The sequence below is a fragment of the Pseudomonas borbori genome (genome assembly GCF_900115555.1).
GTDB lineage: Bacteria > Pseudomonadota > Gammaproteobacteria > Pseudomonadales > Pseudomonadaceae > Aquipseudomonas > Aquipseudomonas borbori.
This window is the reverse complement of record NZ_FOWX01000033.1, coordinates 1-54,747: the sequence shown is the minus strand read 5'-3', so window position 1 is coordinate 54,747 and position 54,747 is coordinate 1. Positions and strand designations below refer to the sequence as shown.

Sequence of the window (54,747 nt, the reverse complement as noted above, 5' to 3'; positions counted from 1 at the left end):
GACTTCAGCCCGAGCCGTGCAGGTGAGCATGCGCGCAACTTCCTTGGCCCGTGGAATGGCAAGCTGGTTTGCGACGACTTCGCCGGCTACAAGGCAAGTTTCCAGCAAGGCATCACCGAAATTGGCTGCATGGCCCATGCCCGCCGCAAGTTCTTCGATCTACATGCGACGAACAAAAGCCAACTGGCCGAACAGGCGCTGCACTCGATTGGCGGGTTGTACGAAATCGAACGGCAAGCGCGGGACATGAGCGACGAAGATCGCTGGCGAATACGCCAGGAAAAGGCGGCACCCCTTCTCGACGCACTGCACACCTGGATGCTCGCCCAGCGCGATCTTGTGCCCGAAGGGTCGGCTATGGCCAAAGCACTGGATTACAGCCTCAAACGCTGGGATGCACTTGCTCGCTATGTTGATGATGGTGCTGTGCCCATAGATAACAACCCGGTCGAAAATCAGATCCGGCCGTGGGCTCTTGGGCGCTCGAACTGGTTATTCGCCGGCTCGCTGCGCAGTGGCAAACGGGCAGCGGCGATCATGAGTTTGATCCAGTCAGCGCGCATGAATGGGCATGATCCATATGCCTATCTCAAAGATGTGCTGACGCGCCTGCCGACGCATCGGGCAAGTGAGATTGATCAACTGCTGCCGCATCGGTGGGCGCCAGCCTAACTTACGCAAGGTGAGTTGGGCGGACGCTTACGCACCAACCTGTGTTTTGAGGTGCTTCCAACAGGGTCAGGCGAGAAATGGCAGCGTACCCATCTGCTGCTGGAGGACGAGTTAGGCCAACAAGACGGCGGCGCGGTAGTTTTTGTTTCCAGCCGCAAGAATGCGGAAGAGCTCGCGGCTTTTTTGATTGAGCAACACTGGGCCTGTCGCTTCTTTCATGCGGGGTTACAGCCTCATGAGAAAAAGGACATTCAGGACGACTTCAAAGCTGGGGCTCTACGCGTAATTGTTGCCACCAACGCCTTCGGCATGGGTGTAGATAAGCCCGATGTGCGACTCGTGGTGCATGCCAACATCCCAGGCTCTCTGGAGAACTATTTACAGGAGGCTGGGCGTGCTGGGCGCGATCAACAGCAAGCCAAATGTGTACTGCTATACGACCCCCAAGACATCGAAACGCAGTTCGGCCTCAGTGAAAAGTCCAAGCTAAGCCTGCAAGACATTCAGCAAATACTGCGCAAAGTCCGCAGTGAGGGTAATCGGCGCAAAGGCGGACAGCTTATCATCACCGCCGGTGAAATCCTTCAGGATGAAAGCGTTAATACCAGCTTCGAGGTTGATGACCGTGATGCAGAAACTAAAGTGGTCACGGCTATTGCTTGGCTTGAGCGCGGTCAATACCTGAGCCGTGAGGAAAACCATACCAAGGTCTTCCCTGCCCGCCTCTGCCTTAGCGAACAAGAAGCCGATGCGCGCTTATTACAATCCAAACTGCCCGGGCGTCGACTCGAAGAATTTCGAGCTGTACTGCGTTTTCTTTATGCGGCGGATGCCGATGAGCGAATCAATACCGATCAACTGATGGCGCTCACCGAGCAAAACCAGGAAGAAATTAGCAGCACGCTAAAACAGTTGGAAAATCTTGGCCTGCTGGAAAATGACTCACAGCTGACGATCTACCTGCGCCATGGCGTAATTGGCTCATCCAATGAACGCTTGAGCCAATCATTACAGCTGGAAAATGCACTGTTCAGCGAACTACGTGAGCAAGCACCCGATGCGGACCAGGGCGGTTGGCAAGATATCAATTTGCCGCCGCTTACCGCACAGCTTCGCCAGAGCACAGCACAAGCAGAGCTGCTCCCCCTGCATATACTGCGTTTGTTGCGCAGCCTGACCCAGGATCGCGATGGCGAAAGCTCGCAGCGCAGTAGCTTCGAACTTCGCCAGTTAAACCGTGACTACCTAAAGCTGCGTATTCGCAATGGCTACACTTGGCAGAAAATACAGGAGCTTGGTGAAAAACGCCGCGCTATCGCCGCGGTGCTGTTGCCTTTTCTTCTCGCCAAGTTGCCCAGCGGCGTGCGTGCCAAAGACCTACTGGTGCAAACGACTTTTGGCGAGCTAGTGAAAATGATCGAAAGCGATCTAGTGCTCAACGCCACCATCAAGCCCGAGCAACGGAAAAAGGCCATTGAGCATGTGTTGCTCTACCTGCACCAGCAAGAAGTACTCACACTGAATCACGGCATGACCGTGATGCGGCGCGCCATGACCATCGAAGTCAATCCCGACAAGCATGGCCAGCGCTACCTCAAAGAAGACTTCCTCAAGCTTGATGAGCACTACCGGGAGAAGCGCATCCAGGTGCATGTGATGCGTGAATACGCAGAAGTTGCCCTGAGAGAGATGGCGGCAGCCTTGAGCCTAGTCATGCACTACTTCAAAGAGAGCAAGCAGAACTTCCTCAAGCTGTATTTTTCCGGCAAAGACGAAGTACTCAAACTGGCGACCAGCGAGGCTTCATGGCAGTCGATTGTCTATGCGTTAAATACCACGCAAAAAATCGTGGTCGCAGACCCCGACGACCGTAATCGCTTGATTCTCGCGGGCCCTGGCTCTGGCAAAACACGCGTGATCGTCCACCGCATTGCGTACCTATTGCGCGTGCGGCGCATGCCGGCCAGTAGCATCATCGCCCTAACTTTTAACCGTCATGCAGCTAACGAGATTCGCCGTCGCCTGTTTGATTTGGTTGGTAACGAAGCCTACGGCTTAACCATATTGACCTATCACGCGATGGCAATGCGCCTGACCGGCGTGAGCTTCTCACAGCGCGAGAAGATCGATGACGGCGAGCTCGACGCGCTACTCGAACGCGCCGCCGAACTGCTCGAAGGCAAACACTTGGCGGAAGGTGAAGATGATCTGCGCGAGCGGCTACTGCGCGGTTATCGCTACATCCTGGTCGACGAGTATCAAGACATCGACGAACGCCAGTACAACCTGGTAAGCGCCCTGGCCAAACGCCACAGTGAAAACGACGACGATCTGTGCATTTTGGCCGTCGGCGACGACGATCAAAATATTTACCAATGGCGCGGCGGCAGCAATCAGCATATCGAGCGCTACCAGCAAGAGTACAACGCCGACATCAGCTATCTGGTGGAGAACTTTCGCTCCAGCAAAATGATCATTGCGACCGCCAACCGACTGATCGAAAAAAACTGTGATCGACTCAAAGCCAAGCACCCAATCCAGGTCAACAGCACTCGCCGGGAGTTGCCCATGGGCGGTCGCTGGCAGACTCTTGATCATCGTCGGCAGGGCCGCGTTTTATGTATTCAACTACCCGCAGCCGACAGCGCAACAGGCAACATCCAGGCACAAGCCGTATTGGCAGAGTTGCAACGTCTCAAAGATTTAGAGCAGCGCGATGATTGGCAGGGCTGCGCAGTTCTCGCACGCACGCACCGCTACCTGCTACCGATTCAGGCCTGGTGTGAGAAAAATTCGGTGCTCTACTACCTGGCTGCCGACAAACAGAGCGCACTCCCACTAACGCGCCAGCGTGGTTACATTCAAGCCATTGAGCATCTTCACGCGAGCGAAATGCCGCTGCTTGATGCGAACAGCGCAAACGCCTCTCTGCAAAGCCTATCGCTCGATGAACAATGGACTGAGTTTTTCCATACGGCCTTCGAACAGCTCAAGGGCGAGTTCGGTGAGTGCCAGCTCGCACGGGCGACGCTGATTAATTGGCTTTATGACTACGCGCGGGAAATACGCCAACAACCGCGTGCCGGCCTTTACCTCGGCACCGTGCACTCCGCCAAAGGCTTAGAGTTTCGCCATGTGGCTATACTAGATGGAGGCTGGAGCCAAAAACAGCAACAGTTAGAGGATGAACGCCGCCTGTACTACGTCGGCATGACCCGAGCAGAAGAAACTCTGACCCTTTGTGAATTTGCATCCACCAACGCCTTCACCCAGTCGCTCTGTGACGCCCTGCTACAACAAAGCTTCAATGGCCGGCATGACCCGGCATTGGACACCCAGTATCAAGTGTTCAGCATGAAAGACATCGACATTGGTTACCCAGGTCGTCAGCCAGCAACAGCCCTTATTCATCAGGCCATCCGAGAGCTTAAACCGGGCGACTCATTACGTTTACACGCTGAAGGCGACCGCTACTTACTCCAAGACGAGCAAGATCGTACCGTCGGCTGCACATCAAAAGCCTTTCGCTTGAACCTTGAAGTCGAGACATGCGAGGTCGCGGGCGTCATCACTCGCTATGCAGAAGACAGCGAGGATGAATACCGTAAGCGCTGCAAATCTGGGCGCTGGGAAATTGTCATACCGAGGGTTAGTGGGCGGAGCATCACCTAGTAAATCTAGGCCCGTACCATACCCCATCGCGTTGTAAACGCTGAGGTCTTATTCGGGGCGAAACTGCCCGTCGCGAACGGCAGCTCTCGGCAAGGAGCAGACCTGCCGATCCAGTCGTTCTATCTGACTCAGTCCCGATCCAGCAAATGGAAACGTGGCAACGAGATATGCCAGCGAATGGCAGCCAGGCGGATGAACAACACGGTCAGCATGGCGACGCCGGTATCGAGCCAGTGCGGCGTGTCCAATGCGCGCAGGCCGATAAACACCAAGGCCCCGGCGATACAGGCGGTGGCGTAGATTTCCTTCTGGAAGATCAGCGGAATTTCATTACAGATCACATCGCGCATGACCCCACCGGCGACGCCGGTCATGACTCCCATGATCACCGCGGTACTCAGCGGCACGTTGTGCTGCAAGGCCACTTCGGTGCCGATCACGGTGAATACGGCCAGGCCGAAGGCATCGGCGATCAGCAGTCCCTTCTCATGGATCGGCTGGGTGAAGCGGACCCAGACCACTGTGCCGATAGCCGCCAGGGATGCCATGACGATATAGGTGTCGTCGCGTATCCAGCTGACCGGGTGATTGTCGAGAATCAGGTCGCGCAAGGTGCCGCCGCCCAGCGCGGTGATGACGGCGATCACCAGCACGCCGAACAGGTCCATGGCTTTGCGCCCGGCCATCAAGGCGCCGGTGATGGCGAATACGGCGACACCGAACAGGTCGGCCAGGTAGAAGAGTTGCGGCATGGAGTTTTTCAGCTGGTCACGGGGGCGCGCATGGTAACAAACTCTTCGGCCGCCGTCGGATGCACGCCAATGGTCTCGTCGAAAATCTGTTTGGTCGCGCCGGCCTTCAGGGCAATCGCCAGGCCCTGGACGATTTCTCCTGCTTCCGGACCGACCATATGGCAGCCCAATACGCGGTCGCTGTCGGCATCCACCACCAGTTTCATCAGGGTGCGCTCCTGGCATTCGGTGAGGGTCAGTTTCATCGGCCGGAAACGGCTTTCATAGACGTCCACCCGGTAGCCCTCCTCCCGCGCCTGCTCCTCGCTGAGACCGACGGTACCGATATTCGGCAGGCTGAAGACCGCGGTCGGAATCGTCCGGTAGTCGACCTTGCGGTACTCCTCGGGCTTGAACAGGCGCCGCGCCACCGCCATGCCTTCGGCCAACGCCACCGGGGTCAGTTGCACCCGGCCGATTACATCGCCCAGCGCCAGAATCGATGGTGCGGAGGTCTGGTAGTGCTCGTCGACCTGGATATAGCCGCGCTCATCCAGTTCTACCACGGTGTTTTCCAGGCCCAGGTTATCCAGCATCGGCCGCCGGCCGGTGGCGTAGAACACGCAATCGGTTTCCAGTACGCGGCCATCCCTCAGCGTCGCGAGCAGGCTGCCGTCGGGTTGTTTATCGATACGTTCGATATCGCTGTTGAACTGCAGATCCAGGCCGCGCTTGCTCAACTCCTGGCGCAGATGCTCGCGCACCGCGCCGTCGAAGCCACGCAGGAACAGCTCGCGGCGATACAGCAGCGAGGTCTGGGCGCCGAGGCCGTGGAAAATCGAGGCGAACTCCACGGCGATATAGCCACCGCCGACCACCAGCACGCGCTTGGGCAACTGCTTGAGGAAGAAGGCTTCGTTCGAGCCGATGGCATGTTCGTGCCCCGGAATCTGCGGGATATGCGGCCAACCGCCGGTGGCGATGAGGATATGCCTGGCGCTATAACGCTGACCGCCCAACTCCACGCTATGCGCATCGAGCAGGCGTGCATGACCCTCGAGCAGGGTTACGCCACTGCCCACCAGCAGGTTGCGGTAGATGCCGTTGAGCCGTTCGATTTCACGGTTCTTGTTGGCGATCAGGGTCGGCCAATCAAACTTCGCTTCGCCGGATAGCGACCAGCCAAAACCCTGGGCCTGCTCGAAGTCTTCAGCGAAGTGCGCGCCATACACCAGCAACTTTTTCGGCACACAACCGACGTTGACGCAGGTGCCGCCCAGATAACGGCTCTCGGCTACGGCCACGCGGGCACCATATCCGGCGGCAAAGCGCGCAGCACGTACACCACCGGAACCGGCGCCGATTACAAACAGGTCGAAGTCATAGGTCATGGTCAGCCTCCTCAGCAGGCCGCCAGCATAACCCAATCGCACCTGAATACCGTGCAGGGCCTAAGCTTGAAACATCGCCAAGAGGAGCAACGCCATGCGCCCTACCCTCACCCATCTGGCCTTGCATGTACCGGATGTGGATGCCTGTGTCGCGTTCTATTCGGAGTTCTGCGGCATGCGGGTCATCCACCAGCGAGCGGGCAAAGGTTCGCGCATCGTCTGGATGGCCGAACCGGGCAAGGAACACACCTTTATCTTCGTGATCATGCCCGGCGGGCAGGATCGGCAGCTGGCCGCCGATGATTACAGCCATTTCGGCTTTGCCCTGGACAGCCGCGAGCAGGTCGACAGGGTCGCCGCCAAGGCGCAAGAGGCCGGCTGCCTGATCTGGGCGCCACGCGATGAGCCCTACCCGGTCGGCTATTACTGCGGGCTACGCGACCCCGCGGGCAATTATGTCGAGTTCAGCTATGGCCAGCCCCTGGGCCCCGGTTCGGAGGCTATGCCGATTCCCTGATGCAGAAAAGCCACCCGAGGGTGGCTTGTACAGGGCACTACGGGGTCAGGAAAGATTGCCTGCCTTGTAGAAGTGATCGAAACAGAAATTGGTGGCGTCGATATAGCCTTCTGCACTGCCGCAGTCGAAGCGTTGCCCCTTGAACTTGTAGGCCAGCACGCAGCCATTCTGCGCCTGCTTCATCAGCGCATCGGTGATCTGGATTTCGCCTCCCTTGCCTGGAGGGGTGTCTTTGATGATGTCGAAGATGTCCGGGGTGAGGATGTAGCGACCAATGATCGCCAGGTTGGACGGTGCATCTTCGGGTTTGGGTTTCTCGACCATGGTATCCACCCGGTAGATGTCATCGCGGATCATCTCGCCGGAAATCACACCGTACTTGTGGGTCTCCTCCGCGGGGACCTCCTGAATGGCGACGATCGAGCAGCGGAACTGGTTGTATAGCTTGACCATCTGGGTCAGCACGCCGTCGCCATCGAGGTTCAGGCACAGGTCGTCGGCCAGGACCACGGCAAAGGCCTCGTCGCCGATCAATGGGCGTGCCGTGAGAATCGCATGGCCGAGGCCTTTCATTTCCACCTGGCGGGTATAGGCGAACGTGCACTCACTGATTAGGCGACGAATACCGGTCAGGTATTTTTCCTTGTCGGTATCGCGGATCTGCTGTTCCAATTCGTAGCTGATGTCGAAGTGGTCTTCCAGTGAACGCTTGCCGCGACCGGTGACCATGGCGATCTCCGGCAATCCAGCTTCCAGCGCCTCTTCGACGCCATACTGGATCAGTGGCTTGTTCACTATCGGCAACATTTCCTTGGGCATGGCCTTGGTTGCGGGTAGAAAGCGTGTGCCGTAACCGGCTGCTGGGAACAAGCATTTCTTGAGCATGGAAGTCCTTAACGGGGAGCAGAATACCTAGGGGAGTCTAGCAGGCTGCGCGGGCCATACAATGCCCGAACCCCGGCCGGCCGATGCCGCGATAGAGAAAACCCAGCTCGCCGAGTTGCTGGGCGTCGTATATGTTGCGGCCGTCGAACAGTACCGGCCGACGCATCAAGCCGCGAATACGGGCAAAGTCAGGCTGGCGAAACTGCTTCCATTCCGTCACCAGAACCAGGGCGTCGGCACCCTCCACGACATTGTAGGGCGACTCGCTCAGACGTAACTGACCGTGCTCCACGGCCTGGGGATAAAGCATAGCCACCGCGGCGGTAGCGACCGGGTCGCACGCCTGAACCGTGACGCCGGCGGCGAGCAAGGCATCGAGTAGCACCAGGCTCGGCGCTTCTCGCAGATCATCGGTGCCCGGCTTGAAGGCCAAACCCCACAGCGCCACCACACACCCTTGCAGATAGCCGGAAAAATGTTCGCTCAGGGCCTGGAACAGCAGGGTCTTCTGCAGGGCATTGCGTGCATCGACCGCACGCAGGATGCCAGGCTCGACTCCCGCCATTTCTGCGCTGCGAATCAACGCGCGCACATCCTTGGGAAAACAGGAGCCGCCATAACCACAGCCTGCATAGATGAAATGCGTACCGATGCGCGTATCGCTGCCGATGCCGCGGCGCACCTCTTCTATGTCGACATTGAGTGGCGCGCAGAGCCCCGCCATCTCATTGATGAACGAGATTTTGGTCGCCAGAAACGCATTGGCCGCGTACTTGCTGAACTCCGCCGCACGTACGCTGATGCACAGCAGGCGTTCATGATTGCGCAGAAATGGTGCATACAGGCGCCGCAAAACCTCGCTAGCCACCGGGTCGTCACAGCCGATGATGACCCGATCCGGACGCATGAAGTCGTCGATCGCCGAACCCTCCTTGAGAAATTCCGGGTTGCTCGCCACCGCGATCCGAAATGGCTTGCCCCGCTGATCAAGACCGGCATTGATCAGTTCTGCGACCTGCTCGCCGGTTCCCACCGGCACCGTGGACTTATCCACGACGATGCAGGTATGGTTGAGGCGCTCGGCCAATGCCGCGGCCACTGCCAATACATGCGACAGATCGGCCGAGCCGTCCTCTCCGCTCGGCGTGCCAACCGCGATAAAGATTATCTCGGCCTGAACGATGCCCTCGGCAAGGTGCTGGCTGAAGCTCAGTTGGCCACTGGCCAAGTGTGCTTTGAGCATTGGCTCCAGGCCCGGTTCATGGATCGGCACTTCGCCGCGGGCCAGTCGCGCAACACGGAAGGGATCGCGCTCGACGCAGATCACCCGATTGCCCATTTCGGCAAAGCATGCCGCCGCCACCAATCCGACATAGCCGGCTCCGATCACGCAGATTCGCATCGCTGCACTCCCCTGATGAGTTACAGCGATTGCAGCGAATGCGCATGGCAGGGGTATGACACAGACACGACAGTCCTGTGGCAGGCAATCCATAGCCTCCTAGCAGCCTGTCGGACCTTTCCCTATCGCCGGTAGAATTGCGCATCGCTCCTGGAGCCTGACTGTATGAGCCGCTTTCGACCGATAAACCGCGAAATCGACTACCTGCTCCCGCCGTCGGTACAAGACTGGCTGCCCGAGTCGCATTCGGCGCGCTACGTGGTGGAGGTCGTAGAGGGCCTGGATCTATCGAAGCTGGAGAGCGCCTATGCGGGCCGCGGCAGCGTTGCCTACCATCCGACTATGCTGCTGTCGTTGCTGATCTACGGCTATGCCACGGGTGCCTATTCAAGCAGCAAGCCAGCTATGACTCCCTGGCGTTCCGCTTTATCGCCTGCAACCAGCACCCGGATCACTAGACACTGGCCAGCTTCCGCCGTCGCCACGGCGAGCCGAAAGCCCGTACCTACCTGTTCGAGCAGCGGGATAACAAAGGCTGGTTGGAAATGGTGGTACCCAGCTACAGGCTCTTTAGCTAATCCCACCACAAGCGCCTGGCTAAGGCTGTGCAGGAGGTAAGTTGATGGTTATCCAATTTCTCAGCCATGCTGAGGTCTGCGAACTGACTGGCGCTCGAACTAAGGCTGGGCAGATTCTCAATTTGAAACGAAACGGCATCCGGCACACTATAAAAGCGAATGGTTGGCCGAGCGTTACGGCGTCCGCGGTGACAACCAGCGGTCATATCGACGTTGAAAAACCGGCATGGACACCTTGTAAGGCGGTATGAAATGGGTCGCAGGCCAACTAAGCCAGGATCAATTGCACGGCTGCGTGAGCGCAAGAAGGCCAGTGGCCGGGTGTTTTACTACTACGATGTGGGCGGAAAACCACGCAAGGAAATCGCCCTCGGTAGTGACTATGGCTTGGCCATTATGGAGTACGCCAAGCTCGAGCGCAGCCGCACAGCAACCGCCCTAGTCGAGAAAATCATCACCTTCCGTTATGTGGCCGAGCGTTACCAGATTGAAGTTATGCCGAAGAAGGCACCTGCCACTGCGGCGAAAAACAAGCAAGAAATCAACAATCTGATCTCCTACTTCGATGACCCTCCCGCCCCTCTTGATGCCATTCAGCCTCAACACGTCCGGCAGTACCTTCGCTGGCGGCAAACTGCGCCGGTGCGGGCAAACCGTGAAAAAGCCTTGCTCAGCGCGATCTGGAACTATGCCAGGGAGAACGGCTATACAGCCCTGGCAAACCCATGCGCAGGGGTTAAGGGCTATAAGGAAACAGGGCGAGGCGTATACATCGAGAATGCCCTTTATAAATTGGTCTATGACCAGGCTGATGTCGGCCTGCAAGACGCCATGGACTTGGCTTATCTGACCGGCCAGCGCGTAACCGATACCAGGTTGATGGATGAGCGAGATGTCAGGGATGGACAAATTTGGATCAAGCAGGCGAAAACCGGCGCCAAGCGGCGTATCGAAATCATTGGCGAGCTTGCGGAGTTGATTGACCGTATCAAGGCACGCAAGGCTGCCCACAAGGTTAGATCGACGCGCCTGATAGTTACGGTGGACGGCACACCAATGTCGGCGGCAATGCTCAGGGGGAGGTTTGACCTAGCCAGGGAGGCGGCCAAAGTGGATAAAAAACTGTTTCAATTACGGGATCTACGGGCCAAGGCCGGGACGGACAAAGCCGAATCAAGCGGCGATATTATGCAAGCCAGGGATCAACTGGGTCATACCTCCGTCGTGATGACCGAGCAGTACATCCGCGAGCGCAAGGGCAAGAAAGTGACCCCGACTCGATGAATTGCGGCCCAAGACATAAATTGCGGCCCAGAAATGACAAAGGACCAACGGGCAAAAATGCCTATAAGCCCTTGATTTTAAATGGTGCCCGAAGCCGGAATCGAACCGGCACGAGGTTACCCTCGAGGGATTTTAAGTCCCTTGCGTCTACCGATTTCGCCATTCGGGCGGTAGAGCTTTAGCGCGAGGCTTGGACTATATACAGCCCCGTCGAGCCTCGCAAGATTTCCTATATCCAACAAAAAGGCCTCGTAAATCAGTGATCTACGAGGCCTTTCTAATTGGAGGCTGAGGTCGGAATCGAACCGGCGTTCACGGATTTGCAATCCGGTGCATAACCACTCTGCTACTCAGCCTTGAAACTAAACGGACCGCACTAGACGGTCCGCTGAAAATGGAGCGGGAAACGAGACTCGAACTCGCGACCCCGACCTTGGCAAGGTCGTGCTCTACCAACTGAGCTATTCCCGCTTGTCTTGTAGACGGGCGCCATTCTATATCTTCAGAACGCCCAGTCAACCCCTTGATTCAAAAAAGCTTATTTCTTTTCAGTGGAAGTGCTGAGATGCGGCCAGGCAGCCAGCAGATACTGCAGCATCGACCACAGGGTCAGGATCGCGGCAACGATCAGAAGTCCGTAGCCAAGCAGAACCCAGAATGTGAACTGCGGGGGATTGGCCAGCAGCATGATCAAGGCGAGCATCTGTGCTGCGGTCTTCCATTTGGCCAGTTCAGACACGGCGACATGCGCGCGCGCACCCAGTTCGGCCATCCATTCACGCAAGGCCGAGACGACGATTTCGCGACCGATGATGATCGCCGCCGGCAACGTCAGCCACAAATTGGCATGCTCGGCCACCAACAAGACCAGCGCAACCGCGACCATCAGCTTGTCGGCGACCGGGTCGAGAAAGGCACCGAACGGCGTGCTCTGCTCCCAGCGGCGTGCCAGGAAGCCATCCAGCCAGTCGGTAACGGCGGCAACAGCGAAGACCGCGCTCGCGGCCCAATAACTCCAGCTGAATGGCAGATAGAACAGCAGGATGAAGATCGGTATCAGTGCAACGCGGAGCACGGTAAGCAGGTTAGGGATATTCATCGGCGCAACTGGCTGCAAGGTGAGCCGGCATTCTACTCGCTGTGCAGTGCGGCATAAATCAGCTCTGCAAGCTTTTTACTGATCCCGGGCGCTTTGGCGATTTCTTCGCTGCTGGCCCGAGACAATTCCTGCAGACCGCCAAAGTGGTTGAGCAGTTCGCGGCGACGCTTGGGCCCTACCCCGGCGACCTCCTCAAGGCTCGATGTGCGGCGGGCCTTGCCGCGACGAGCGCGGTGCCCGGTAATGGCGAAACGGTGCGATTCGTCGCGGATCTGCTGAATCAGATGCAGTGCCGGCGAGTTGCCCGGCAGGCTGAACTCATGGGCAGCGTCGTTGAGGTAGAGGGTTTCCAGTCCCGGCTTGCGCGTCACCCCCTTGGCCACGCCAAGCAGAATCAGCTCGGGGACGGCCAATTCATTCAACACGTCCCGGGCCATGGCCAGTTGCCCTTTGCCGCCGTCGACCAGCAGGATATCCGGCAGCTTGCCCTCGCCGTCCTTGACCTTGCTGAAGCGTCGAGTCAGGGCCTGGTGCATGGCGGCGTAATCATCGCCTGCAGTAACGCCTTCGATGTTGTAGCGACGGTAATCGGATTTCAGCGCTCCCTCCGGGCCGAATACTACGCAGGACGCCACCGTTGCCTCGCCACTGGAATGACTGATATCGAAACATTCGAGACGCTGCGGCACCTCGTCCATGTCCAGCGCTTCGGCCAGGGCTTCGAAGCGCGCGGCCACATGCTGGCGGTCGGCCAGGCGCGCGCCGAGCGCCTGTTCGGCATTAGTCACCGCCAGCTGCTGCCAGCGTGCGCGGGTACCGCGCACCCGATAGCTGATGCTCGGCTCGCAGCCACGCGACTCGCCAAGCGCGGCGATCAGCGTGGGGAAGTCGTCATGTTGCGCGTTGACGATCAGCTCGGCAGGCAACTCGCGCTCCTGGTTGCCCAGGTAATACTGCGCCAGAAAGGCCAGCAGCACCTCGCTGGCCTCCTCCTCGATCGCCACTTGCGGGAAGAAGTTCTTGCTGCCGAGTACGCGACCGCCACGCACGCTGATCAGGTGCACGCAGGCGCCACCTGGATTGACCATGGCCGCAACTATATCGACATCGCCACTGCCGCCTTCCATGCTTTGCTGGTCTTGCACGCGGCGTAGCAGGGCCATCTTGTCGCGCAATTCGGCGGCCCGCTCGAAATCCAGGGTCGCGGCGGCTTGCTGCATGGCGCTGGACAGTTCATCGCCGAGCGCGTTGCTGCGCCCCTCGAGAAACATCACCGAATGGCGCACGTCCTCGGCATATTCCGCCGGATCGACCAGGCCGACACAGGGGCCCTTGCAGCGCTTGATCTGATACTGCAGGCACGGCCGTGTGCGATTCTTGAAGTAGCTGTCTTCGCACTGACGCACCAGAAAGGCTTTTTGCAGCAGGCCGAGGCTTTCGCGGATCGCTCCGGCACTGGGATATGGGCCGAAATAGCGGCCCTTCTGCTTCTTCGCCCCGCGATGGATGCTCAGGCGCGGGTAATCGCCATCAGACAAGAATACGTAGGGATAGGATTTGTCGTCGCGCAGCAGGATATTGTAGGGCGGCCGCCATTGCTTGATCAGCGTCTGCTCGAGCAGCAGGGCTTCGGTTTCATTGGCGGTAATAGTGGTTTCGACCCGAACGATCCGCCCGACCAGCGCCGCGGTCTTCGGCGCCAGGCCGCTCTTGCGAAAGTAGCTGGCCAGGCGTTTTTTCAGGTTCTTCGCCTTGCCGACGTAGAGCAGCTTGGCGTCCGCAGCGAACATGCGGTAGACACCTGGGCGGCTGCTACAGGTGGCCAGGAAAGCGCTGGGGTCGAACGAGGGGTTCATTTCAACCGCAGGCAGCTCAGTAGACGGCTCAACTGTTGGCATCGACCATGCCATGGCGCACGGCGAGCAAGGCAAGCTCAACGTCACTGGTAATCGACAGCTTTTCAAAGATCCGATAACGGTAGGTGTTGACCGTTTTCGGCGACAGGCACAGCTTGTCGGAAATGCTCTGCACCTTCTGGCAGCCGGCGATCATCAAGGCGATCTGAATCTCGCGCTCGGAAAGCAAATCGAAGGGTGAGTTATTGTTTTGCGGCTGAAACGACTTGAGCGCCAATTGCTGGGCGATTTGCGGGCTGATGTAACGCTGCCCGGCGAACACCTGGCGAATCGCCTGAACCATCTCGGCGAGGGCCGCGCCCTTGGTCAGATAACCAGCGGCGCCGGCCTGTAGCAGGCGAGTGGGGAACGGGTCCTCTTCGCAGGCGGTCACGGCGACGACTTTCAGATCGGGATGACTGCGCAGGAGTTTGCGGGTCGCTTCGAGGCCGCCGATGCCAGGCATCTTGACGTCCATCAGGACCACGTCGGGCTTCAGTTCGCGGGCTTTCTTCAGCGACTCCTCACCGGACTCGGCCTGCCCTACGACTTGCAAGCCATCGATATCGGCCAGCATGCGCGTGATGCCTGTTCGAACCAGATCGTGGTCATCGACCACCAGCACCCTAATCAAGCGGACTCCTCATCGCGCATCAAGCAGCGGTCTTAATTGGTCTTATTCGCGACGCTCACCTTAGCAAAAAGCCGGGTGCAGACCTAGCTTGGCGCATTCCAGTCAGATAGCAAGCGCCAGAAATATACCATGCCAAGTGAGTAACTCATGATGAAAATACGGCGCAGAAGCGAGCATAGCACGACGCTTGACTACGCCACTGACGCGAATAAAAATGTTGTTTTACAGGTAGTTATACGTTTTTCATGATGTCTGCGTGGCCGCTTGACACGCGACACTCGTCGCGGTTGTTGCTCGCGTTCAAGATGGACTGATTCGATCACTGATGCGCAGCTGGCAAGGGCGCACCATCGGAGTGCAAATTTCGCGCGGCCATGCCGGCTCTCGAGCCCCTGCGTCGCCGCTTTACCCGCCGGTTACGGTCGTATATCCGCCCTACCTGTTCCGCCTCCTTTGCCTCGGCGCATTATCGTTGCTGGGCTCGACAGGCGGGCCAGCCAACTCCTCTTCAGGCGCGGCAACAGTCTCATTCACCTGGTCGGCCAGGTTCGGGTCGGTCACGACGTCCCAGCGCACCATCATCGCGTGGTCCTCGTGGATCAGGTTGTGGCAATGCATGACGTATTTGCCATAGAAGTCGCGGAAGCGCAGCAACACCTTGATGCTGGATATCTCGTTGAGTACAAAAACATCCTTGCGGCCCAGCTCGTGGGGCGGCACCGACACTTCTTCCCCCTCCACGGTCTTGCTGATGATACGTCCTTCCTCGAAGTGGATATGGATCGGATGGCTCCAGCCGTCGTCGATACTGAACAACTCCCAGACCTCGACGCCACCCTGTTTGATCTTGGCATCGGCACGCTGCGGATCGAAGAACTCGCCGTTCACCGCCCACATGCCGTTGGCCCGGTCGAAATCCCAGCGCCGCACCGGCGCCGCGGCGATTTCCGCCGGGTCGAGCGGGCGCAGCTCACGCAGTACAGCCGGTACCTGACTGAGGTCCTGCTCCGGCGGATAGCGGTCGACGATGATCTTCAGCAGGCGATCGCCCGGCGCGCGCACGTCCTTGGGTCGTCGGGTTTCGCCCGGCCGGTGGGTCAGGCGATTTACCAGGTACAGCTCGGTGCCGAGCGGGTATCGCGAGAAATCCACCACGATATCGGCACGTTCTGTCACCCCCAGGCGCACCTTGTACTGGTTGAACAGCGGGGCCGGCAGCAGGTTGCCGTCGTTGCCAATATAGGTGAAGGTCTGCACCACATTGTTTGGTCTGACCAGGTAGAACTCGTAGAAACGACTCGGTCCGCCGTTGAGCAGGCGCAGGCGATACTTGCGCGCGGCCACGCGCAACACAGGCTCGATATAGCCGTTGACGATCACCTTGTCACCGAGCAGCCCTTCGGGATTGACCTGATCCCAGATCATGATCCCGTTCTGATCGAAAATGCGGTCACCAAAATCCAGCGGATAATCGTAGGGATAGCTCGGTAGGCGCAACGCGCTCGGGCTGGGGTCGCGTTCGTCGCCCGAGTCGATGTGATCGAAGATCAGGTAGAAGCCTGCGAGTCCGCGGACCACATTCGGCGCGGTGAAATCGAAGGTGTGGTCATGGTAGAACAGCGTGCCCAGGGCTTCGCGCGGATCGCCGATGCCGTTCTGCAGCTCGTCGTAGCCGGCATAGATGTTGGCGTAGAAGTGATCCTTAAACTCCCCGGGCGTGGCCAGGGTCGGGCCGGCCTTGTTGACGCTGTAGTAGTCGCTGGGGAAACCATCGCTTTCCGATGCCGTGTGCATGTTGTGCAGGTGGGTGGAGATCTCCGGTGTGCCGAAACCTACGTGATCCTGCGGCAGGCGGTTGTGCATGCGCAGGATGGTCGGCTGACCATAGCGCGCGAAGATGGTCGGCCCCGGGGTGGTCGCCCCGGACGTATTGCCCTCGTAGCCCCAGATGCGCTGCGGCGGATAAGCCGGGTTGAAGACCCAGGCCGGGTTTTCCTTGGCGCTCAGTTCGTAGTGCACCGGCGGATACTGGCGCGGCGTCTCGTACAGCTCGTTCCAGCGTTGATGCGGGGCGCGCCCGGCTTCGCCGGCGGCGGTGTTGGCCACCGCCATCGGCGGCGGATCGAGTACCACCGGCTGCAACTGATCGATTGCCGTGGGCAGTTCGATCTGCCAGGGGATGGTCGCTGGGCTTGGCGGCGGCAGCAGCAGCAGCAGCAGCGCGCCGTCGTCATCGTCTTCATCATCCTCGTCATCGTCGGGGCGCCGACGGCTCCGCGCCGCGCTGCCGAGGGAAGTCAACAGCAACGGAGCGGCGATGGCCGCGGCGCCGAGTTTGAGGAAGGAACGCCGGCTCTCTTCGCCGCGCGACTCTTTTTCTTCGACTTCGCCGGTTATTGGCTCCCAGCCGCCGGCTTTGACGGATATTTTCCAACTGCCAGGTTTCAGTGTGCCTGGGCAGTGCTCTAGAAACTTGGCTTTCATGCCTCGATCCTCCCCGCGGCGCGCAGGGTGCTTCTCGCTAACGAGCGTCACCCCTCGCCGCACAATCGCCCTCCCTGTGCGGAGGTGGAAAGGTGCGCCCACAGCAGTCGCGCTCCTAACCGAGGTGAACGGCAGCGTCTCCACTCATGTAGGCGGTATGCACCATGGCGCCATCCACATGGTTGATGGTGGTGATGATCCGCTCCGGGTCGGCCAGCGCCGGCGCCATGGTCCAGCGCTGGTTGCGATCATTACCGACGCGGAGCATGCCGGTATGGGTCGCCAGGTTGTTGTCGACTTCCGGGACGGGATCATAGAAGCCAAGCCCGTAACGCAGCCGCCTGATGTCGGCGGGTGAGCCTGTGAGGAACTTCCAGCCCGGCAGGATACGTTGTTGTTCGACGTACTCCTTGAGGTGTTGCGGCCGGTCGATCTCGGGTTGCAGGGTAATCGAGTACATGAAGACATCCTGCCCCACGCGCTCCCCCAACATCTGCTGCACTTTGCGCAGATTGGCGGTCATGGTCGGGCAGGCGCCGGTGCACATCACGTACATCATATTGATGGCAACGATCTTGCCTCGCACCAGATCGTCGTAGAACCGCACTTTCTCGCCCTCATGGGTATAGAGCCAGACGTTGGGGAAATAGCTCGAAGGTGAGCCGGTGTCGATTTCTTCGGCCACGGCATGCTCCAATTCCACCGGCAGTCGATTCCACAGCAGTCCGCCCAATGCCACCGCGCCCATTCCGGCCAGTAGGTTTCTTCGCGTATTCATTGCATTACCTCCAGTCGCGGCGACTAGTCGTCGTCCTTGATGTCCCAGCGCAGCATCATCGCGTGGTCCTCGTGGATCAGGTTGTGGCAGTGCATGACGTACTTGCCGGTGAAGTCGCGAAAGCGCAGGAACACCCGGATAGTCGACATGCCCTGGAGCACATAGACATCCTTGCGCCCCTGCTCATGCGGCGGCACGGGCACGCTGACCCCATCCTTAGTTTTGCTGAGGATGCGCCCCTCCTCGAAATGGATATGGATCGGGTGATCCCAGCCGTTGTCGATATTCACCAGCTCCCAGACCTCGGCACCGCCCATGGGGATCACCGCACGTGCGGTGTTGGGGTTGAAAAACTGCCCGTTGATCGCCCACATGCCATTGGCGCGCTCGAACACCCATCGCCGTACCGGCGCGGCGGCGATCTCGGCCAAATCGAGTGGCGGCAATGGCCTCAGCACATCCGGCACTCGGCTGAGATCCTGTTCCGGCGGGTAGCGATCGACGATGAATTTCAGCACCGGAGTACCCGGCGCCTTGACGTCACCGGGCTGACGGGTCAAGTCCTGCTCGAGGCGGTTGCTCAGATATAGCTCAGTGCCAATCGGGTACCTGGAGAAGTCGATGACGATGTCGGCACGCTCTGCTACCGCAATGTGCACCTTGAACTGGTTTTTCAGCGGTGCCGGCAGCAGATTTCCGTCGTTGCCGATGTAAGTGAAGGTCTGCACCACTCCATTGGTTTTGGTCAGGTAGAGCTCGTAGGTGCGGCTCGGCCCTATGTCGAGCAGGCGGAAGCGGTATTTGCGCGCCGCCACCCGCAGCACCGGCTCGATCTTGCCGTTGACCGCTATCTTGTCGCCCAGGGTGCCTTCGGGGCTGACCTGGTCGTACACCAACCGGCCTCCGGCGTCGAAACGCCGATCGCCGAAGCTCAGCGGGTAATCGTAAGGGTGGCTTGGCAGGCGCAGAGCGCTGGGGTTGGCGTCGCGCTCGTTGCCCGAGTCGAGGTCGTCATACATCAGATAGAAGCCGGCCATACCCAGGTATAGGTTGGGTGCGGTGAAATCGAAGGTGTGGTCGTGGTACCAGAGCGTGGCCAGCGCCTCGCGGTAATCGCCCAGGCCGTTCTGGTAGCTGTCATAGCCGGCACAGATATTCGGGTAGAAATGATCCTTGAACTGCCCAGGTTCGGCCAGGGTCGGGCCGGCCTTGTTCGGACTGAAATAGTCGCCGGGGAAACCGTCGCTTTCCGAAGGAGCGTGCGCATTGTGCAGGTGAATCGAGATTTCCGGCGAGCCGAAGCCGACATGATTCTGCGGCAATTTGTTATGGAAGCGGACGACCACCGGCTCCCCGTAACGGGTCATTATGGTCGGCCCCGGAGTGCTCGCGGCGGCGGAGCCTACGGCGAAGCCCCAGATGCGCTGCGGCGGGTAGGCCGGATTGAACACCCAGGCTGGATTCTCCTTGGCGCTCAGTTCGTAATGCGTCACCGGGTACTGCCGCGGCGTGCCGTGCAGCTCGGCCCAGCGCTGGTGATCCGCGCGGCCGCATTCGCCAGCCGCGGTATTCGCGTTTAGTGCAGGGGGCGGATTCAGGCTGACGGGTGACAAGGGGGTGATGGCGCTGGGTAATTCCTCGACCCAGGGAATAGTCGGCGGGCTCGGCGGCAACACCACGGGCGTCGGTTCTGGCTCCGGTTCGGGTGTTGGATCCGGCGCCCGCCGCCGTCTGGCATTGCTGTCGGGCGAGGCGAACAGAAGCGGTGCGGCCATCGCCGCAGCCGTGAACTTCAGGAACGCGCGCCGGCCCTCGCGGCTCTCCGGGAGTTTCTCCCCTGTACCGGGCAGCGGCTCCCAACCACCGCGCCTGATGGAAATCTTCCAGGCTCCCGCCCCTAGCGTGCCCACGTTCTCCAAGAATTGGGACGTCATGGCCTTGACCTCTCAGTGCTGTGTTGTCCAACTGCAGCCCAGCCTCTATACCTTGGTCTCGACTGCTCCGTGTGCTCCTTGCTCGACGATGGCGACCCTCTCAATCACTGGCACGCACTTTCCCGCTGAATTGCATTCGCTCATCAGTGATCTGAGGTAGAAAAAGCCCTAGCAGTACCGCGACACCTGCCTGACGCTAGCGCTCAGGAGAAAGGCAACCCACGAAAGGAGCACGCAACAAGAAGATCCCGCACACGCACCCTAGCGTTGTGAATAAGCGTATTCCTGCACCTTATGCATTCTTTTTCTGGTGCGACAGATACCCTTGGAACTGGCGCCCTCTTCTGCACGGCAAGCCTCATTAATTCCACCCTCGCCCATGACTTACTAAAGAATCACCCCCTCTGTTTGTCAAGAGAACGTCGGAATCATCACAGGCTGAATTATTGGATCACAAGTTATTGTTTTTACGAAGATAACTACCTATATGAAATGGCTATCGACTTCGCTTGCCAGGCTTTTCGTGGCGGCGGCAGGAGGCAATTTGCTCTACGCCCGAGGGCGGCACAGAGATGCGCCAGAGGTACGGCAACGGCGGCACACCGTGCAGGACTCTCGAAGAGGGTTGCCGGATGCGATCATCCGCTTGCTGTGAGCTGTTGGCGGGATTGGCGACCGGCATGCGTTCTTCCAGGCACAAAAAAGCCCTCGGGACCGAGGGCTTTTTTATGATCACCAAGCAAGCAGCTCGTAGCGCTCTGCTTTGGAGAAAAACGCTGTCAAGCGCTTGTCATGCATATGGCGGAAGCGTAGAGATTCGAACTCTAGGACAGTTTCCCATCGGCGGTTTTCAAGACCGCTGCCTTAAACCACTCGGCCACGCTTCCCAAACAGCCCCAAACCGTGGCTTTAACGGCCCGGCTACACCTTGGCACGGCTGCGGGCGGCTATCTTACCGGAACGCAACACACTGTCAAACTCTAGAGGTTGGCAGCGTTCAACGCTCTGTTATGATCAGTGCAGCTCTGATCACGGATCTATTAGTCTTCATAGGAGTGTCGCCATGCACGACCAAGATTACGCACTCAGTCACGCCCAGGTTGAACAGCAAGAAGTCAGCCGCGTACTGCGCAATACTTACGGCCTGCTGGCCATCACCCTGGCCTTCAGCGGATTGGTCGCCTTTATGGCGCAGCGCGCCAATGTGCCTTACCCCAACTTTTTCGTGGTGCTGATCGGCTTCTATGGCCTGTTCTTCCTCACTGCCAAACTGCGTGACTCGTCCTGGGGCCTGCTCTCCACCCTCGCCCTGACCGGTTTCATGGGCTACACCCTGGGGCCGATCCTCAATCGCTACCTGGGCATGGCCAACGGCGCCGAAGTAGTCAGTTCAGCCTTCACCATGACGGCTCTGGTTTTCTGTGGCCTGTCTGCCTATGTGCTGATTTCGCGCAAGGACATGAGCTTTCTCAGCGGCTTCATCACCGCCGGTTTCTTCGTCCTGATCGGCGCCATGGTGGCGGGCTTCTTCTTCCAGATCAGCGGCCTGCAGCTGGCGATCAGCGCCGGCTTCGTGCTGTTTTCCTCGGCCTGCATCCTGTACCAGACCAGCGCCATCATCCATGGCGGCGAGCGCAACTACATCATGGCCACCATCAGCCTGTATGTATCGCTCTACAACCTGTTCATCAGCCTGCTGCAGATCATGGGCATCATGGGCAGCGACGACTGATCTTCGAGTTGCCCCCGAAGCCCGCTTCGGCGGGCTTTTTCATGGGTGCGGCGAGCATCTTGCGCGCTCAAGCTTTATCATTGCGGCAGATTTCCCTGCCGGGTTTTATATGAAATTCGCCATCGCCCTCTTCGCCCCGCCGCATGCACCCTCGTCCCGGCGTGCCCTGCGTTTTGTTCAGGCAGCCCTGGCTGGCGGCCATCAGATCGTGCGGTTGTTCTTCTACCAGGATGCGGTGCACAACGCCTCGAGCAATGTGGTCAGCGCCCAGGATGAGCTGGATATCCCTGCCGAATGGCGCGAACTGGTACGCCAACAGCAGCTCGATGGCGTCGTCTGCATTGCCGCAGCCTTACGCCGCGGCATCCTCAACGAGCAGGAAGCGCAACGCTACCAGCGCAGCGCCGGCAATCTGGATGCTCCCTGGGACCTTTCCGGACTGGGCCAGTTGCATGAGGCCGCGCAAACAGCCGATCGCCTGATCTGCTTCGGAGGACCTTGAAATGAGTAAATCGTTGCTGATCATCAACCGCCAGTCGCCCTGGTCCGGGCCCAGCGCCCGTGAAGCGCTGGATATCGCCTTGGCTGGCGGCGCATTCGACCTGCCCCTCGGCATGTTGTTTCTCGACGACGGCGTGTTCCAGTTGGCGCCGGCGCAACAGCCCTCAGCCCTGCAGCAGAAAGACCTGGGTGCCAACTTGCAGGCGTTGCCGCTGTTCGGTGTGGAGTCACTGTATGCCTCGACGCGCAGCCTGCAGGAGCGCGGCCTGGAGCAACAGACGCTGACACTGGCGGCCGAGGTGCTGGATGATGCCGCCCTGAGCGCGCTTATCGACCGTTACGACCAGGTGATCACCCTCTGATGGCTACCTTGCATGTGTTGTCCCATTCACCGTTCAGCGACGGCCGGCTGAGCAGCTGCCTGCGCCTGCTCGGCCCCGCCGACGGCCTGTTGCTCTGCGGCGATGCGGTTTACGCCCTGCAACCCGGCACGGCGCAGCGCCAGGCCCTGGAGCTGATGCCGGCCGCTATCGGCCTGTTCGCCCTCGACGAAGACCTCTGCGCGCGCGCCCTCGCCGCGCCGGCGCGGGTCCAGGTGGTCGACTACCCGGGCTTCGTCGAGCTGAGTTGCCGTTTCGACAAGGTCAACAGCTGGCTATGACACATTTAAGCGTTGCCGGTCGGCGTATCGAGCTGGACAAGGACGGTTACCTGCTCGCCCTGGCCGACTGGTCGGAAGCGGTGGCCGAGGCCCTGGCGCAGCAGGAACAACTGATCCTGAGCGCCGAGCATTGGCAGATCCTGCATTTGCTGCGGGCCTTCTATGCCGAGTTCCAGCTGTCGCCAGCCAACCGGCCACTGATCAAATATGTGGCGCTCAAGCTGGGCCCGGAAAAGGGCAACAGCCTGCACCTCAATCTGCTGTTCAAAGGCGCTCCCGCCAAACTCGCCGCCAAGCTGGCGGGCCTGCCCAAACCGACGAATTGCCTATGAACCTTGTCACCCCTGCGGAACACCCTTTTGCCCAATTCGTACGCATCCTCGGCAAAGGCAAGCGCGGCGCGCGCAACCTGAGCCGCGAGGAAGCCCGTGAAGCCATGGGCATGCTGCTCGACGGCAAGGCCGAGGACACCCAGCTTGGCGCCTTCCTGATGCTGCTGCGGCACAAAGAAGAAAGCGCCGAGGAGATGGCCGGCTTTGCCGAGGCGGTGCGCGAGCGCCTGCAGGCGCCGGCCATTGCGCTCGACCTGGATTGGCCCAGCTATGCCGGCAAGAAACGTCATTTGCCCTGGTTTCTCCTCGCCGCCAAGGCCCTGGCCAACAGCGGCGTGCGCATCCTCCTGCATGGCGGCGGCGCGCACACCGCCGGCCGGCTGTACAGCGAACAAGTGATCGGGCTGCTGCAGATTCCACTGTGCCGCAACTGGAGCGAGGTCGAACGCGCCTTGCAGGAGCAGCACCTGGCGTTTATCCCGCTGGGCGACTGGATGCCGCAACTGCAGCGGATGATCGACCTGCGCAACATCCTCGGCTTGCGCTCGCCGATCCACTCGCTGACCCGCATTCTCAACCCGTTAGCGGCGCGCTGCGGCTTGCAGAGCATCTTTCACCCCGGTTACCAGGCGGTCCACCGTGAAGCCAGCCAACTGCTCGGCGACACCGTGCTGGTGATCAAGGGTGAAGGTGGCGAGATGGAAATCAACCCGGACGCTACCAGCCATCTCTATGGCACGGTCAACGGCGAGAACTGGGACGAAGACTGGCCACCGTTGTCGGCGCAGCGCCACGTCAAGCCTGAGTCGCTGCACCCGGAGCACCTGCAGGCGTTCTGGCGCGGCGAAGTCGAGGACGCTTATGGCCGGCTCGCGGTATTGAGCAGCATGGCCGTGGCCCTGCGCGGCCTGGGCATCCCCCGTGAAGAGGCGTTCGAGCAGGCGCAGCAGCGCTGGGACGCACGAAACATATCGGTTTAGTCGATTTTTACAGGCAGCTTTTTCCACCTTTCAATCGAACCCTTGCCGTTAGACTGAAGCCATGAGCCGTAGAGCTGAAGGAGTCGAGTAATGGGTTTATTGATTGACGGTCGCTGGCATGACCAGTGGTACGACACGGCCGCCGATGGTCGCTTCAAGCGTGAGGATGCCCGGCGACGCAACTGGATCACCGCCGACGGCAGCATCGGGCCTAGCGGCGAAGGTGGTTTCAAGGCGCAAGCCGGTCGCTATCACCTGTATGTATCCCTCGCCTGCCCCTGGGCCCATCGCACCCTGATCCTGCGTCAACTCAAGGGCTTGCAGGATCTGATCGATGTGTCGGTGGTCAGCTGGCTGATGCTCGACGATGGCTGGACCTTCGACCCGGCCCATGGCTCGACCGGCGATGCCCTGGACGGCCTGGACTTCCTGCATCAGCGCTACACCATCGATGACGCCAACTACACCGGCCGGGTGACCGTGCCATTGTTGTGGGACAAGCAGCAGCAATGCATCGTCAGCAATGAGTCAGCGGAAATCATCCGCATGTTCAACTCGGCTTTCGACGGGCTGACCGGCAATCCCCTGGACTTTTATCCCGCAGCGCTGCGCGGCGAGATCGACGCACTCAATCGGCGCATCTATCCGGCGGTCAACAATGGCGTGTACCGCGCCGGTTTCGCCACCGCCCAGGCTGCCTACGAGGAAGCCTTCGGCGAGCTGTTCGCCGAACTGGATTGGCTGGAGGCGCGCCTAAGCGAGCAGCGTTACCTGGCTGGCGAATACCTCAGCGAAGCCGACTGGCGCCTGTTCACTACCCTGGTGCGTTTCGATGCGGTGTACTACGGCCACTTCAAGTGCAACCTGCGGCGTATCGAGGACTACCCGAACCTGTGCAACTGGTTGCGCGAGCTGTACCAATGGCCCGGGGTGGCGGCAACCGTGGATTTCGAACACATCAAGGGCCATTACTACGCCAGCCATCGCACCATCAACCCGACCGGCATAGTGCCCAAGGGTCCGGCGCTGGACTTGTCCCGCGGCCATGATCGCGCGCGCTTGCCGGGCAAGGGCGTCTTTGCCAGGTTGGCATCGTTTCAAACCTCGGCCTGAGCGCCTTCGAACCAGGCCAGCTTGTCGCGCAGCTGCACCACCTCGCCGACTATGACCAGGGTCGGCGCATGGACCTGATGCTCGGCGACCAGTTCCGGCAGGTTCGCCAGGGTGCCGGTGAACACCCGCTGGTTGGGCGTGGTGCCCTGCTGGATCAGCGCCGCCGGCGTGCTTGGCGCACGGCCATGGGCGATCAATTGCTGGCAAATCAGCGGCAAACCGACCAGGCCCATGTAGAACACCAGGGTCTGGCTGGGTGCTGCCAGCTCCGCCCAAGGCAGGTCGCAACTGCCGTCCTTGAGGTGGCCGGTGACGAAGCGTACCGATTGCGCATGATCGCGGTGGGTCAGCGGAATCCCTGCATAAGCCGCGCAGCCACTGGCCGCAGTGATGCCGGGTACGACCTGGAAGGGTATCCCGTGCGCTGCCAGTTGCTCGATCTCCTCGCCGCCGCGGCCGAAGATAAAGGGATCGCCGCCTTTCAGGCGCAACACCCGCTTGCCCTCTTTGGCCAGGCTGACCAGATGCTGATTGATCTGATCCTGCGGCACTGCATGCGCGGCGCGCTGCTTGCCGACATAGATGCGCTCGGCATCGCGGCGGCACAGCTCGATGATCGCCGGAGCGACCAGGCGATCGTAGAGCACCACATCGGCCTGCTGCATCAGGCGCAGGGCGCGAAACGTCAGTAGGTCCGGATCGCCTGGGCCGGCGCCGACCAGGTACACCTCGCCCAGGGTGCGTGGCGCGGCGCCGGCGACTTTCGCCTCGAGCAGGCGTTCGCCTTCATGCAGCTTGCCGGCGAACACACTCTCGGCAATCTGCCCCTGGAACACGTCTTCCCAGAACACCCGGCGCTGCTGGACATCGGGGAACAGGCCTTTGACTTGTGCGCGAAATTTCTTCGCCAGACCGGCCAGTTGGCCATAGCTTGCCGGAATCCAGGTTTCGATCTTGGCCCGGATCAAGCGCGCCAGTACCGGCGCATCGCCGCCACTGGTGACGGCGACGATCAGCGGCGAACGGTCGACGATAGCCGGGAAAATAACGCTGCACAGCTTGGGGGCATCGACCACATTGACCGGGATGCCCAGCGTCTGGGCCTGGGCGGATATTTGCGCATTCAGCGGTTCGTCGTCGGTGGCGGCGATGATCAACACCACGCCGTTCAGGTCGGCGGGCTGGTAGTTGCGCAGCAGTACCTCGCCTGCGCCCTGGCCGACCAGTTCGCGCAGCTCCTCGCGCACCTCCGGCGCCACGACCCGCAATCTGGCGCCGGCATCGGCCAGCAGACGCGATTTGCGCAAAGCCACTTCACCGCCACCGACCACCAGTACCAGACGATCCTGCAATTTGTGGAACAGCGGAAGAAAATCCATAGTGGCAGCCTCAAGCAGCAAGTATTAAGCGGCAAGCTGACGCACCGCTTCTGTTTGCGGCTTGAAGCTTGCAACTAACCGTTGTCATCCGATTACTTCGATACCGCCCATATAGGGTTTGAGCACCTCGGGCACGCGAATGCTGCCATCGGCTTGCTGGTAGTTTTCCAGCACCGCCACCAGGGTGCGACCTACTGCCAGGCCGGAACCGTTGAGGGTGTGCAGCAGCTCCGGCTTGCCGGTTTCCGGGTTGCGATAGCGCGCCTGCATGCGCCGCGCCTGGAAGTCGCCGCAATTGGAGCAGGAGGAAATCTCGCGGTACTTGTCCTGGCTCGGCACCCAGACTTCCAGATCGTAGGTCTTGGTCGCGCTGAAGCCCATGTCGCCGGTGCAGAGGGCGAGCACGCGGTATGGCAGTTCGAGCAGTTGCAGGACCTTTTCGGCATTGCCGGTGAGCTCTTCCAGAGCCTGGTAGGAGGTACTCGGCTCGACGATCTGCACCATCTCGACCTTGTCGAACTGATGCTGGCGGATCATGCCGCGGGTATCGCGACCGGACGAACCGGCTTCGCTACGGAAACAGGGGGTGTGGGCAACCAGCTTCAGCGGCAATTGCCTGGCATCGAGAATTTCGCCGGCGACGATATTGGTCAGCGACACTTCGGCGGTCGGGATCAGGTACAGGTCGGCCTCGTTCTCGCGGCTGATCTTGAACAGGTCTTCCTCGAACTTGGGCAACTGGCCGGTGCCCTGCAAGGCCGACGCCTGGACCAGGTAAGGCGTGTAAGCCTCTTCGTAGCCATGTTCGCTGGTGTGCAGATTGATCATGAACTGGGCCAGGGCGCGATGCAGGCGAGCGATCGGCCCGCGCAACAGGGCGAATCGGGCGCCGGACAGCTTGGCGGCGGTTTCGAAATCCAGCCAGCCGTGTTGTTCGCCCAGGCTGACGTGATCCTGGATGGCGAAATCGAAGGCCTTGGGCGTACCCCAGCGGCGCACCTCGACATTGGCCTCTTCATCGTCACCGACCGGCACCGATTCATGCGGTAGGTTGGGCAGGTTCAACAGCAAACCGTCCAGTTCGAGCTGAATGGCATCCAGCTCCTGCTTGCCTTGCTCCAGCTCGTTGCCCATGCGATCGACATCCGCCAGCAGCGGCGCTATGTCTTCGCCGCGCTGCTTGGCCTGGCCGATGGCCTTGGAGCGGCTGTTGCGCTCGGCTTGCAACTGTTCGGTGTGGGTCTGCACGGTCTTGCGCTGGTTTTCCAGCGCCTCGAAGCGCGCCACATCCAGTTGAAAGCCGCGGGTGGCAAGACGCTGAGCCACATCGTGGAGTTGGCTGCGCACCAGTTTGGAGTCGAGCATGTCGGGTTCTCGTCGATCAGAGTTTGGTGAATGATAGGCCGGCCCAGGTCGCGAGCAGACCGCCCAACACGCTCAGCGCCACATAGCCGAAGGCCATTGGCGCCTGGCCGCTTTCCAGCAGGCGCAAGGTGTCGAGGGAAAAGGATGAAAAGGTGGTGAGACCGCCCAGAAAGCCGACGATCAAGCCGGCGCGTAACTCCAGCGGTATGTCCGGGCGCAGCAGAAACAGCCCATACAGGTAACCGATCAGCAGGCAGCCGAGGATGTTAACCGCCAGAGTGGCTGTATAGAAGTATTGCGGCCAGTTCGCGTTGATCCAGCTGCCTGTGGCAAAGCGCAACAGGGTGCCGCAGGTACCGCCGGCCGCCACCGCGAAGACCACCGCGATCATGGCTTTCTCCGCTTGCGTGGACTGGCCGCATCCTGGCTGGCCAGGTGTGCGAGCTTGTCGCGAATTTTCTGCTCGAGGCCGCGCGGCACCGGCTGATAGTACTGACGCGCCGGCAGTTGCTCAGGGAAGTAATCCTCACCGGCGGCGTAGGCCTCCGGCTCGTCATGGGCATAGCGGTATTCGTCGCCGTAACCGAGTTCTTTCATCAGCTTGGTCGGCGCGTTGCGCAGGTGCAGCGGCACCTCCAGGGAGCCATGCTCGGCGGCATCGCGCATCGCCGCCTTGAACGCGCTATACACCGCGTTGCTTTTCGGCGCGCAGGCCAGGTAGACGATGGCCTGGGCCACCGCCAGTTCGCCTTCGGGGCTGCCCAGGCGCTCCTGCACGTCCCAGGCATTGAGGCACAGCGTCAGCGCGCGCGGGTCGGCATTGCCGATGTCTTCGCTGGCCATGCGCACCACCCGGCGGGCGATATACAGTGGATCGCAGCCGCCATCGAGCATGCGCGCGAACCAATAGAGCGCACCGTCCGGGCTGGAGCCGCGCACCGACTTGTGCAGCGCGGAAATCTGGTCGTAGAAGGCTTCGCCGCCCTTGTCGAAGCGCCTGCGGTTGTCGCCGAGCAGGTCCAGCAACAGCTCAGTGCTGATGGCGCCGCCGTCCTCGGCCAGATCCGCGGCGTTCTCCAGAAAATTCAGCAAGCGCCGGCCATCGCCATCGGCGGCGGCCAGGAGAATCTTGAAGCTTTCCTCCGGCAGGCTCAGTTGCCGCTCGCCGAGGCCCTTGGGGTCAGTCAGGGCGCGGCTCGCCAGCTTGCGCAGCGCCTCTTCATCGAGGCTTTTCAGGACATAGACGCGGGCTCGCGAAAGCAGCGCATTGTTCAGTTCGAACGAGGGGTTTTCGGTGGTGGCACCGATGAAGATCAGGGTGCCGTCTTCCACGTAGGGCAGAAAGGCGTCCTGCTGCGACTTGTTGAAGCGATGCACCTCGTCGACGAACAGGATGGTCCGGCGGCCATACTGGGCGGCGTGCTGTTGCGCGACTTCGACCGCCTGGCGAATCTCCTTGACCCCGGAGAGCACCGCGGAAATCGTCTCGAAATGGGCATCGGTGACCTGGGCCAGCAAACGCGCCAGGGTGGTCTTGCCCACACCCGGCGGCCCCCAGAAGATCATCGAATGCAGCGCGCCCTGCTCCAGCGCTTCGCGCAGCGGCTTGCCGCGTGCCAGCAGATGCTCCTGACCGACGTATTCGTCCAGGCTGGCGGCACGCAAACGTGCCGCCAAGGGCTGGGCGATGGGCGCATTACGGAACAGATCCATGGCGGCGGGCTACGACCTCTTACTCTTGAATGACATCCGCGCCTTCGGGAATCTCGAAGCTGAACAGGCTGTCGTCCACGGCTTCATTCATCTTCACGCTGAGGAACAGAATATTGGTGCGCTGGCCGATGCTGTCGATCAGCTGCATGTCATTCAATACGCCGCTGCGAAACGACAGGCGCAGGCTGTCGAACAGGGTGTCCTTGGACTTCGGCTTGAGCATGAAGTCGACCACGTTGCCGCCTTCCTGATGGCTGATCGCGAAATTCTCTTGAATCTCGGAAACATCGCCGGACAGCAGCAGCGCCGGGGTATGGGTCAGGCGCTTGTCGAGGGTCTGAATGGTGACCTGTTCAAGGTCCGGATCATACAGCCAGACCTTCTCGCCGTTGGACACCAGCAACTGCTCCATGGGCGCGTCGGTGTGCCAGCGAAACAGCCCCGGACGCTTGAGCACAAGCTGACCTGCGGTTTCCTGCAACTGCGTGCCACTGCCATCCAGGGTCAGCTGCGAGAAGCGGGCGCTGATCGTTTGCGCCTGGCTGAGCAATACGGTCAGACGCTGTGCAGACGCATCCTCGTCCGCCAGGGCGGAAACGCTGGAAATGCTTAAAGCTGCCAGCAACAGCATACGAATCAGGCGCATGAAACTCCTTATCACATTGATTTTTTGGCGTTAGTCACGAGTTGGACCCGGCGCTATCACTTCGCGCGAGCCATTGGTGCTCATCGAGGTCACCACGCCAGCCATTTCCATTGCTTCGATCATCCGCGCTGCCCGGTTGTAGCCGATCTTCAATTTGCGCTGCACAGCGGAAATCGAGGCCCGACGGCTTTCGGTGACGAAACGCACGGCTTCGTCATACAGCGGATCTTCTTCACTACCTTCGCCGCCGCCTTCACTGCTTCCGTCGAAGCCACTGCCAGACTCTTCGACGCCCGCCAGAATGTCTTCGATATAGTCCGGTGTGCCGCGCAGCTTCCAGGCCTCGACCACGCGATGGACCTCTTCGTCGGAAACGAAGGCGCCGTGCACACGGATCGGCAAGCCGGTGCCGGGTGGCAGGTAGAGCATGTCACCGTGGCCGAGCAACTGTTCGGCGCCACCCTGGTCGAGAATGGTCCGCGAATCGATCTTGCTCGATACCTGGAAGGCCATGCGCGTCGGAATGTTGGCCTTGATCAGGCCGGTGATCACATCCACCGACGGCCGCTGGGTGGCGAGAATCAGGTGGATGCCGGCGGCGCGGGCCTTCTGTGCGATCCGCGCGATCAACTCTTCTACCTTCTTGCCGACGATCATCATCATGTCGGCAAACTCGTCCACCACCACCACGATGGTCGGCAGGGTTTTCAGCAGCGGCGCTTCGTCGTGCATGCTTTCGCGCTTGTACAACGGGTCGGCCAAGGGCTCGCCCGCCTCCTCCGCGTCCTTGACCTTGCGGTTGAAGCCGGCCAGGTTGCGCACGCCCATCTTCGACATGAGCTTATAGCGCCGCTCCATTTCGGCGACGCTCCAGCGCAGGGCGTTGGCCGCCTCCTTCATGTCGGTGACCACCGGGCACAGCAGGTGTGGAATGCCCTCATAGATCGACAGTTCGAGCATTTTCGGGTCGATCATGATCAAGCGCGCCTCTTCCGGCGTGGACTTGAACAGGATCGACAGTATCATCGCGTTGACCCCGACCGACTTGCCCGAGCCGGTGGTGCCGGCGACCAGTAAGTGGGGCATCTTCGCCAGGTCGGTAATCACCGGGCGGCCGCCGATGTCGTGGCCCAGGGCCAGGGTCACCGGGGACTTGGCATCATCGTACTCGGGTGACGACAGCACCTCGGAAAAGCGCACGATCTGCCGGTCTTCGTTGGGCACCTCAATGCCCACGGTGGTTTTGCCGGGGATCACTTCGACCACGCGCACGCTGATGATCGCCATCGAGCGCGCCAGGTCCTTGGCCAACCCGGAAATACGGCTGACCTTGACCCCGGCGGCGAGCTGGATCTCGAAACGGGTGATCACCGGACCCGGATGCACCGACTCGACCATGACCTCGACGCCGAACTCCTTGAGCTTGATCTCCAGCAGGCGCGACATGGCCTCCAGTGACTCGGGGGAGAATTGCTTCTGCTTCTTCTCGGCGACATCGAGAATGGAAATCGGCGGCAAGGTACCTTCGACGGCGCTGTCGACGAACAGCGGCGCCTGCTTTTCTTTCTGTACGCGCTTGCTCGGCTCGGCGACTTTGGGCTCCGCTGGCGGGGTAATCACCGGCGCAGTGCGGCTTTCACGGGCACTCATGTGTTTGCTCAGCGCTTCCTCGCGTTCGAGCAGGCGCTCTTTGACTTTGGCCTGCTCGCGGCGGTCGTGCACCATCGGTGCCGCCACTTCGCTGACCCGCTCGTCGACTTCACGCAACTGCGCGACCAGTTGTTTGCGCTCGGTACGGGCATTCCACCAGCGGTTGACCAGACTCTGGATCAGCTCGAGAAGATCCAGGGTGATCTTGCCGGTCAGGTCCATGACCTTGAACCAGGACAGGTCGCTGAACACGGTCAAGCCGAAGAGAAACAGCGCAATGAACAGCAAGGTGCTGCCCTGCACATTCAATGCGTCTTCGGCAAACTGACCAAGGCTCTCACCCAATGCCCCGCCAGCCGAAGCCGGCATGCTGGCGCCCGCATCAAAATGAATATCGGCCAGCGTCGCTCCAGACAGAACAAGGAACACCAGGCCAATCAATCGCCAGGAAAACAACCAGCCACTCCACTGCCAGGGCCGATGGCGGTCACGAAACACCTGCAAGGTTTTGACCCCGAGCAACAGCGGGAACACATAAGCGAAATAGCCCAGGGCCATGAACAGAATGTCGGCAAACCAGGCACCCGCACGGCCGGCGGCATTCTGCACCTGATCGATATTGCTGGTGTGCGTCCAGCCCGGGTCGGCAGGGTCATAGCTCAGCAGCGCCATCCACAGATAAAGACAAAGCGCACCCAGAGCGATCAAGGCGCCTTCTTTCAACCTGTAGGGCAATTGCTGACGCCAGAGCGGGGCCTGGGCTGTAGGGCTTGAATTCTTCAAAACACATCTAATCCTGCGCCAGCGGCGCGCCGAATAATCGGTTAACGACAAAATTTCTGACTATTGTACGGATTTACCCGATTGATGCCACGCCAGGCCGCAGAGGCATTCGATCTGACAGAAGCCCTCTGCTGGCGGCTCCCGCTCGTCCCCCGCTTCGGTGTAGCATAGCCAACAACATATTTACGTGTGGCTCAATTTGAGCATGCATTCTCTTTTGTGACAAAGGCTTATGAGGTGTTTCTATGAGCGAAGTCAAGCATTCACGCCTGATTATCCTGGGCTCCGGCCCTGCCGGTTACGCTGCGGCGGTATACGCCGCCCGTGCCAATCTCAAGCCAGTGATGATCACCGGCATCCAGCCCGGCGGCCAACTGACCACCACCACCGAAGTGGATAACTGGCCGGGTGACGTCGAAGGCTTGACCGGCCCCGCATTGATGGAGCGCATGCAAAAACATGCCGAGCGCTTCGATACCGAGATCCTTTATGACCACATTCACACGGCCGAGTTGCAGCAGCGTCCGTTCATCCTCAAGGGCGACAGCGGCGCCTACAGTTGTGACGCACTGATCATCGCCACCGGCGCCTCCGCGCAGTACCTCGGCCTGCCGTCGGAAGAAGCCTTTGCCGGCAAAGGGGTTTCAGCCTGCGCCACCTGCGACGGCTTTTTCTACCGCAATCAGGTGGTCGCGGTGATTGGTGGCGGCAACACCGCCGTCGAGGAAGCGCTGTACCTGGCCAATATCGCCAAGGAAGTGCACCTGGTTCACCGGCGCGACAAACTGCGCTCGGAAAAGATCCTGCAGGACAAGCTGTTCGACAAGGCGGCCAACGGCAACATCCACCTGCACTGGAACCACACCCTCGACGAAGTTCTTGGCGATGCCGGCGGCGTAACCGGCGTTCGCCTTAAAGACACCACTAATGGCTTAGCCAAAGAGCTGCCGTTGACTGGCGTATTCATCGCCATTGGCCACAAACCCAACACCGATCTGTTCCAGGGCCAGCTGGAAATGCGTGACGGTTATCTGCTGATCAAGGGCGGCAGCGAAGGCAACGCTACTGCGACCAGCATCGAGGGGGTGTTCGCTGCCGGCGACGTGGCCGACCACGTGTACCGTCAGGCAATCACCTCGGCCGGGGCCGGTTGCATGGCCGCGCTGGATGTCGAGAAGTTCCTCGACGACAATTGATCGCCCCCTGGCGGGCGTCACAGGCTGCCAAACTCGCCCTCGCCTCTCGTGGTTTCGTCGAATGCTGACTTGGTTACAACGCGACTCACTGAGTTTTCCGCCGCTCGCCAAAGCCCTGCATGACCCCAATGGCTTGCTTGCGGCCGGCGGTGACTTGAGTGCCGAGCGCCTGATAGCAGCCTACCGCCATGGCTGTTTCCCCTGGTATCAGGACGGCCAGCCGATTCTCTGGTGGTCGCCGGATCCGCGTACGGTGCTCTTCCCTGATGAACTGCATGTCTCGCGCAGCCTGGCCAAGGCGCTGCGCCAGGCACGTTACCAGGTGACCTTCGATCAAGCCTTTGCCGAGGTCATCCAGGCCTGCGCTGCGCCACGCGATTATGCCGACGGCACCTGGATCACTACGCCAATGCAGCGCGCCTACCTAGAGCTGCATCGGCGCGGCATCGCCCATTCGGCCGAAGTCTGGCGCAACGGCGAGCTGGTCGGCGGCCTATACGGACTGGCAATAGGCCGGCTGTTTTTCGGCGAATCCATGTTCAGTCGCACCGACAACGCTTCGAAGGTCGGTTTTGTCACCCTGGTCGAACGACTGAAGGCCTGGGGTTTCGTACTCATCGACTGCCAGATGCCCACGCAACACCTGCACAGCTTCGGTGCCAGACCGATTGCCCGGGCAGATTTCGCCGCCTACCTGAAGCGTCATATCGATCAGCCCTGCCAAGCGTCCTGGACTGCCTAGGCGACTACGGCAGCGTGGCTTACACTTGTTCAAGGCTTTACCCCGAGAGTCGATCATGACCGAGTTGGCCCGCCTGAAGTTTTACGCTACACAGCCTCATCCGTGCAGCTATCTGCCCGAAGAACAGGCCACCACCCTGTTCCTCGATCCCAGCCAGCCAATGGATATGGATGTCTATGCAGAACTTTCGGAAATGGGCTTTCGCCGCAGTGGCGACCACCTCTACCGCCCCCACTGCCAACGCTGCTCGGCCTGCGTACCCGCACGCATTCCCGTCAGCCAGTTCAAGCCCAATCGCCAGCAGCGGCGCATTTTCAAACGCAATCTCGACATCCAGGTCTTTACGGTGCGCCCGGCGTTCACCGAGGAGTACTACGATCTCTACGTTCGCTACATCGAACAACGACATGCCGATGGCGACATGTATCCACCAAACCGTGAACAGTTCTCCACCTTTCTGGTGCGCGACCTGCCGTTTTCCCGTTTCTATGAGTTTCGTCAGCGCGGCCGGCTGTTGGCTATCGCGGTCACGGACGTTCTGCCCAACGGTCTTTCAGCGGTTTATACCTTTTACGAGCCCAGCGAGGAGCGGCGCAGTCTTGGGCGTTTCGCCATTCTTTGGCAAATCAAGGAGTCGGCGCGCCTTGGGCTGCATGCCCTGTACCTCGGCTACTGGATCAAAAACTGCCGAAAAATGAGCTACAAGACGCAATATCGTCCAATTGAGCTGTTCGTTAATCAGCGCTGGATCACTCTCACCTGAAGTCACTTGGCGCGCACCCTCCTTTTCGGGCACAATGCACGCCGCTTTTGCCTGGAGCCAGTTGCGCCGGGCCATGGTCATACTTTGGATACCGAGGGCTTTACTGCATGTCGAAAGAAGACAGCTTCGAAATGGAAGGCACTGTCGTCGACACCCTGCCCAACACCATGTTCCGTGTGGAGTTGGAAAACGGGCACGTCGTTACCGCGCACATCTCCGGGAAGATGCGCAAAAACTATATCCGCATTCTGACAGGCGATAAGGTTCGTGTAGAGCTGACACCTTATGACCTTAGCAAAGGTCGTATCACCTACCGCGCCCGTTAACAGGGTTTTGAGAAACCGCTGCATTCACTCACAGGCATGAAAACAGGTTAGCAAAGGCGCAGCCCTGTGCGTGCTTTACCCTGCCCCAGGAGCCTGCCGGACTCGAGATTGACCTTCAGCTAAAGTCCGACAGCCTCCAGGATGCCGCGAGTCGAACAGATCGCCTTCTGCTTCACTGTCTTGCCAGGCCTCCTGTCAGCCAGCCTCGATCTCCTTGCATCCGGTTTTTCAAGCACTGATCGAATTTCAGGTGCTCACAAAAACGCCCGGCATTGCCGGGCGTTTTTGTGAGCACTATTCAGCTAAGGCAAGGGTGGCATCAGGCCATTTCCGCAGTGGTTTCGAATTCAAAGGTCAATTCGTCGCCACTGAGATCGACATGAGCCACGCCGCCGTGCTCGGCCAGTTCGCCAAACAGGATCTGCTCCGCCAGAGGGCGCTTGAGTTTCTCCTGAATCAAGCGTGCCATCGGCCTTGCCCCCATCTGCACGTCGTAACCTTTCTCCGCCAGCCAGCCGCGCGCGGCATCGCTGACCTCGAGCATCACGTGCTTGTCTTCGAGTTGCGCCTGCAGTTCGGTGAGGAACTTGTCGACGATACTCTTGATCACTTCATGGCTCAGTCGGCCAAACTGGATGATGGTGTCCAGGCGATTGCGGAACTCCGGCGTAAAGCTCTTCTTGATCACTTCCATGGCATCGGACGCATGGTCCTGGTAGGTGAAACCAATAGACGCCCGCGCCGCGGTTTCCGCACCGGCGTTGGTGGTCATGATCAGGATCACGTTGCGGAAATCCGCCTTGCGCCCGTTATTGTCAGTTAGGGTACCGTGATCCATTACCTGCAACAGCAGGTTGAAGACCTCCGGATGAGCCTTCTCGATTTCATCGAGCAGCAGGACACAATGCGGCGTCTTGGTGATGGCTTCGGTCAGCAGGCCGCCCTGATCGAAACCGACATAACCAGGCGGTGCGCCGATCAGCCGGGAAACCGTATGCCGCTCCATATACTCGGACATATCGAAGCGCACCAGCTCGACCCCCAGCGCCTTGGACAGTTGGCGAGCCGCTTCGGTTTTACCGACCCCGGTAGGACCGGCGAAGAGGAACGAGCCGACCGGTTTGTCTGGCGCCTTGAGCCCGGCCCGTGACAACTTGATCGCTGTGGACAGGGAGTCGATGGCGGCTTCCTGACCGAACACCGTCAGCTTGAGATCGCGCTCCAGGTTGCGTAGCAGCTCCTTGTCCGAACTGCTGACGTGCTTTGGCGGAATTCGTGCGATTTTCGCCACGATATCCTCGACCTGCGCCACTTCGATGCGCTTGACCCGCTTCTCCACTGGTTGCAGGCGCTGATAGGCGCCCGCCTCGTCGATTACGTCGATAGCCTTGTCCGGCATGTGCCGATCATTGATATAGCGCGCAGCAAGCTCGGCTGCGGCGCGCAGAGCTTCGTCGCTGTACTCAATGCTATGGTGTTGCTCGAAGCGACCCTTGAGCCCCTTGAGAATGCCATAGGTATCATCCACCGAAGGCTCGCTGACATCGACCTTCTGGAAGCGCCGCGCCAGGGCGCGATCCTTCTCGAAAATGCCGCGAAACTCCTGGAAGGTAGTGGAGCCAATGCAGCGGATTTCCCCCGAAGACAACATTGGCTTGAGCAGGTTGGAAGCATCCATCACCCCGCCCGAGGCAGCCCCTGCACCGATGATGGTGTGGATCTCGTCGATGAACAGAATGGCGTGCGGGCGCTTGCGCAACTCGTTGAGCAGCGCCTTGAGACGCTTCTCGAAGTCGCCGCGGTACTTGGTGCCGGCCAGCAAAGCGCCCAGATCCAGCGAGTAGACCACGCTGGTAGCCAGCAGGTCGGGCACCTGATTATCGACAATGCGTTTGGCCAAGCCCTCGGCTATCGCGGTTTTACCCACGCCAGCCTCACCTACCAGCAGCGGGTTGTTCTTGCGCCGGCGCGCCAGGATCTGCGCGACCCGCTCGACTTCCAGCTCTCGCCCGACCAGCGGATCGATCCGCCCCTGGCGCGCCAATTCGTTGAGATTGCTGGTGTAAGCATCCAGAGGATTGCCGGACGCAGAGGGCTCGCCACCCTCCTCGTCCTGTATATCCTGCTCGCTTTCGGTATGGCCACCATGCCCTGGCACTTTGGAAATGCCATGGGCGATGAAATTGACCACATCGATGCGCGCAACGCTCTGCTGCTTGAGCAGGAACACGGCCTGACTTTCCTGCTCGCTGAAAATCGCCACCAACACGTTGGCGCCCGTCACCTCTCGCTTGCCGGAGCTTTGCACATGAAAGACGGCGCGCTGTAATACTCGCTGAAAGCCCAGGGTCGGCTGAGTCTCACGCTCCTCGTCATGCTGCGGGATCAGCGGAGTGGTGGAATCGATGAACTCCTGAAGGTCGTGGCGCAATTTGTCGAGGTTGGCGCCACATGCGCGCAATACGCTGGCGGCGGCCTCGTTATCCAATAGAGCCAAAAGGAGGTGCTCAACCGTCATGAATTCATGACGCTTGGTGCGAGCCTCCTTGAAGGCCAGATTGAGGGTGACTTCGAGCTCTCGATTTAACATGGCTTCACCTCATGCCCAAGCGGCCGGCGTTAACCGTCCTTCTCTATCTCACAGAGTAGCGGATGCTGGCTTTCTCTAGCGTACTGATTAACCTGCATGGCCTTGGTTTCGGCGATGTCGCGGGTAAACACTCCGCAGACTGCCCGTCCCTCTGTGTGGACGGTCAGCATGATTCTGGTCGCCAGCTCCCGGTTCAAGTTGAAAAACACCTCGAGCACTTCGACCACGAAATCCATCGGTGTGTAGTCATCATTGAATATGACCACTTTATACAGCGGTGGCGCCTGCAGCGCAGGTTTGGATTCCTGCACGGCTAGGCCGGTGGAATCGTCCTCATGCGTTGCCGGGCGATCCTGATTGAAGGTTAGTCGAATCTGGCTACTTGCATGCATGTCGGAATAAAGGTTCGTGGCTGAGCGAGTACGGATGGTAGATGGAGTTTGACCGGGTTCTCAGGCAGTTGCAGCATCGCCTTGACTAACGGCAAATCGGTGTTACAAACAATAAATACCCACTTGCGTCGGTATGAGGAATTCCGCGCCCTCGCCCAAGCCAGTTGATTCGCGCGCGGAATCAGAAGTGGATGATACTCCAGTGGTGGAGTTCTTTGCAGAGGGATATCAGCATGCTTAGCGGTAAGGTCAAATGGTTCAATAACGCCAAGGGCTATGGGTTCATTCTGGCCGACGGTCGGGACGAGGATCTATTCGCTCATTACTCGGCGATTCAGATGGACGGTTATAAAACCCTCAAGGCAGGCCAGGCGGTGAGTTTCGATATCATTCAAGGCCCCAAAGGGCTCCACGCCGTGAACATCAGCGCGCTGTCGGCCACCACCGAAGCACCTGTTGCTGTAAGTCAGCCCCACGGCAATGCGCTTGAAGTCTGAATGACTGGCTATCCATAACAAATACCCATAACAAAAAGACCGGTCACTTGACCGGTCTTTTTGTTACCGTCGATCAACTCACATATGAGCGATCATGGCATCGCCGAACTGCGAACAGGACAGCAACTGGGCGCCCTCCATCAGACGCTCGAAGTCGTAGGTCACGGTCTTGGCCGAGATGGCGCCATTGGTGCCTTTGATGATCAGGTCGGCCGCCTCGGTCCAGCCCATGTGACGCAGCATCATTTCGGCGGACAGGATCAGCGACCCCGGGTTCACCTGGTCCTTGCCAGCGTACTTCGGCGCGGTGCCGTGAGTTGCTTCGAACATGGCAACGGTATCGGACAGGTTGGCACCCGGAGCGATGCCAATACCACCTACTTCGGCCGCCAGGGCGTCGGACAGGTAGTCACCATTGAGGTTCAGGGTGGCAATTACGTCGTATTCGGCCGGACGCAGCAGGATCTGCTGCAGCATGGCGTCGGCGATGGCGTCCTTGACGATGACGTTCTTGCCGGTTTTCGGGTTCTTGAACTGCATCCAGGGGCCGCCATCGAGCAGGGTCGCGCCGAATTCTTCGGCGGCAATCTCGTAGGCCCACTCCTTGAAGGCACCTTCGGTGAACTTCATGATGTTGCCTTTGTGCACGATGGTCAGCGAGTCGCGGTCGTTGTCGACCACATACTGCAGGGCCTTGCGCGCCAGACGCTGAGTGCCTTCCTTGGAAACCGGCTTGACGCCGATACCGCAGTCCTGGTCGAAACGGATCTTGGTAACCCCCATTTCTTCCTTGAGGAACTTGATGACCTTGTTCGCTTCCGGCGAGCCGGCTTTCCACTCGATGCCGGCATAAATATCTTCGGAATTCTCCCGGAAGATGGTCATGTCGACGTCGCCAGGCTTCTTCACCGGGCTGGGCACGCCTTCGAACCAGCGCACCGGGCGCAGGCAGACATACAGATCCAGTTGCTGGCGCAGGGCTACGTTGAGGGAGCGGATGCCACCACCGACCGGCGTGGTCAGCGGCCCCTTGATGGAGACGACGTAATCCTTGACCGCATCCAGGGTTTCCTGAGGCAGCCAGGTGTCCTGGTCATACACCTGGGTGGCTTTCTCGCCAGCGTAAACTTCCATCCAGGAAATCTTGCGCTGGCCGCCGTAGGCTTTTTCGACGGCTGCATCGACGACCTTGATCATCACCGGGCTGATATCGACGCCGATGCCGTCACCCTCGATGTAAGGGATGACCGGGTTGTCCGGTACGTTAAGCGACATATCGGCATTGACGGTGATTTTGTCACCGGTTGCTGGCACCTGGATCTTTTGGTATCCCATGCTGGACTCCGCTTTGTGGTTAGAAATCATATCTCTCCCGAGCGTAACCCACTTGAATCGGGTGAGACTACCTGTTCCTTCGTCTACAGGAGGCTGGCGAATTTAACGCCGTTCCACTACGAAAAAACCGGGTTTGGTCATTTTTTCGTTAAATAGCCCAGCTATTCGCCTCGGGAAAGCAGCCAAATTGCCTCAAGCCGGACCGCCCCTCGCTACCAACGGTCAAGTCCGACAGACCCCTGTAGGCACAAGGGCATTCTTCAGTACCTTAGTGCAATGATATACTGCGCGCCGTGACTAACGAGTCATAGGGGTTTGCCTGTCTTGAACGAGGCAGTCGGCCCTTGAACCGGTCGAGTTGCTACCGCAATCCAACCGTTCAACTGCTCAACGCTCTACTGGTGCACCCCACATCACCGCGGCAAATCCTCGACTTTCGGCTCATTGACGACTTTGAGCGAACGCGCCTACCTGCGCATCTCGAGATTCTGTGCTCGCCTAGCAAAGAAGAGAGTTAATCCTAAATGTCCAACCGTTCGAAGATCGTCTACACCTTCACCGACGAAGCTCCAGCCCTCGCCACCTATTCGCTTCTGCCAATTGTAGAAGCTTTCGCCGCATCCGCTGACATAGCCGTCGAAACCAGCGACATCTCTCTTGCAGGGCGTATTCTTGCAAGCTTTGCCGAGCACCTGGACGCCGACAAGCGAGTCCAGGACGACCTCGCCAAACTGGCTGTTCTGGCCACCACGCCAGAAGCCAACATCATCAAGCTGCCCAATATCAGCGCCTCGGTACCGCAACTCAAGGGGGCCATCGCCGAGCTGCAGGCCCAGGGCTACAACATCCCCGACTTCCCTGAAGACCCGCAGACCGAGGCGGAAAAACAAGCCCGCGCGCGTTACAGCAAGATCCTCGGCAGCGCCGTGAACCCGGTCCTGCGTGAAGGCAACTCCGACCGTCGCGCACCCGCCGCAGTCAAAGCCTTCGCCCGCAAGCACCCGCATTCGATGGGCAAGTGGAGCATGGCCTCCCAGTCCCATGCCGACTACATGCGCGGCGGCGACTTCTTCTCCAGCGAGCAGTCGATCACCATGGACAAAGCCGGTGACGTGCGCATCGAGTTCGTCGACAAGAACGGCAAGGTCGAAGTGAAGAAACAGCTCGCCCTGCAGGAAGGCGAAGTCTTCGACAGCATGTTCATGAGCTGCAAGAAGCTGCGCGAGTTCCTGGAGACGACCCTGCAGGACTGTAAGGAAACCGGCGTGATGTGGTCGCTGCACGTCAAGGCGACCATGATGAAGGTGTCCCACCCGATCGTCTTCGGCCACGCGGTCAGCGTTTACTACAAGGAAGCCTTCGACAAGCACGCCGCACTGTTCGCTGAACTCGGCGTCAACCCGAACAACGGCATCAGCAGCGTCTACGACAAGATCAAATCCCTGCCCGCCTCGCAGCAGGAAGAGATCCTCCACGACATCCACGCCTGTTACAGCGGCCGCCCGGAAATGGCCATGGTCGACTCGGTCAAGGGCATCACCAACCTGCACATTCCGAGCGACGTGATCGTCGACGCCTCGATGCCGGCCATGATCCGCAGCTCCGGGCAGATGTGGGGCAAGGATGGCAAGCTCAAAGACACCAAGGCGGTGATGCCGGAAAGCACCTATGCGCGCATCTATCAGGAAATGATCAACTTCTGCAAAACCAACGGTGCATTCGACCCGACCACCATGGGCACTGTGCCGAACGTCGGCCTGATGGCGCAGAAGGCCGAAGAATACGGCTCCCACGACAAGACCTTCGAAATGACCGTCGACGGCACCATGCGCGTGGTGCTGGCCGACGGCAGCGTGCTGATGCAGCACGAAGTCGAGGCCGGCGACATCTGGCGCGCCTGCCAGACCAAGGACGCGGCCATTCGCGACTGGGTCAAGCTGGCAGTTACCCGCGCCCGTCAATCCAGCACCCCGGCGATCTTCTGGCTCGACCCGGAGCGCGCCCATGATCGGCAGCTGCAGAAGAAGGTTGAAACCTACCTGCAGGAATATGACCTGAGCGGCCTGGACATTCGCCTCATGGATTACAACCAAGCCATCCGCATCAGCATGGAGCGCCTGATTCGCGGTCAGGACACCATCTCGGTGACCGGCAACGTGCTGCGCGACTACCTGACCGACCTGTTCCCGATCATGGAGCTGGGCACTTCGGCCAAGATGCTCTCCATCGTGCCGCTGATGGCGGGCGGCGGCATGTACGAAACCGGTGCCGGTGGTTCGGCGCCGAAACACGTGCAGCAGCTGATCGAAGAGAACCATCTGCGCTGGGACTCGCTCGGCGAATTTCTGGCCCTGGCGGTGTCTCTGGAAGAGACCGGCATCAAGACCGACAACCCGCGCGCCAAGCTGCTGGGTAAAACCCTGGATGCCGCCACCGGCAAGCTGCTCGACAACAACAAGTCACCGTCGCGTAAAACCGGCGAGCTGGACAACCGTGGCAGCCACTTCTACCTGGCCATGTACTGGGCGCAGGAACTGGCCGCACAATCTGAAGACGCTGCTTTGCAGGCACACTTCAGTCAGCTGGCAAAAACCCTGACCGACAATGAGGCCACCATCATTGGCGAACTCAGTGCCGTGCAAGGCACGCCAGTGGACATCGCCGGCTACTACCGCTCCAGCCCGGAACTGACCAGCAAAGTCATGCGTCCGAGCCCAACCTTCAACGCCGCGATCGCCTCGCTGCTGTAAGGTGCAACAGCTGGCGCCTGAGCGCGCCGCATGACCAGAGACCCCGGCCGTGTGCCGGGGTTTCTGCTTGTGCAGGCCAGGCAGGCCGCCGACCAGCGACTGCTTATGATCGACCCATTCCTACAGGGCACACACATGGATTGGCATCCCCACATCACCGTTGCCACTGTCGTCGAAAGCCAGGGCCGCTTTCTCCTCGTCGAAGAGCTCAAGGGCGGGCGCCTGGTGCTCAATCAGCCCGCCGGCCATCTCGAGGCCAACGAAACCCTGCGTGAGGCAGCGCTGCGCGAGACACTGGAAGAAACCGGCTGGGATGTCGAACTCACCGGCCTCGTCGGCATTTACCTGTATACCGCGCCGAGCAATGGGGTGACCTATCAGCGCGTCTGCTTTGTCGCCAAAGCGCTGCACCATCATCCGCAACGCAGCCTGGACAGCGATATCGTCGGCACGGCATGGCTAACCCGCGATGAGCTGTCCAGCCAGCCAGAACGCTGGCGCAGCGAGCTGGTCCTGCGCTGCATCGACGACTACCTCGCCGGTCCGCTGCATGACCTGGAAGTTATTCGTGATTGAATACCGACTTAGCCTTGGCACCGCCAGCCTGTTAGAATTTCGTCTTTTGTGCAGACACCCCCATGCGTGATCCAGCCCTCCCCGGCCCAGAACAGCAACGCGTCATAGTCGGCATGTCCGGCGGCGTGGACTCCTCCGTCTCTGCCCTGCTGCTGCTCGAGCAGGGTTATCAGGTCGAAGGCCTGTTCATGAAGAACTGGGACGAAGACGACGGCACCGAATACTGCACCGCCATGGATGACCTGGCCGATGCCCAGGCCGTGTGCGACAAGATCGGCATCAAACTGCACACCGCCAACTTCGCCGCGGAGTACTGGGACAACGTATTCGAGCATTTCCTCGCCGAATACAAGGCCGGGCGCACGCCCAACCCGGACATCCTGTGCAACCGCGAAATCAAGTTCAAGGCCTTCCTCGACTACGCCCTGGCCCTCGGCGCCGATCTGATCGCCACCGGCCACTATGTGCGTCGGCGCGATCGCGGAGGCCGCACCGAACTGCTCAAGGGTCTGGACCCGAACAAGGACCAGAGCTACTTCCTGCATGCCGTGGGTGGCGAGCAGATCGCCAAGACCCTGTTCCCGGTGGGCGAGCTGGAAAAGCCGGCGGTGCGCGCCATCGCCGAAAAATATGAGCTGGCCACGGCGAAGAAGAAAGACTCGACCGGCATCTGCTTTATCGGCGAGCGGCGCTTCAGCGACTTCCTCAAGCAGTATCTGCCGGCCCAGCCCGGCGATATCGAAACCACCGAAGGCGAGGTCATCGGCCGTCATCACGGCCTGATGTACCACACCATCGGCCAGCGCCAGGGCCTGGGCATCGGCGGCCTGAAAGACGCCAGCGACGAGCCCTGGTACGTGCTGCAAAAAGACCTGCAGCGCAATGTGCTGGTGGTCGGCCAGGGCAACGATCACCCCTGGCTGTTTGCCAGCGCCCTGCTCGCCTCCGAGATTTACTGGGTCAACCCGATCGAACTCGACCAACCACGCCAGCTGACCGCCAAGGTGCGCTACCGCCAGGGCGATCAGGCCTGCATCCTGGAAAAAACCGCCGGCGGCTATCGCGCCAGTTTCGCCATGCCGCAACGCGCGGTCACGCCCGGCCAGTCAGTGGTGTTCTATGACGGCGAAGTCTGCCTCGGCGGCGGCGTGATCGAAACAGCAGAACCCTGGAGCAGCAAGGATAAGCATCCATGAGTCCAACGCAGGAACAACTGGTCGCCCTGGGTGCGGTATTCGAGGCCGCGGTGCTAGTCGACAAGCTGGCCAAGACCGGGCAGATTGGCGAGCCAGGACTGGCCTGCATGCTCGGCAGCCTGCTGGTGCGCGACCCGCAAAGCACCCTGGACGTGTACGGCGGCGACGACCTCAACCTGCGCGAGGGCTATCGCGCCCTGATCAGCGCCCTGGAGCGCGATCCGACCAGCCTGCAGCGCGAACCGCTGCGCTACGCCCTGGCCCTGCTCGGGCTGGAAAGGCAACTGGCCAAGCGCGATGACATGCTGCAGGTCATGGGCAGCCGCCTGGACCAGATCCAGAACCAGGTCGGCCATTTCGGCCTGGTGCACGACAACGTCATCGCGGCCTGCGGCAGTCTCTACGAGGACACCATCAGCACCTTCCGCCAGCGCATCCAGGTACAGGGCGACATGCGCCATCTGCAACAAGCGAGCAACGCCGCGAAGATTCGCGCCCTGTTGCTCGCCGGCATCCGCTCGGCACGGCTGTGGCGTCAGCTCGGCGGCCACCGCTGGCAGCTGGTGTTCAGCCGCGGCAAGCTGCTCAAGGAACTCTACCCGCTGTTGCGCGGCTAAGCATGAGCAGCCGCATGGTCAAACCCATGCAGGGTGCCGCGCTGCTGGCGCTATCGGCACTGCTGTTCTCGCTGATGGGCGTCGGCGTGCGCGAAGTCTCCACCAGCGTCAATAACGAGTCGGTGGTGTTCTTCCGCAACCTGGTCGGCGTGCTGTTCTTCCTGCCGCTGATCCTGCTCAAGGGCGTGGCCCCGCTCAAGACCACGCGCCTCAAGGCGCATCTGTGGCGTACCGGCTATGGCCTGGCGGCGATGTACTGCTTCTTCTATGCGCTGGCCCACCTGCCCCTGGCCGACGCCATGCTGTTCACCTACTCGGCGCCGCTGTTCACCCCACTGATCGCCTGGTGGTGGCTGAAGGAACCGCTGAACAAGCGCATCCTGCTGACGACCGGCATCGGCCTGCTCGGCGTGCTGCTGGTGGCCAAACCCTCGAGCGCCCTGCTCGGCGGCAATACCCTGATCGGCATGGCGGCCAGCGTCCTGGCGGCCTTTGCCTTTGTCTCCATCCGCGAGATGAGCGATACCGAGCCGGCTTATCGCATCGTGTTCTATTTCGCGCTATTCAGCGCGCTGGCCTCCGCAATCCCGCTGACCTGGGCCTGGCAACCCTTGAGCAATCATGAGCTGAGCCTGCTGCTGGTAATCGGCCTGCTTGCCACCACCAGCCAGATAATCATGTCCAAGGCCTACGGCATGGCGCCGCCCGGCCTGATCGGCCCCTTTGCCTACCTGGCCATCGTTTTTGCCGGCATGATCGCCTGGTTGCGCTGGGGCGAAACCCCGGATCCGACCTCGTTGATCGGTGCCGTTCTGATTTTTGCCTCCAGCCTGCTGTCGATTGCCCGACGCAGCCGCTGAACGGCTAGCGAGCAAACGCGGCCAGAGCGGCGATTTAATGTATGATATGCGCCCTTTTCGTCAGCCGATTGTCCGAGAACGCCCTCTTATGCAGCTTTCCTCGCTCACCGCGGTTTCCCCCGTTGATGGCCGCTATGCCGGCAGAACCGGCGCCCTGCGCCCGATTTTCAGCGAATACGGCCTGATCCGCTTTCGCGTCCTGGTCGAAGTGCGTTGGTTGCAACGCCTGGCCGCCCACGAAGGCATCGGCGAAGTCCCGGCCTTCTCGGCCGAAGCCCAGGCGCTACTCAACCAACTGGCGGACAATTTCGCCCTCGAGCACGCCGAGCGTGTGAAAGAGATCGAGCGCACCACCAACCACGACGTCAAGGCCGTGGAGTACCTGCTCAAGGAACAGGCCGCCAAGCTGCCGGAGCTGGACAAGGTCAGCGAGTTCATCCACTTCGCCTGCACCAGCGAGGACATCAACAACCTGTCCCACGCCCTGATGCTGCGTGAAGGTCGCGACACCGTGCTGTTGCCGCTGATGCGCCAGACTGCCGAAGCCATCCGCGAGCTGGCGGTGAAATTCGCCGACGTGCCGATGCTCTCGCGCACCCACGGCCAGCCGGCCTCGCCGACCACCCTGGGCAAGGAACTGGCCAACGTGGTCTACCGCCTCGAGCGGCAGATCGCCCAGGTCGCGGCCGTACCGCTGCTGGGCAAGATCAACGGTGCGGTAGGCAACTACAACGCCCACCTGTCGGCCTACCCGCAGATCGACTGGGAAGCCAACGCTCGCGCCTTCATCGAAGGCGACCTGGGCTTGCAGTTCAACCCCTACACCACGCAGATCGAGCCGCACGACTACATCGCCGAGCTGTTCGACGCCATCGCCCGCTTCAACACCATCCTGATCGACTTCGATCGCGATATCTGGGGCTATATCTCCCTGGGTTACTTCAAGCAGCGCACCATCGCCGGCGAAATCGGCTCCTCGACCATGCCGCACAAGGTCAACCCGATCGACTTCGAGAACTCCGAAGGCAACCTGGGGATCGCCAACGCGCTGTTCCAGCACCTGGCCAGCAAACTGCCGATCTCGCGCTGGCAGCGTGACCTGACTGACTCCACCGTGCTGCGCAACCTGGGGGTCGGCTTCGCCCATAGCGTTATTGCCTATGAGGCAAGTCTCAAGGGAATCAGCAAGTTGGAGCTCAATACTCAGAAAATCGCTGAAGACCTGGACGCCTGCTGGGAAGTGCTGGCCGAGCCGATCCAGACCGTCATGCGTCGCTACGCCATCGAGAACCCCTACGAGAAGCTGAAAGAACTGACTCGCGGCAAGGGTATCTCTGCCGCCGCGCTGCAGACTTTCATCGATGGTCTCGATATGCCGGCCGCCGCCAAAGCCGAACTGAAGCTGCTGACCCCAGCCAACTACATCGGCAATGCGGTCGTCCAGGCCAAGCGCATTTAACCGCTCGAGTCCTTTGCACGCCCGGCAGTGCCGGGCGTTTTTATTTTTGGGCTTTTATTTATTTCAAGGGCTTAGCGATGAATCCTGATACTCCGCTGCAGCTGTTGGGCGGCCTGACGGCCCGTGAGTTCCTGCGCGACTACTGGCAGAAGAAACCCCTGCTGGTGCGCCAGGCCATGCCCGGCTTCGAGAGCCCGATCTCGCCGGACGAGTTGGCCGGCCTGGCCCTGGAAGAGGAAATCGAGTCGCGCCTGGTCATCGAGCACGGCGAGCGGCCATGGGAGTTGCGCCGCGGCCCGTTCGCCGAAGACGCCTTCGCCCAGCTGCCAGAGCGCGACTGGACCCTGCTGGTGCAAGCCGTCGACCAGTTCGTCCCGGAGGTGGCCGAACTGCTTGAGGAGTTCAAGTTCCTGCCCAAGTGGCGCATCGACGACGTGATGATCAGCTTCGCCGCACCTGGCGGTGGCGTCGGTCCGCACTTCGACAACTACGATGTGTTCCTGCTGCAGGGCTACGGCAAGCGCCGCTGGCAGGTCGGCCAGCTGTGCAACTCCGACAGCCCGCTGTTGCCGCACGCGGATCTGAAGATCCTTGCCGAATTCGCTAAAACTGAAGAATGGGTCCTGGAACCCGGCGACATGCTCTATCTGCCGCCGCTCCTGGCCCACTGTGGTACCGCTGAGGATGATTGCATGACCTATTCCGTAGGCTTCCGCGCGCCAAGCGCCGCCGAAGTACTGACCCATTTCACCGACTTTCTCGGCCAGTTCCTGCCGGATGAGGACCGCTACAGCGACGCCGATGCGCAGCCGACCAGCGATCCGCACCAGATCCAGCGTGACGCCCTGGATCGTCTGAAAGCCCTGCTCAATGAACACATGAGCGACGAGCGCCTGCTGATGACCTGGTTCGGCCAGTTCATGACCGAACCGCGCTACCCGGAACTGATCGCCGGGATCGAAATCGACGAACCGGCCTTCCTCGGCAGCCTGCAAGCTGGCGCCGTGCTGATCCGCAACCCCAGCGCACGCCTGGCCTGGTCCGAAGTCGGCGAAGACCTGGTGCTGTTCGCCAGTGGCCAGAGCCGCCTGCTGTCTGCCAGCCAGCGCGAGCTGCTGAAGCTGATCTGCTCGGCCGACGCGCTGCATATCGACAACCTCGGTTCATGGCTGACCGATGATGAGGGGCGTAATCTGCTTCTGGAGCTGGCCAAGCAGGGCAGTCTGGAGTTTGCCGATGAATAGCATCCACGTGCGCCTGGCCGATTGGCAAAAGGACAACGCCGACCTGCGGCGCATTCGCGAGACGGTGTTCATTGCCGAGCAAGCGGTGCCGCCGGAACTGGAGTGGGATGCCGAGGATGCCGAGGCCTTGCATTTTCTCGTCTACGAGGGCGATTACCCGATTGGTACCGCGCGCCTGCTGCCGGACGGGCATATCGGCCGGGTTTCGGTGCTCAAGGACTGGCGTGGCCTGAAAGTCGGCGATGCACTGCTGCGCGCGGTGATCGCGGAAGCGGAAAAACGTGGCCTGCAGCAACAAATGCTCAGCGCCCAGGTGCAGGCCACGCCTTTCTATGAAAGGCTTGGCTTTGCCATCGTCAGCGGCGAATACCTCGACGCCGGCATTCCCCATGTGGACATGGTGCGCCACAGTCAATAGCCGCGAGCAATAACTGCGAGGTCAGGATGAACCCAGACGCCCCGTCAGACGTAACCGAGAGCCACGAGCCAGCAGCGCTTCCCGCCATCGAGTTTCAGTCGCCGGGGCGTTTTGCCGTGCGCAACCCCGAACCGGCCCCGGGCGAGAGCCCACAGGCAGAACCGGCGCCGTTCATCCTCGGCGAGCACCTGGCGCTGGAGCGCTTCGATCAGCCGGAGATGGCCCGCGCCCATGCCCTGGCCATGCTCCAGCAAGCCCAGCGCAGCCTGTGCATCTACAGTGCCGACCTCGACCCCTGGCTGTACCACCACAGCAGCATCCAGGAGGCCTGCACCCGTTTCCTCCTGGCCAGCCCGAAGAACCGCCTGCGCATCCTGGTCAAAGACATCAGCCGCGCGGTGAAACGGGGCCACCGCTTGCTTGGCTTGTCGCGCCGATTGTCGAGCAACCTGCATATTCGCCTACTGCACCCGGACCACCCCAGCGAAGAGGTGGCCTTTTTACTGGCCGATGACCGCGGCTTGCTGTTGCGCCCCGAACCCGAACAATTCGCCGGCTATGCGCTGTACCAGGATCCTGCCCGTGTGCGCTTGCGCCAGGCGCAATTCGATCAGGCCTGGCAGACCAGCATCACCGCCCCCGACCTAAGGAGCTTCCTGCTATGAGTGCGCGTACCCTGCTCGCGGGCCTACTGCTCAGCATCGCCCTGCCCCTCAGTGCGGCCACCGAAGTCATCGCGCTGAATTACCGCACGGCCGACGATGTGCTGCCGCTGGTGCAGTCGCTGCTGGGCAACGACGGCCGCGCCAACGCCTACGGCAACCAGTTGATCGTCAACGCCGCGCCGGCCAAGATCGCGGAAATACGCCAGTTGCTCGAGCAACTGGACACCCGCCCACGGCGCTTGCTGATCAGTGTCGACAGTTCGGACTCCAGCTACCAGAGCGAGCGTGGCTATCGCGCCGACGGCACCATAAGCACCGGCGATGCCCAGGTGCAGATTGGCCGGGGTGAAATCAACGGTCGCGACCAGGTGCGCATCATCAACCGCACTACCGACAGCCGTAGCGGCGGCACCCAGCAGGTACAAGCCACCGAGGGCTACCCGGCGCTGATCCAGGTCGGCCAGAGCGTGCCCCTCAGTTCGACTCACCGCGACTCCTACGGCCAGGCCTACAACAGCACCGAATACCGCGACGTCACCCGCGGTTTCTACGTGACTGCCAGCCTCACCGGCGAAATCGTGCATATCAATATCAGCAGCAATCGCGACCGCCTGAGTTCATCACAACCCGGGGTAATCGACATCCAGAGCACCGATACCCGGGTCAGCGGTCGGCTTGGGGAATGGATCAGCATCGGCAGCGTTAACCAGCAGAGCCAGGCCGAGCAAGGTGACGTCCTGCGCCAGCGCTCGACCCAGGGACGTGAGGACATGAGCCTGCGGGTCAAGGTCGAGATCGTCGATTAAAACTGACTCGCCGGTCGTCGTAATACTTATGTAGTAGTCGTGAAAAAGCACTACAAAACGTTTGACGAACACTTTTAGCAGAGGCATGATGGCCTCGCTCCCGCTAATCAGGGGCCCTGGAAAGGGTCTCCGGGTCGTGCTTAGGCTTACCGCCAGAGCCGATTCGTGTTGTAAAGCCCACAAGGCCGTTCGACGAGATTGCGACTGGAACGAAGTTGTCCTGAGGGACGGGGAAGCGCTTCAACGTAGCAGCCAGCAGACAGTTACAGCCTACTGAGTCGTCCAACGGCATCTTTGATCCGGTAAACGCCAAATGACTCGATCATTTGCAGCAGCTGTAGTCAAACGCACTGTTCGTTTCGTCCCCCCTCCTCGCGGCTGCAACCGCGTCCTGGTCACTCTCTCTCGTACTGCTGTGAGCCCCCGCAACCATGACCCTCACAGGTTTTGAGTGGGAAAGTCGGTGCTCAACCAAACACATACATTGAAGGATTGACCATGTCCGCTTATCAAAACGACATCAAGGCAGTAGCCGCTCTGAAAGAGACCAACGGCAACAGCTGGAGCGCTATCAACCCGGAATCCGTGGCCCGCATGCGTGCCCAGAACCGCTTCAAGACCGGTCTGGAAATCGCCCAGTACACCGCCGATATCATGCGCAAGGACATGGCCGAGTACGATGCCGACTCTTCCGTCTACACCCAGTCCCTGGGCTGCTGGCATGGGTTCATCGGTCAGCAGAAGATGATCTCCATCAAGAAGCACCTGAAGACCACCGACAAGCGCTACCTCTACCTGTCCGGCTGGATGGTCGCAGCCCTGCGTTCCGAGTTCGGCCCGCTGCCGGACCAGTCGATGCACGAGAAGACGGCCGTCTCCGACCTGATCGAAGAGCTGTACACCTTCCTGCGCCAGGCCGACAGCCGTGAACTGGACCTGCTGTTCACCGCTTTGGATGCCGCCCGCGCCGCCGGCGACAACGCCAAGGCCGCTGAGATCCAGAGCCAGATCGACAACCACGAAACCCACATCGTGCCGATCATCGCCGACATCGACGCCGGTTTCGGTAACCCGGAAGCCACCTACCTGCTGGCCAAGCGCATGATCGAAGCAGGCGCTTGCTGCATCCAGATCGAAAACCAGGTTTCCGACGAGAAGCAGTGCGGCCACCAGGACGGTAAAGTGACCGTTCCGCATGCCGACTTCCTCGCCAAGATCGCTGCCGTTCGTTACGCCTTCCTCGAGCTGGGCATCGACAACGGTGTGATCGTTGCTCGTACCGACTCCCTGGGCGCCGGCCTGACCAAGCAGATCGCCGTGACCAACGAGCCGGGCGACCTGGGCGACCTGTACAACTCCTTCCTCGACTGCGATGAGGTCTCCACTGCCGACCTGAAGAACGGCGACGTGGTACTCAACCGCGAAGGCAAACTGCTGCGTCCCAAGCGTCTGCCGAGCAACCTGTTCCAGTTCCGCAAAGGCACCGGCGAAGCGCGCTGCGTCCTGGACTGCATCACCTCGCTGCGCAACGGTGCCGACCTGCTGTGGATCGAAACCGAGAAGCCGCACGTCGGTCAGATCGCGGCCATGGTTGACGAAATCCGCAAGGAAATCCCGAACGCCAAGCTGGTGTACAACAACAGCCCGTCGTTCAACTGGACCCTGAACTTCCGCCAGCAGGTGTTCGACGCCATGGTTGCCGAAGGCAAGGACGTTTCCGCCTACGACCGCGCCCAGCTGATGAGCGTGGAGTACGACGAAACCGAACTGGCGCTGCGTGCCGATGAAATGATCCGCACCTTCCAGCGTGACGGTTCGGCTCAAGCCGGCATCTTCCACCACCTGATCACCCTGCCGACCTACCACACCGCCGCGCTGTCCACCGACAACCTGGCCAAAGGGTACTTCGCAGAAGAAGGCATGCTGGCCTACGTCAAAGGTGTTCAGCGTCAGGAACTGCGTCAGGGCATCGCCTGCGTCAAGCACCAGAACATGGCTGGCTCCGACATCGGCGACAACCATAAAGAGTACTTCGCTGGCGAAGCGGCTCTGAAGGCAAGCGGTAAAGACAACACCATGAACCAGTTCGGCTAAGCGCCACTGTTTCACTCGGCCAGGACCTCGCGTCCCCCGAGCCCGCGACAAGAAAGCCCCGGCAGCGATGCCGGGGCTTTTTCATTGGCTATGTTCTCGTTACCTATTGAGCCAGACCGTTCTTATCAAACAACCCGCATATGGATGTCATGGGTTATGACGCTTTTTGTGGGAGGGGCTTTAGCCGCGAACTCGTCGATGCACAGCACAGCTTCACGGCTAAAGCGGAACGCCGCCCGGCCGCTCGCCACAAGCCAACAGACACGTTTGCCTCCAGTTCGCTGCGCGACAGCGCTCTGTCGAAGACGGGCAGCCCGCTTACGAAGACTCCTGCACAAGGCAGCTCCCGAACGGCATTGCCCGCCATGGTCTATGACGGCCGGGTGGCGCTATGCTGAAAGCGTCGTCACAGGCTGCAGGAGAGTGATCATGCACGGTTATCAGGTGACCTTCTTTACCCAACAGAATCGCCGCTATCAGGGCAAAATGCTCGCGGACTGGCTGGTCGCCCTGGCCAAGGAAATGCACTTGCGCGGCGCCACTCTAGTGTCCGGGATCGAGGGCTTCGGCCATACGGGCAAACTCCACTCCTACCATTTCTTCGAGCTTGCCGATCAGCCGATGGAGGTCTCCCTGGTGCTCAGCGAAGAGGAATGCACTCGGTTGTTCGAGCGCTTGCAACAGGAAGATTTCGCCTTGTTCTACGTGAAGACGCCGGTCGAATTCGGCACCCTCGGCAAGCAGGCCGGGGCCGATACAGCCTGCTGAAACCTTCCAGGCAGGCCAACCCGAGGTGCGGGCCCGGACACCAACTTGGCAGCCGGCCAAGGTCATGGATCGAGTTTTTTTCCGCACAAAGCCACTGACTCGCCAAACCCCGCCTAGTATTGAGTAAACCGCTGTGACGCAGTCACGGGGAGTGATGCGTCAGCAACACCCATCCTTGTCGAGGAGTACGGCATGCCTGATGTGGTAGCGAGCCTGGCCCATAACTGGGGGTTTGCAATTTTTCTGTTGGGCGTAGCCGGGTTGTGCGCCTTCATGCTCGGGGTCTCCAGCCTGCTCGGCAGCAAAGCCTGGGGGCGCAGCAAGAACGAGCCGTTCGAGTCCGGCATCGTCTCTACCGGCGGCGCGCGCCTGCGCTTTTCCGCCAAGTTCTACCTGGTCGCGATGCTGTTCGTGATCTTCGACATCGAAGCCCTGTTTCTCTTTGCCTGGGCCATTTCGCTGCGCGAAAGCGGCTGGCCCGGTTTTATCGAAGCCCTGGTGTGGGGATTCCATGCGCACTTGGACACCCAGTCCACGAACACTTGGACAGCGATTCCACGCTGACTTGGACACTCATTCCACGGCCCCTTGGACACTGATTCCACGAGCACTTGGACAGTGATCTCTCACTGATCCGACCCC

Annotated in this window: 47 protein-coding genes, 4 tRNA genes and 3 pseudogenes; 31 read left to right on the top strand and 23 right to left on the bottom strand. The window is 60.3% G+C overall.

Annotated features, from left to right (window positions below):
* A partial coding sequence (tnpC, locus tag BM315_RS19980) for an IS66 family transposase (RefSeq protein WP_141123984.1) occupies positions 1–672 on the top strand: 672 nt, incomplete at its 5' end.
* 15 nt (positions 673–687) lie between these two features.
* Positions 688–4,344: pseudogene (locus tag BM315_RS19975) on the top strand (UvrD-helicase domain-containing protein); the annotation flags it as partial.
* A 128-nt stretch (positions 4,345–4,472) separates the two neighbouring features.
* Here BM315_RS19975 and BM315_RS19970 read toward each other — a convergent pair.
* Both BM315_RS19970 and gorA read right to left on the bottom strand, forming a co-directional pair.
* The gene (locus BM315_RS19970; RefSeq protein ID WP_090504698.1) at positions 4,473–5,096 is read right to left on the bottom strand and encodes a trimeric intracellular cation channel family protein; all 624 of its coding nucleotides are present in this window, start codon (positions 5,094–5,096) and stop codon (positions 4,473–4,475) included.
* 8 nt (positions 5,097–5,104) lie between these two features.
* On the bottom strand, positions 5,105–6,466 hold the full coding sequence (gene gorA / locus BM315_RS19965; RefSeq protein WP_090504695.1) for a glutathione-disulfide reductase: 1,362 nt from the start codon (positions 6,464–6,466) through the stop codon (positions 5,105–5,107).
* 94 nt (positions 6,467–6,560) lie between these two features.
* Here gorA and BM315_RS19960 point away from each other — a divergent pair, with 94 nt between their 5' ends.
* Positions 6,561–6,983, top strand: a complete 423-nt coding sequence (locus tag BM315_RS19960) for a VOC family protein (protein WP_090504692.1) — start codon at positions 6,561–6,563, stop codon at positions 6,981–6,983.
* Between the two features lie 45 nt (positions 6,984–7,028).
* Here the strand turns inward: BM315_RS19960 and galU are convergent, their stop codons facing one another.
* On the bottom strand, positions 7,029–7,868 hold the full coding sequence (gene galU, locus BM315_RS19955) for a UTP--glucose-1-phosphate uridylyltransferase GalU (RefSeq protein ID WP_090504689.1): 840 nt from the start codon (positions 7,866–7,868) through the stop codon (positions 7,029–7,031).
* A 37-nt stretch (positions 7,869–7,905) separates the two neighbouring features.
* Positions 7,906–9,270, bottom strand: coding sequence for a UDP-glucose dehydrogenase family protein (locus BM315_RS19950; protein ID WP_090504686.1), 1,365 nt, complete (start codon positions 9,268–9,270; stop codon positions 7,906–7,908).
* A 165-nt stretch (positions 9,271–9,435) separates the two neighbouring features.
* Between BM315_RS19950 and BM315_RS19945 the strand changes: the two are divergent.
* From BM315_RS19945 to BM315_RS19935, 3 genes and pseudogenes are all read left to right on the top strand, one after another.
* Positions 9,436–9,725 (top strand): annotated as a pseudogene (locus tag BM315_RS19945) (transposase); the annotation flags it as partial.
* A 167-nt stretch (positions 9,726–9,892) separates the two neighbouring features.
* Positions 9,893–10,099: a DUF4224 domain-containing protein gene (locus BM315_RS19940; RefSeq protein WP_090504683.1), complete on the top strand. Its 207-nt coding sequence runs from the start codon at positions 9,893–9,895 to the stop codon at positions 10,097–10,099.
* Position 10,100: 1 nt separating this feature from the next.
* Positions 10,101–11,132: a tyrosine-type recombinase/integrase gene (locus tag BM315_RS19935; protein WP_090504673.1), complete on the top strand. Its 1,032-nt coding sequence runs from the start codon at positions 10,101–10,103 to the stop codon at positions 11,130–11,132.
* 82 nt (positions 11,133–11,214) lie between these two features.
* Here BM315_RS19935 and BM315_RS19930 read toward each other — a convergent pair.
* The 10 genes from BM315_RS19930 to BM315_RS19885 form a co-directional block, all read right to left on the bottom strand.
* Positions 11,215–11,301: transfer RNA gene (locus tag BM315_RS19930), tRNA-Leu, on the bottom strand.
* Between the two features lie 113 nt (positions 11,302–11,414).
* Positions 11,415–11,488: transfer RNA gene (locus BM315_RS19925), tRNA-Cys, on the bottom strand.
* Positions 11,489–11,527: 39 nt separating this feature from the next.
* Positions 11,528–11,603 (bottom strand) — tRNA-Gly (locus BM315_RS19920).
* 67 nt (positions 11,604–11,670) lie between these two features.
* Positions 11,671–12,231, bottom strand: coding sequence for a CDP-diacylglycerol--glycerol-3-phosphate 3-phosphatidyltransferase (gene pgsA / locus BM315_RS19915; protein ID WP_090504670.1), 561 nt, complete (start codon positions 12,229–12,231; stop codon positions 11,671–11,673).
* A 32-nt stretch (positions 12,232–12,263) separates the two neighbouring features.
* Positions 12,264–14,087 (bottom strand): excinuclease ABC subunit UvrC, encoded by a 1,824-nt coding sequence (uvrC, locus tag BM315_RS19910; RefSeq protein WP_090504667.1) that lies wholly within the window; start codon positions 14,085–14,087, stop codon positions 12,264–12,266.
* Positions 14,088–14,115: 28 nt separating this feature from the next.
* The gene (gacA, locus tag BM315_RS19905) at positions 14,116–14,760 is read right to left on the bottom strand and encodes a response regulator transcription factor GacA (RefSeq protein WP_090504664.1); all 645 of its coding nucleotides are present in this window, start codon (positions 14,758–14,760) and stop codon (positions 14,116–14,118) included.
* 435 nt (positions 14,761–15,195) lie between these two features.
* Positions 15,196–17,244, bottom strand: coding sequence for a multicopper oxidase family protein (locus BM315_RS19900; protein WP_090504661.1), 2,049 nt, complete (start codon positions 17,242–17,244; stop codon positions 15,196–15,198).
* Between the two features lie 115 nt (positions 17,245–17,359).
* Positions 17,360–18,022 carry an SCO family protein gene (locus BM315_RS19895; RefSeq protein WP_090504658.1) on the bottom strand — a complete coding sequence of 221 codons (663 nt, stop codon included), beginning with the start codon at positions 18,020–18,022 and terminating at the stop codon, positions 17,360–17,362.
* Positions 18,023–18,045: 23 nt separating this feature from the next.
* Positions 18,046–19,956, bottom strand: coding sequence for a multicopper oxidase family protein (locus BM315_RS19890; RefSeq protein WP_244527333.1), 1,911 nt, complete (start codon positions 19,954–19,956; stop codon positions 18,046–18,048).
* Positions 19,957–20,755: 799 nt separating this feature from the next.
* Positions 20,756–20,843 (bottom strand) — tRNA-Ser (locus BM315_RS19885).
* 176 nt (positions 20,844–21,019) lie between these two features.
* On the opposite strand from BM315_RS19885, the gene BM315_RS19880 reads away from it, so the two are divergent.
* The 7 genes from BM315_RS19880 to BM315_RS19850 all read left to right on the top strand — a co-directional run bounded on the left by BM315_RS19880 (position 21,020) and on the right by BM315_RS19850 (position 25,275).
* On the top strand, positions 21,020–21,688 hold the full coding sequence (locus BM315_RS19880) for a Bax inhibitor-1/YccA family protein (RefSeq protein WP_090504652.1): 669 nt from the start codon (positions 21,020–21,022) through the stop codon (positions 21,686–21,688).
* A gap of 109 nt (positions 21,689–21,797) precedes the next feature.
* Complete coding sequence (gene tusD / locus BM315_RS19875) at positions 21,798–22,190, top strand: sulfurtransferase complex subunit TusD (protein ID WP_090504649.1); 393 nt, start codon at positions 21,798–21,800, stop codon at positions 22,188–22,190.
* A 1-nt stretch (position 22,191) separates the two neighbouring features.
* Positions 22,192–22,551 (top strand): sulfurtransferase complex subunit TusC, encoded by a 360-nt coding sequence (tusC, locus tag BM315_RS19870; protein WP_090504646.1) that lies wholly within the window; start codon positions 22,192–22,194, stop codon positions 22,549–22,551.
* A complete protein-coding gene (gene tusB, locus BM315_RS19865; RefSeq protein WP_090504643.1) occupies positions 22,551–22,850 on the top strand; it encodes a sulfurtransferase complex subunit TusB in 300 nt (99 codons plus the stop codon). Before tusC ends, tusB begins: the two co-directional genes overlap by 1 nt.
* Complete coding sequence (locus BM315_RS19860; RefSeq protein ID WP_090504639.1) at positions 22,847–23,182, top strand: TusE/DsrC/DsvC family sulfur relay protein; 336 nt, start codon at positions 22,847–22,849, stop codon at positions 23,180–23,182. The genes tusB and BM315_RS19860 overlap by 4 nt, the downstream gene beginning before the upstream one ends.
* Complete coding sequence (locus tag BM315_RS19855) at positions 23,179–24,162, top strand: glycosyl transferase family protein (protein ID WP_090504637.1); 984 nt, start codon at positions 23,179–23,181, stop codon at positions 24,160–24,162. The genes BM315_RS19860 and BM315_RS19855 overlap by 4 nt, the downstream gene beginning before the upstream one ends.
* A 90-nt stretch (positions 24,163–24,252) precedes the next feature.
* Positions 24,253–25,275, top strand: coding sequence for a glutathione S-transferase family protein (locus BM315_RS19850; RefSeq protein WP_090504634.1), 1,023 nt, complete (start codon positions 24,253–24,255; stop codon positions 25,273–25,275).
* Here BM315_RS19850 and cysG read toward each other — a convergent pair.
* From cysG to ftsK, 6 genes are all read right to left on the bottom strand, one after another.
* Positions 25,260–26,654 (bottom strand): siroheme synthase CysG, encoded by a 1,395-nt coding sequence (gene cysG / locus BM315_RS19845; protein WP_090504631.1) that lies wholly within the window; start codon positions 26,652–26,654, stop codon positions 25,260–25,262. The two genes, BM315_RS19850 and cysG, sit on opposite strands and share 16 nt — an antisense overlap.
* Positions 26,655–26,738: 84 nt before the next feature.
* A complete protein-coding gene (serS, locus tag BM315_RS19840; RefSeq protein WP_090504626.1) occupies positions 26,739–28,019 on the bottom strand; it encodes a serine--tRNA ligase in 1,281 nt (426 codons plus the stop codon).
* Between the two features lie 16 nt (positions 28,020–28,035).
* Complete coding sequence (gene crcB, locus BM315_RS19835) at positions 28,036–28,410, bottom strand: fluoride efflux transporter CrcB (protein ID WP_090504623.1); 375 nt, start codon at positions 28,408–28,410, stop codon at positions 28,036–28,038.
* Positions 28,407–29,732, bottom strand: a complete 1,326-nt coding sequence (locus tag BM315_RS19830; protein ID WP_090504620.1) for a replication-associated recombination protein A — start codon at positions 29,730–29,732, stop codon at positions 28,407–28,409. The genes crcB and BM315_RS19830 overlap by 4 nt, the downstream gene beginning before the upstream one ends.
* 19 nt (positions 29,733–29,751) lie before the next feature.
* The gene (gene lolA, locus BM315_RS19825; protein ID WP_090504617.1) at positions 29,752–30,378 is read right to left on the bottom strand and encodes an outer membrane lipoprotein periplasmic chaperone LolA; all 627 of its coding nucleotides are present in this window, start codon (positions 30,376–30,378) and stop codon (positions 29,752–29,754) included.
* A gap of 30 nt (positions 30,379–30,408) precedes the next feature.
* Positions 30,409–32,811, bottom strand: coding sequence for a DNA translocase FtsK (gene ftsK, locus BM315_RS19820; protein ID WP_170862266.1), 2,403 nt, complete (start codon positions 32,809–32,811; stop codon positions 30,409–30,411).
* Between the two features lie 245 nt (positions 32,812–33,056).
* Between ftsK and trxB the strand changes: the two genes are divergently transcribed.
* The 4 genes from trxB (at position 33,057) to infA (ending at position 35,838) form a co-directional block, all read left to right on the top strand.
* Positions 33,057–34,007 carry a thioredoxin-disulfide reductase gene (gene trxB, locus BM315_RS19815; RefSeq protein ID WP_090504610.1) on the top strand — a complete coding sequence of 317 codons (951 nt, stop codon included), beginning with the start codon at positions 33,057–33,059 and terminating at the stop codon, positions 34,005–34,007.
* A 61-nt stretch (positions 34,008–34,068) separates the two neighbouring features.
* Positions 34,069–34,749, top strand: coding sequence for a leucyl/phenylalanyl-tRNA--protein transferase (gene aat / locus BM315_RS19810; RefSeq protein ID WP_090504608.1), 681 nt, complete (start codon positions 34,069–34,071; stop codon positions 34,747–34,749).
* A gap of 55 nt (positions 34,750–34,804) precedes the next feature.
* Positions 34,805–35,512 (top strand): arginyltransferase, encoded by a 708-nt coding sequence (locus BM315_RS19805; protein ID WP_090504605.1) that lies wholly within the window; start codon positions 34,805–34,807, stop codon positions 35,510–35,512.
* A 107-nt stretch (positions 35,513–35,619) separates the two neighbouring features.
* The gene (gene infA, locus BM315_RS19800; RefSeq protein WP_002553999.1) at positions 35,620–35,838 is read left to right on the top strand and encodes a translation initiation factor IF-1; all 219 of its coding nucleotides are present in this window, start codon (positions 35,620–35,622) and stop codon (positions 35,836–35,838) included.
* A gap of 319 nt (positions 35,839–36,157) precedes the next feature.
* On the opposite strand, the gene clpA is transcribed toward infA, so the two are convergent.
* Both clpA and clpS read right to left on the bottom strand, forming a co-directional pair.
* On the bottom strand, positions 36,158–38,428 hold the full coding sequence (gene clpA, locus BM315_RS19795; RefSeq protein ID WP_090504602.1) for an ATP-dependent Clp protease ATP-binding subunit ClpA: 2,271 nt from the start codon (positions 38,426–38,428) through the stop codon (positions 36,158–36,160).
* Between the two features lie 29 nt (positions 38,429–38,457).
* Complete coding sequence (gene clpS / locus BM315_RS19790) at positions 38,458–38,820, bottom strand: ATP-dependent Clp protease adapter ClpS (protein WP_090504599.1); 363 nt, start codon at positions 38,818–38,820, stop codon at positions 38,458–38,460.
* A gap of 233 nt (positions 38,821–39,053) precedes the next feature.
* Between clpS and cspD the strand changes: the two genes are divergently transcribed.
* On the top strand, positions 39,054–39,317 hold the full coding sequence (gene cspD, locus BM315_RS19785; protein ID WP_090504708.1) for a cold shock domain-containing protein CspD: 264 nt from the start codon (positions 39,054–39,056) through the stop codon (positions 39,315–39,317).
* Between the two features lie 78 nt (positions 39,318–39,395).
* On the opposite strand, the gene icd is transcribed toward cspD, so the two are convergent.
* On the bottom strand, positions 39,396–40,652 hold the full coding sequence (gene icd / locus BM315_RS19780; RefSeq protein ID WP_090504596.1) for an NADP-dependent isocitrate dehydrogenase: 1,257 nt from the start codon (positions 40,650–40,652) through the stop codon (positions 39,396–39,398).
* 524 nt (positions 40,653–41,176) lie between these two features.
* On the opposite strand from icd, the gene BM315_RS19775 reads away from it, so the two are divergent.
* From BM315_RS19775 to ndhC, 13 genes and pseudogenes are all read left to right on the top strand, one after another.
* Positions 41,177–43,402 carry an NADP-dependent isocitrate dehydrogenase gene (locus BM315_RS19775; protein WP_090504593.1) on the top strand — a complete coding sequence of 742 codons (2,226 nt, stop codon included), beginning with the start codon at positions 41,177–41,179 and terminating at the stop codon, positions 43,400–43,402.
* Positions 43,403–43,537: 135 nt separating this feature from the next.
* The gene (locus tag BM315_RS19770) at positions 43,538–43,978 is read left to right on the top strand and encodes an NUDIX hydrolase (RefSeq protein WP_090504705.1); all 441 of its coding nucleotides are present in this window, start codon (positions 43,538–43,540) and stop codon (positions 43,976–43,978) included.
* A 62-nt stretch (positions 43,979–44,040) separates the two neighbouring features.
* The gene (gene mnmA / locus BM315_RS19765; RefSeq protein ID WP_090504590.1) at positions 44,041–45,174 is read left to right on the top strand and encodes a tRNA 2-thiouridine(34) synthase MnmA; all 1,134 of its coding nucleotides are present in this window, start codon (positions 44,041–44,043) and stop codon (positions 45,172–45,174) included.
* Positions 45,171–45,791 carry a high frequency lysogenization protein HflD gene (gene hflD, locus BM315_RS19760; RefSeq protein ID WP_090504587.1) on the top strand — a complete coding sequence of 207 codons (621 nt, stop codon included), beginning with the start codon at positions 45,171–45,173 and terminating at the stop codon, positions 45,789–45,791. Before mnmA ends, hflD begins: the two co-directional genes overlap by 4 nt.
* Positions 45,792–45,805: 14 nt before the next feature.
* On the top strand, positions 45,806–46,651 hold the full coding sequence (locus BM315_RS19755) for a DMT family transporter (protein ID WP_244527332.1): 846 nt from the start codon (positions 45,806–45,808) through the stop codon (positions 46,649–46,651).
* Between the two features lie 88 nt (positions 46,652–46,739).
* Positions 46,740–48,110 carry an adenylosuccinate lyase gene (purB, locus tag BM315_RS19750; RefSeq protein ID WP_090504580.1) on the top strand — a complete coding sequence of 457 codons (1,371 nt, stop codon included), beginning with the start codon at positions 46,740–46,742 and terminating at the stop codon, positions 48,108–48,110.
* A gap of 77 nt (positions 48,111–48,187) precedes the next feature.
* Positions 48,188–49,354, top strand: coding sequence for a ribosomal protein uL16 3-hydroxylase (locus BM315_RS19745; RefSeq protein WP_090504578.1), 1,167 nt, complete (start codon positions 48,188–48,190; stop codon positions 49,352–49,354).
* Positions 49,347–49,772: a GNAT family N-acetyltransferase gene (locus BM315_RS19740; protein ID WP_090504575.1), complete on the top strand. Its 426-nt coding sequence runs from the start codon at positions 49,347–49,349 to the stop codon at positions 49,770–49,772. The genes BM315_RS19745 and BM315_RS19740 overlap by 8 nt, the downstream gene beginning before the upstream one ends.
* Before the next feature lie 26 nt (positions 49,773–49,798).
* On the top strand, positions 49,799–50,437 hold the full coding sequence (locus tag BM315_RS19735) for a DUF7931 domain-containing protein (RefSeq protein ID WP_090504572.1): 639 nt from the start codon (positions 49,799–49,801) through the stop codon (positions 50,435–50,437).
* Entirely contained in the window at positions 50,434–51,243 is an 810-nt protein-coding gene (locus BM315_RS19730; protein ID WP_090504569.1) for a secretin N-terminal domain-containing protein, read from the top strand. Before BM315_RS19735 ends, BM315_RS19730 begins: the two co-directional genes overlap by 4 nt.
* A gap of 498 nt (positions 51,244–51,741) precedes the next feature.
* Positions 51,742–53,337, top strand: coding sequence for an isocitrate lyase (locus BM315_RS19725; protein ID WP_090504566.1), 1,596 nt, complete (start codon positions 51,742–51,744; stop codon positions 53,335–53,337).
* A gap of 429 nt (positions 53,338–53,766) precedes the next feature.
* Positions 53,767–54,105 (top strand): DUF190 domain-containing protein, encoded by a 339-nt coding sequence (locus BM315_RS19720; protein ID WP_090504564.1) that lies wholly within the window; start codon positions 53,767–53,769, stop codon positions 54,103–54,105.
* Between the two features lie 192 nt (positions 54,106–54,297).
* Positions 54,298–54,609, top strand: a pseudogene (gene ndhC / locus BM315_RS19715) (NADH-quinone oxidoreductase subunit A); the annotation flags it as partial.
* Positions 54,610–54,747: the final 138 nt, after the last annotated feature.

What these genes read in the sequence shown, in the direction of transcription:
- BM315_RS19970 (WP_090504698.1), bottom strand. Translation starts at nt 5,096, where the DNA reads ATGCCGCAACTCTTCTACCTGGCCGACCTGTTCGGTGTCGCCGTATTC.
- gorA (WP_090504695.1), bottom strand. Translation starts at nt 6,466, where the DNA reads ATGACCTATGACTTCGACCTGTTTGTAATCGGCGCCGGTTCCGGTGGT.
- BM315_RS19960 (WP_090504692.1), top strand. Translation starts at nt 6,561, where the DNA reads ATGCGCCCTACCCTCACCCATCTGGCCTTGCATGTACCGGATGTGGAT.
- galU (WP_090504689.1), bottom strand. Translation starts at nt 7,868, where the DNA reads ATGCTCAAGAAATGCTTGTTCCCAGCAGCCGGTTACGGCACACGCTTT.
- BM315_RS19950 (WP_090504686.1), bottom strand. Translation starts at nt 9,270, where the DNA reads ATGCGAATCTGCGTGATCGGAGCCGGCTATGTCGGATTGGTGGCGGCG.
- BM315_RS19940 (WP_090504683.1), top strand. Translation starts at nt 9,893, where the DNA reads ATGGTTATCCAATTTCTCAGCCATGCTGAGGTCTGCGAACTGACTGGC.
- BM315_RS19935 (WP_090504673.1), top strand. Translation starts at nt 10,101, where the DNA reads ATGGGTCGCAGGCCAACTAAGCCAGGATCAATTGCACGGCTGCGTGAG.
- pgsA (WP_090504670.1), bottom strand. Translation starts at nt 12,231, where the DNA reads ATGAATATCCCTAACCTGCTTACCGTGCTCCGCGTTGCACTGATACCG.
- uvrC (WP_090504667.1), bottom strand. Translation starts at nt 14,087, where the DNA reads ATGAACCCCTCGTTCGACCCCAGCGCTTTCCTGGCCACCTGTAGCAGC.
- BM315_RS19900 (WP_090504661.1), bottom strand. Translation starts at nt 17,244, where the DNA reads ATGAAAGCCAAGTTTCTAGAGCACTGCCCAGGCACACTGAAACCTGGC.
- BM315_RS19895 (WP_090504658.1), bottom strand. Translation starts at nt 18,022, where the DNA reads ATGAATACGCGAAGAAACCTACTGGCCGGAATGGGCGCGGTGGCATTG.
- BM315_RS19890 (WP_244527333.1), bottom strand. Translation starts at nt 19,956, where the DNA reads ATGACGTCCCAATTCTTGGAGAACGTGGGCACGCTAGGGGCGGGAGCC.
- BM315_RS19880 (WP_090504652.1), top strand. Translation starts at nt 21,020, where the DNA reads ATGCACGACCAAGATTACGCACTCAGTCACGCCCAGGTTGAACAGCAA.
- tusD (WP_090504649.1), top strand. Translation starts at nt 21,798, where the DNA reads ATGAAATTCGCCATCGCCCTCTTCGCCCCGCCGCATGCACCCTCGTCC.
- tusC (WP_090504646.1), top strand. Translation starts at nt 22,192, where the DNA reads ATGAGTAAATCGTTGCTGATCATCAACCGCCAGTCGCCCTGGTCCGGG.
- tusB (WP_090504643.1), top strand. Translation starts at nt 22,551, where the DNA reads ATGGCTACCTTGCATGTGTTGTCCCATTCACCGTTCAGCGACGGCCGG.
- BM315_RS19860 (WP_090504639.1), top strand. Translation starts at nt 22,847, where the DNA reads ATGACACATTTAAGCGTTGCCGGTCGGCGTATCGAGCTGGACAAGGAC.
- BM315_RS19855 (WP_090504637.1), top strand. Translation starts at nt 23,179, where the DNA reads ATGAACCTTGTCACCCCTGCGGAACACCCTTTTGCCCAATTCGTACGC.
- BM315_RS19850 (WP_090504634.1), top strand. Translation starts at nt 24,253, where the DNA reads ATGGGTTTATTGATTGACGGTCGCTGGCATGACCAGTGGTACGACACG.
- cysG (WP_090504631.1), bottom strand. Translation starts at nt 26,654, where the DNA reads ATGGATTTTCTTCCGCTGTTCCACAAATTGCAGGATCGTCTGGTACTG.
- serS (WP_090504626.1), bottom strand. Translation starts at nt 28,019, where the DNA reads ATGCTCGACTCCAAACTGGTGCGCAGCCAACTCCACGATGTGGCTCAG.
- crcB (WP_090504623.1), bottom strand. Translation starts at nt 28,410, where the DNA reads ATGATCGCGGTGGTCTTCGCGGTGGCGGCCGGCGGTACCTGCGGCACC.
- BM315_RS19830 (WP_090504620.1), bottom strand. Translation starts at nt 29,732, where the DNA reads ATGGATCTGTTCCGTAATGCGCCCATCGCCCAGCCCTTGGCGGCACGT.
- lolA (WP_090504617.1), bottom strand. Translation starts at nt 30,378, where the DNA reads ATGCGCCTGATTCGTATGCTGTTGCTGGCAGCTTTAAGCATTTCCAGC.
- trxB (WP_090504610.1), top strand. Translation starts at nt 33,057, where the DNA reads ATGAGCGAAGTCAAGCATTCACGCCTGATTATCCTGGGCTCCGGCCCT.
- aat (WP_090504608.1), top strand. Translation starts at nt 34,069, where the DNA reads ATGCTGACTTGGTTACAACGCGACTCACTGAGTTTTCCGCCGCTCGCC.
- BM315_RS19805 (WP_090504605.1), top strand. Translation starts at nt 34,805, where the DNA reads ATGACCGAGTTGGCCCGCCTGAAGTTTTACGCTACACAGCCTCATCCG.
- infA (WP_002553999.1), top strand. Translation starts at nt 35,620, where the DNA reads ATGTCGAAAGAAGACAGCTTCGAAATGGAAGGCACTGTCGTCGACACC.
- clpA (WP_090504602.1), bottom strand. Translation starts at nt 38,428, where the DNA reads ATGTTAAATCGAGAGCTCGAAGTCACCCTCAATCTGGCCTTCAAGGAG.
- clpS (WP_090504599.1), bottom strand. Translation starts at nt 38,820, where the DNA reads ATGCATGCAAGTAGCCAGATTCGACTAACCTTCAATCAGGATCGCCCG.
- cspD (WP_090504708.1), top strand. Translation starts at nt 39,054, where the DNA reads ATGCTTAGCGGTAAGGTCAAATGGTTCAATAACGCCAAGGGCTATGGG.
- icd (WP_090504596.1), bottom strand. Translation starts at nt 40,652, where the DNA reads ATGGGATACCAAAAGATCCAGGTGCCAGCAACCGGTGACAAAATCACC.
- BM315_RS19775 (WP_090504593.1), top strand. Translation starts at nt 41,177, where the DNA reads ATGTCCAACCGTTCGAAGATCGTCTACACCTTCACCGACGAAGCTCCA.
- BM315_RS19770 (WP_090504705.1), top strand. Translation starts at nt 43,538, where the DNA reads ATGGATTGGCATCCCCACATCACCGTTGCCACTGTCGTCGAAAGCCAG.
- mnmA (WP_090504590.1), top strand. Translation starts at nt 44,041, where the DNA reads ATGCGTGATCCAGCCCTCCCCGGCCCAGAACAGCAACGCGTCATAGTC.
- hflD (WP_090504587.1), top strand. Translation starts at nt 45,171, where the DNA reads ATGAGTCCAACGCAGGAACAACTGGTCGCCCTGGGTGCGGTATTCGAG.
- BM315_RS19755 (WP_244527332.1), top strand. Translation starts at nt 45,806, where the DNA reads ATGGTCAAACCCATGCAGGGTGCCGCGCTGCTGGCGCTATCGGCACTG.
- purB (WP_090504580.1), top strand. Translation starts at nt 46,740, where the DNA reads ATGCAGCTTTCCTCGCTCACCGCGGTTTCCCCCGTTGATGGCCGCTAT.
- BM315_RS19745 (WP_090504578.1), top strand. Translation starts at nt 48,188, where the DNA reads ATGAATCCTGATACTCCGCTGCAGCTGTTGGGCGGCCTGACGGCCCGT.
- BM315_RS19740 (WP_090504575.1), top strand. Translation starts at nt 49,347, where the DNA reads ATGAATAGCATCCACGTGCGCCTGGCCGATTGGCAAAAGGACAACGCC.
- BM315_RS19735 (WP_090504572.1), top strand. Translation starts at nt 49,799, where the DNA reads ATGAACCCAGACGCCCCGTCAGACGTAACCGAGAGCCACGAGCCAGCA.
- BM315_RS19730 (WP_090504569.1), top strand. Translation starts at nt 50,434, where the DNA reads ATGAGTGCGCGTACCCTGCTCGCGGGCCTACTGCTCAGCATCGCCCTG.
- BM315_RS19725 (WP_090504566.1), top strand. Translation starts at nt 51,742, where the DNA reads ATGTCCGCTTATCAAAACGACATCAAGGCAGTAGCCGCTCTGAAAGAG.
- BM315_RS19720 (WP_090504564.1), top strand. Translation starts at nt 53,767, where the DNA reads ATGCACGGTTATCAGGTGACCTTCTTTACCCAACAGAATCGCCGCTAT.